At 35.9% G+C, this 57,671-nt stretch carries 56 protein-coding genes, 11 tRNA genes, 1 rRNA gene, 1 pseudogene and 2 riboswitches (1 of these 71 running past the window's edge); of the genes and pseudogenes, 8 read left to right on the forward strand and 61 right to left on the reverse strand.

What is annotated here, in order from left to right; all coding sequences use genetic code 11:
- The 13 genes from QQZ16_RS19325 to QQZ16_RS19385 all read right to left on the reverse strand — a co-directional run.
- Nucleotides 1–111, reverse strand: a 16S ribosomal RNA gene (locus QQZ16_RS19325); the annotation flags it as partial.
- A 124-nt stretch (nt 112–235) separates the two neighbouring features.
- Nucleotides 236–309 (reverse strand) — tRNA-Gly (locus QQZ16_RS19330).
- A gap of 38 nt (nt 310–347) precedes the next feature.
- Nucleotides 348–424, reverse strand: a tRNA-Pro gene (locus QQZ16_RS19335).
- A 4-nt stretch (nt 425–428) separates the two neighbouring features.
- Nucleotides 429–505 (reverse strand) — tRNA-Arg (locus QQZ16_RS19340).
- 63 nt (nt 506–568) lie between these two features.
- Nucleotides 569–651: transfer RNA gene (locus QQZ16_RS19345), tRNA-Leu, on the reverse strand.
- 51 nt (nt 652–702) lie between these two features.
- A tRNA-Leu gene (locus QQZ16_RS19350) sits at nt 703–787 on the reverse strand.
- A gap of 18 nt (nt 788–805) precedes the next feature.
- Nucleotides 806–881: transfer RNA gene (locus tag QQZ16_RS19355), tRNA-Lys, on the reverse strand.
- 1 nt (nt 882) lies between these two features.
- Nucleotides 883–957 (reverse strand) — tRNA-Gln (locus QQZ16_RS19360).
- Nucleotides 958–973: 16 nt separating this feature from the next.
- A tRNA-Asp gene (locus tag QQZ16_RS19365) sits at nt 974–1,050 on the reverse strand.
- Between the two features lie 26 nt (nt 1,051–1,076).
- Nucleotides 1,077–1,148, reverse strand: a tRNA-Glu gene (locus QQZ16_RS19370).
- A 19-nt stretch (nt 1,149–1,167) separates the two neighbouring features.
- Nucleotides 1,168–1,258, reverse strand: a tRNA-Ser gene (locus QQZ16_RS19375).
- 4 nt (nt 1,259–1,262) lie between these two features.
- A tRNA-Asn gene (locus tag QQZ16_RS19380) sits at nt 1,263–1,337 on the reverse strand.
- Nucleotides 1,338–1,496: 159 nt separating this feature from the next.
- Nucleotides 1,497–1,973 carry a SprT family protein gene (locus tag QQZ16_RS19385; RefSeq protein ID WP_031540176.1) on the reverse strand — a complete coding sequence of 159 codons (477 nt, stop codon included), beginning with the start codon at nt 1,971–1,973 and terminating at the stop codon, nt 1,497–1,499.
- 222 nt (nt 1,974–2,195) lie between these two features.
- On the opposite strand from QQZ16_RS19385, the gene cmpA reads away from it, so the two are divergent.
- Nucleotides 2,196–2,312 (forward strand): cortex morphogenetic protein CmpA, encoded by a 117-nt coding sequence (cmpA, locus tag QQZ16_RS19390; protein WP_109767903.1) that lies wholly within the window; start codon nt 2,196–2,198, stop codon nt 2,310–2,312.
- Between the two features lie 97 nt (nt 2,313–2,409).
- Here the strand turns inward: cmpA and QQZ16_RS19395 are convergent, their stop codons facing one another.
- From QQZ16_RS19395 to acpS, 13 genes and pseudogenes are all read right to left on the reverse strand, one after another.
- Nucleotides 2,410–4,599, reverse strand: a complete 2,190-nt coding sequence (locus QQZ16_RS19395; protein ID WP_031540175.1) for a Tex family protein — start codon at nt 4,597–4,599, stop codon at nt 2,410–2,412.
- Nucleotides 4,600–5,043: 444 nt separating this feature from the next.
- Nucleotides 5,044–5,640: a PP2C family serine/threonine-protein phosphatase gene (locus QQZ16_RS19400; RefSeq protein WP_031540174.1), complete on the reverse strand. Its 597-nt coding sequence runs from the start codon at nt 5,638–5,640 to the stop codon at nt 5,044–5,046.
- Nucleotides 5,637–6,434, reverse strand: coding sequence for an RNA polymerase sigma factor SigB (sigB, locus tag QQZ16_RS19405; protein WP_031540173.1), 798 nt, complete (start codon nt 6,432–6,434; stop codon nt 5,637–5,639). Before sigB ends, QQZ16_RS19400 begins: the two co-directional genes overlap by 4 nt.
- Nucleotides 6,412–6,882: an anti-sigma B factor RsbW gene (gene rsbW, locus QQZ16_RS19410; RefSeq protein WP_031540172.1), complete on the reverse strand. Its 471-nt coding sequence runs from the start codon at nt 6,880–6,882 to the stop codon at nt 6,412–6,414. The genes sigB and rsbW overlap by 23 nt, the downstream gene beginning before the upstream one ends.
- Nucleotides 6,879–7,211 carry an anti-sigma factor antagonist gene (locus tag QQZ16_RS19415; RefSeq protein ID WP_031540171.1) on the reverse strand — a complete coding sequence of 111 codons (333 nt, stop codon included), beginning with the start codon at nt 7,209–7,211 and terminating at the stop codon, nt 6,879–6,881. The genes rsbW and QQZ16_RS19415 overlap by 4 nt, the downstream gene beginning before the upstream one ends.
- A 55-nt stretch (nt 7,212–7,266) precedes the next feature.
- A complete protein-coding gene (locus QQZ16_RS19420) occupies nt 7,267–8,277 on the reverse strand; it encodes a PP2C family protein-serine/threonine phosphatase (RefSeq protein WP_235252116.1) in 1,011 nt (336 codons plus the stop codon).
- 14 nt (nt 8,278–8,291) lie between these two features.
- Nucleotides 8,292–8,693: pseudogene (locus QQZ16_RS19425) on the reverse strand (anti-sigma regulatory factor).
- A gap of 3 nt (nt 8,694–8,696) precedes the next feature.
- The gene (locus QQZ16_RS19430) at nt 8,697–9,083 is read right to left on the reverse strand and encodes an STAS domain-containing protein (RefSeq protein WP_268817899.1); all 387 of its coding nucleotides are present in this window, start codon (nt 9,081–9,083) and stop codon (nt 8,697–8,699) included.
- 770 nt (nt 9,084–9,853) lie between these two features.
- Nucleotides 9,854–10,204 (reverse strand): type II toxin-antitoxin system endoribonuclease NdoA, encoded by a 351-nt coding sequence (ndoA, locus tag QQZ16_RS19435; protein ID WP_016201246.1) that lies wholly within the window; start codon nt 10,202–10,204, stop codon nt 9,854–9,856.
- A gap of 4 nt (nt 10,205–10,208) precedes the next feature.
- Nucleotides 10,209–10,490 (reverse strand): CopG family ribbon-helix-helix protein, encoded by a 282-nt coding sequence (locus tag QQZ16_RS19440; protein WP_016201247.1) that lies wholly within the window; start codon nt 10,488–10,490, stop codon nt 10,209–10,211.
- Between the two features lie 348 nt (nt 10,491–10,838).
- Entirely contained in the window at nt 10,839–12,008 is a 1,170-nt protein-coding gene (gene alr, locus QQZ16_RS19445) for an alanine racemase (protein WP_235252115.1), read from the reverse strand.
- Between the two features lie 155 nt (nt 12,009–12,163).
- Nucleotides 12,164–13,174 carry a LolA family protein gene (locus tag QQZ16_RS19450; RefSeq protein WP_031536298.1) on the reverse strand — a complete coding sequence of 337 codons (1,011 nt, stop codon included), beginning with the start codon at nt 13,172–13,174 and terminating at the stop codon, nt 12,164–12,166.
- A 290-nt stretch (nt 13,175–13,464) separates the two neighbouring features.
- A complete protein-coding gene (gene acpS, locus QQZ16_RS19455) occupies nt 13,465–13,815 on the reverse strand; it encodes a holo-ACP synthase (RefSeq protein ID WP_235252114.1) in 351 nt (116 codons plus the stop codon).
- Nucleotides 13,816–13,923: 108 nt separating this feature from the next.
- Here acpS and QQZ16_RS19460 point away from each other — a divergent pair, with 108 nt between their 5' ends.
- Complete coding sequence (locus QQZ16_RS19460) at nt 13,924–14,649, forward strand: rhomboid family intramembrane serine protease (protein ID WP_031536296.1); 726 nt, start codon at nt 13,924–13,926, stop codon at nt 14,647–14,649.
- 58 nt (nt 14,650–14,707) lie between these two features.
- Here the strand turns inward: QQZ16_RS19460 and QQZ16_RS19465 are convergent, their stop codons facing one another.
- From QQZ16_RS19465 to QQZ16_RS19575, 23 genes are all read right to left on the reverse strand, one after another.
- The gene (locus QQZ16_RS19465) at nt 14,708–16,135 is read right to left on the reverse strand and encodes a PH domain-containing protein (protein WP_031536295.1); all 1,428 of its coding nucleotides are present in this window, start codon (nt 16,133–16,135) and stop codon (nt 14,708–14,710) included.
- Nucleotides 16,128–16,607 (reverse strand): PH domain-containing protein, encoded by a 480-nt coding sequence (locus tag QQZ16_RS19470; protein ID WP_031536294.1) that lies wholly within the window; start codon nt 16,605–16,607, stop codon nt 16,128–16,130. The genes QQZ16_RS19465 and QQZ16_RS19470 overlap by 8 nt, the downstream gene beginning before the upstream one ends.
- Before the next feature lie 142 nt (nt 16,608–16,749).
- Nucleotides 16,750–18,240, reverse strand: a complete 1,491-nt coding sequence (locus tag QQZ16_RS19475) for a DEAD/DEAH box helicase (protein ID WP_081836568.1) — start codon at nt 18,238–18,240, stop codon at nt 16,750–16,752.
- A gap of 1,046 nt (nt 18,241–19,286) precedes the next feature.
- Nucleotides 19,287–19,979, reverse strand: a complete 693-nt coding sequence (locus QQZ16_RS19480; RefSeq protein ID WP_031536292.1) for an alpha/beta hydrolase — start codon at nt 19,977–19,979, stop codon at nt 19,287–19,289.
- A gap of 173 nt (nt 19,980–20,152) precedes the next feature.
- Nucleotides 20,153–21,514: a UDP-N-acetylmuramoyl-tripeptide--D-alanyl-D-alanine ligase gene (locus tag QQZ16_RS19485; RefSeq protein ID WP_284561688.1), complete on the reverse strand. Its 1,362-nt coding sequence runs from the start codon at nt 21,512–21,514 to the stop codon at nt 20,153–20,155.
- Nucleotides 21,515–21,729: 215 nt separating this feature from the next.
- Nucleotides 21,730–22,803 carry a D-alanine--D-alanine ligase gene (locus tag QQZ16_RS19490; protein ID WP_284561689.1) on the reverse strand — a complete coding sequence of 358 codons (1,074 nt, stop codon included), beginning with the start codon at nt 22,801–22,803 and terminating at the stop codon, nt 21,730–21,732.
- A gap of 247 nt (nt 22,804–23,050) precedes the next feature.
- The gene (locus tag QQZ16_RS19495; RefSeq protein WP_031536289.1) at nt 23,051–23,764 is read right to left on the reverse strand and encodes a hypothetical protein; all 714 of its coding nucleotides are present in this window, start codon (nt 23,762–23,764) and stop codon (nt 23,051–23,053) included.
- The gene (locus tag QQZ16_RS19500; protein WP_031536288.1) at nt 23,761–24,246 is read right to left on the reverse strand and encodes an ECF transporter S component; all 486 of its coding nucleotides are present in this window, start codon (nt 24,244–24,246) and stop codon (nt 23,761–23,763) included. The genes QQZ16_RS19495 and QQZ16_RS19500 overlap by 4 nt, the downstream gene beginning before the upstream one ends.
- Nucleotides 24,227–24,826 (reverse strand): cob(I)yrinic acid a,c-diamide adenosyltransferase, encoded by a 600-nt coding sequence (locus tag QQZ16_RS19505; RefSeq protein WP_031536287.1) that lies wholly within the window; start codon nt 24,824–24,826, stop codon nt 24,227–24,229. Before QQZ16_RS19505 ends, QQZ16_RS19500 begins: the two co-directional genes overlap by 20 nt.
- A gap of 52 nt (nt 24,827–24,878) precedes the next feature.
- Entirely contained in the window at nt 24,879–25,034 is a 156-nt protein-coding gene (locus tag QQZ16_RS19510; protein ID WP_284561690.1) for a hypothetical protein, read from the reverse strand.
- Between the two features lie 20 nt (nt 25,035–25,054).
- The gene (locus QQZ16_RS19515) at nt 25,055–25,492 is read right to left on the reverse strand and encodes a bifunctional adenosylcobinamide kinase/adenosylcobinamide-phosphate guanylyltransferase (RefSeq protein WP_284561691.1); all 438 of its coding nucleotides are present in this window, start codon (nt 25,490–25,492) and stop codon (nt 25,055–25,057) included.
- On the reverse strand, nt 25,411–26,067 hold the full coding sequence (locus tag QQZ16_RS19520) for a histidine phosphatase family protein (RefSeq protein WP_065429064.1): 657 nt from the start codon (nt 26,065–26,067) through the stop codon (nt 25,411–25,413). The genes QQZ16_RS19515 and QQZ16_RS19520 overlap by 82 nt, the downstream gene beginning before the upstream one ends.
- Nucleotides 26,025–26,819, reverse strand: coding sequence for an adenosylcobinamide-GDP ribazoletransferase (cobS, locus tag QQZ16_RS19525; protein WP_031536284.1), 795 nt, complete (start codon nt 26,817–26,819; stop codon nt 26,025–26,027). The genes QQZ16_RS19520 and cobS overlap by 43 nt, the downstream gene beginning before the upstream one ends.
- A gap of 2 nt (nt 26,820–26,821) precedes the next feature.
- Entirely contained in the window at nt 26,822–28,324 is a 1,503-nt protein-coding gene (locus tag QQZ16_RS19530) for a cobyric acid synthase (RefSeq protein ID WP_031536283.1), read from the reverse strand.
- Nucleotides 28,324–28,878: a bifunctional adenosylcobinamide kinase/adenosylcobinamide-phosphate guanylyltransferase gene (locus tag QQZ16_RS19535; RefSeq protein WP_235252108.1), complete on the reverse strand. Its 555-nt coding sequence runs from the start codon at nt 28,876–28,878 to the stop codon at nt 28,324–28,326. The genes QQZ16_RS19530 and QQZ16_RS19535 overlap by 1 nt, the downstream gene beginning before the upstream one ends.
- Nucleotides 28,848–29,939: a pyridoxal phosphate-dependent aminotransferase gene (locus QQZ16_RS19540; RefSeq protein ID WP_031536281.1), complete on the reverse strand. Its 1,092-nt coding sequence runs from the start codon at nt 29,937–29,939 to the stop codon at nt 28,848–28,850. The genes QQZ16_RS19535 and QQZ16_RS19540 overlap by 31 nt, the downstream gene beginning before the upstream one ends.
- The gene (gene cbiB, locus QQZ16_RS19545; RefSeq protein WP_031536280.1) at nt 29,914–30,876 is read right to left on the reverse strand and encodes an adenosylcobinamide-phosphate synthase CbiB; all 963 of its coding nucleotides are present in this window, start codon (nt 30,874–30,876) and stop codon (nt 29,914–29,916) included. Before cbiB ends, QQZ16_RS19540 begins: the two co-directional genes overlap by 26 nt.
- The gene (locus QQZ16_RS19550) at nt 30,873–32,339 is read right to left on the reverse strand and encodes a heme ABC transporter ATP-binding protein (RefSeq protein ID WP_031536279.1); all 1,467 of its coding nucleotides are present in this window, start codon (nt 32,337–32,339) and stop codon (nt 30,873–30,875) included. Before QQZ16_RS19550 ends, cbiB begins: the two co-directional genes overlap by 4 nt.
- The gene (locus QQZ16_RS19555) at nt 32,339–33,376 is read right to left on the reverse strand and encodes a FecCD family ABC transporter permease (RefSeq protein ID WP_031536278.1); all 1,038 of its coding nucleotides are present in this window, start codon (nt 33,374–33,376) and stop codon (nt 32,339–32,341) included. Before QQZ16_RS19555 ends, QQZ16_RS19550 begins: the two co-directional genes overlap by 1 nt.
- On the reverse strand, nt 33,363–34,328 hold the full coding sequence (locus QQZ16_RS19560) for an ABC transporter substrate-binding protein (RefSeq protein ID WP_031536277.1): 966 nt from the start codon (nt 34,326–34,328) through the stop codon (nt 33,363–33,365). The genes QQZ16_RS19555 and QQZ16_RS19560 overlap by 14 nt, the downstream gene beginning before the upstream one ends.
- Nucleotides 34,329–34,459: 131 nt before the next feature.
- Nucleotides 34,460–34,658: riboswitch (cobalamin riboswitch) on the reverse strand.
- Nucleotides 34,659–34,747: 89 nt separating this feature from the next.
- Nucleotides 34,748–35,482 (reverse strand): DNA/RNA nuclease SfsA, encoded by a 735-nt coding sequence (gene sfsA, locus QQZ16_RS19565; protein WP_031536276.1) that lies wholly within the window; start codon nt 35,480–35,482, stop codon nt 34,748–34,750.
- A gap of 12 nt (nt 35,483–35,494) precedes the next feature.
- On the reverse strand, nt 35,495–36,271 hold the full coding sequence (locus QQZ16_RS19570) for a hypothetical protein (RefSeq protein ID WP_251627849.1): 777 nt from the start codon (nt 36,269–36,271) through the stop codon (nt 35,495–35,497).
- Between the two features lie 373 nt (nt 36,272–36,644).
- The gene (locus QQZ16_RS19575; protein ID WP_031536274.1) at nt 36,645–37,979 is read right to left on the reverse strand and encodes a 5'-deoxyadenosine deaminase; all 1,335 of its coding nucleotides are present in this window, start codon (nt 37,977–37,979) and stop codon (nt 36,645–36,647) included.
- Between the two features lie 61 nt (nt 37,980–38,040).
- Nucleotides 38,041–38,139: riboswitch (purine riboswitch) on the reverse strand.
- Between the two features lie 231 nt (nt 38,140–38,370).
- Between QQZ16_RS19575 and mgtE the strand changes: the two genes are divergently transcribed.
- From mgtE to QQZ16_RS19600, 5 genes are all read left to right on the forward strand, one after another.
- Nucleotides 38,371–39,729 carry a magnesium transporter gene (gene mgtE / locus QQZ16_RS19580; RefSeq protein ID WP_235252104.1) on the forward strand — a complete coding sequence of 453 codons (1,359 nt, stop codon included), beginning with the start codon at nt 38,371–38,373 and terminating at the stop codon, nt 39,727–39,729.
- Between the two features lie 258 nt (nt 39,730–39,987).
- Nucleotides 39,988–41,148, forward strand: a complete 1,161-nt coding sequence (locus tag QQZ16_RS19585; RefSeq protein ID WP_235252103.1) for an FtsW/RodA/SpoVE family cell cycle protein — start codon at nt 39,988–39,990, stop codon at nt 41,146–41,148.
- A 607-nt stretch (nt 41,149–41,755) separates the two neighbouring features.
- The gene (locus QQZ16_RS19590) at nt 41,756–42,208 is read left to right on the forward strand and encodes a Dps family protein (RefSeq protein ID WP_031536271.1); all 453 of its coding nucleotides are present in this window, start codon (nt 41,756–41,758) and stop codon (nt 42,206–42,208) included.
- A gap of 173 nt (nt 42,209–42,381) precedes the next feature.
- Nucleotides 42,382–43,041, forward strand: coding sequence for a potassium channel family protein (locus QQZ16_RS19595; protein WP_031536270.1), 660 nt, complete (start codon nt 42,382–42,384; stop codon nt 43,039–43,041).
- A 160-nt stretch (nt 43,042–43,201) separates the two neighbouring features.
- Nucleotides 43,202–44,707, forward strand: a complete 1,506-nt coding sequence (locus tag QQZ16_RS19600) for a mechanosensitive ion channel (RefSeq protein ID WP_031536269.1) — start codon at nt 43,202–43,204, stop codon at nt 44,705–44,707.
- Nucleotides 44,708–44,898: 191 nt separating this feature from the next.
- On the opposite strand, the gene QQZ16_RS19605 is transcribed toward QQZ16_RS19600, so the two are convergent.
- From QQZ16_RS19605 to QQZ16_RS19640, 8 genes are all read right to left on the reverse strand, one after another.
- Nucleotides 44,899–45,684, reverse strand: a complete 786-nt coding sequence (locus QQZ16_RS19605; protein ID WP_031536268.1) for a divergent polysaccharide deacetylase family protein — start codon at nt 45,682–45,684, stop codon at nt 44,899–44,901.
- A gap of 172 nt (nt 45,685–45,856) precedes the next feature.
- Nucleotides 45,857–46,930 carry an ABC transporter substrate-binding protein gene (locus tag QQZ16_RS19610; RefSeq protein WP_235248416.1) on the reverse strand — a complete coding sequence of 358 codons (1,074 nt, stop codon included), beginning with the start codon at nt 46,928–46,930 and terminating at the stop codon, nt 45,857–45,859.
- The gene (locus QQZ16_RS19615; protein WP_284561692.1) at nt 46,927–47,730 is read right to left on the reverse strand and encodes an ABC transporter permease; all 804 of its coding nucleotides are present in this window, start codon (nt 47,728–47,730) and stop codon (nt 46,927–46,929) included. The genes QQZ16_RS19610 and QQZ16_RS19615 overlap by 4 nt, the downstream gene beginning before the upstream one ends.
- A 2-nt stretch (nt 47,731–47,732) precedes the next feature.
- Nucleotides 47,733–48,530 (reverse strand): ABC transporter permease, encoded by a 798-nt coding sequence (locus tag QQZ16_RS19620; RefSeq protein ID WP_031536265.1) that lies wholly within the window; start codon nt 48,528–48,530, stop codon nt 47,733–47,735.
- On the reverse strand, nt 48,520–49,626 hold the full coding sequence (locus QQZ16_RS19625) for an ABC transporter ATP-binding protein (protein ID WP_031536264.1): 1,107 nt from the start codon (nt 49,624–49,626) through the stop codon (nt 48,520–48,522). Before QQZ16_RS19625 ends, QQZ16_RS19620 begins: the two co-directional genes overlap by 11 nt.
- A gap of 131 nt (nt 49,627–49,757) precedes the next feature.
- On the reverse strand, nt 49,758–50,300 hold the full coding sequence (locus tag QQZ16_RS19630; RefSeq protein ID WP_031536263.1) for a helix-turn-helix domain-containing protein: 543 nt from the start codon (nt 50,298–50,300) through the stop codon (nt 49,758–49,760).
- A 348-nt stretch (nt 50,301–50,648) separates the two neighbouring features.
- Nucleotides 50,649–50,885, reverse strand: coding sequence for a hypothetical protein (locus tag QQZ16_RS19635; protein WP_031536262.1), 237 nt, complete (start codon nt 50,883–50,885; stop codon nt 50,649–50,651).
- A gap of 446 nt (nt 50,886–51,331) precedes the next feature.
- Nucleotides 51,332–52,054, reverse strand: coding sequence for a hypothetical protein (locus tag QQZ16_RS19640; protein ID WP_031536261.1), 723 nt, complete (start codon nt 52,052–52,054; stop codon nt 51,332–51,334).
- Nucleotides 52,055–52,277: 223 nt separating this feature from the next.
- Here QQZ16_RS19640 and def point away from each other — a divergent pair, with 223 nt between their 5' ends.
- The gene (gene def / locus QQZ16_RS19645) at nt 52,278–52,859 is read left to right on the forward strand and encodes a peptide deformylase (RefSeq protein ID WP_031536260.1); all 582 of its coding nucleotides are present in this window, start codon (nt 52,278–52,280) and stop codon (nt 52,857–52,859) included.
- 98 nt (nt 52,860–52,957) lie between these two features.
- Here def and QQZ16_RS19650 read toward each other — a convergent pair whose 3' ends face one another.
- The 4 genes from QQZ16_RS19650 to QQZ16_RS19665 form a co-directional block, all read right to left on the reverse strand.
- Nucleotides 52,958–53,842, reverse strand: a complete 885-nt coding sequence (locus tag QQZ16_RS19650) for a peptidylprolyl isomerase (RefSeq protein ID WP_031536259.1) — start codon at nt 53,840–53,842, stop codon at nt 52,958–52,960.
- Nucleotides 53,843–54,029: 187 nt separating this feature from the next.
- A complete protein-coding gene (locus QQZ16_RS19655; RefSeq protein ID WP_251627855.1) occupies nt 54,030–55,520 on the reverse strand; it encodes a S1C family serine protease in 1,491 nt (496 codons plus the stop codon).
- 282 nt (nt 55,521–55,802) lie between these two features.
- Complete coding sequence (locus QQZ16_RS19660) at nt 55,803–57,224, reverse strand: sensor histidine kinase (protein ID WP_048716880.1); 1,422 nt, start codon at nt 57,222–57,224, stop codon at nt 55,803–55,805.
- Nucleotides 57,214–57,671: the 3' portion of a response regulator transcription factor gene (locus QQZ16_RS19665; RefSeq protein WP_048716883.1), read on the reverse strand. 229 nt of this gene lie beyond the right edge of the window; only the last 458 of its 687 coding nucleotides appear in the window; its start codon lies off the right edge, out of view — the gene reads right to left on this strand; its stop codon occupies nt 57,214–57,216. Before QQZ16_RS19665 ends, QQZ16_RS19660 begins: the two co-directional genes overlap by 11 nt.

Raw genomic sequence — 57,671 nt, forward strand, 5'->3', positions numbered from 1 at the left:
CTCACCCGTCCGCCGCTAACTTTAAAAGCAAGCTTTTAAAGTCCGCTCGACTTGCATGTATTAGGCACGCCGCCAGCGTTCGTCCTGAGCCAGGATCAAACTCTCCAATAAAGAGTTGATTAGCTCATTGCTAAACTCTAGCTTTTTTGTTACTTGTTGTCATTCTATAACATTCGTTATAAAATGATTATTGTTGACGTTTGTTTGTTCAGTTTTCAAAGAGCAATAAAAAATTTGGAGCGGGTGATGGGAATCGAACCCACGACATCAGCTTGGAAGGCTGAGGTTTTACCATTAAACTACACCCGCATTATAAGGTTGATATTTATTTTTAAGCTTGATATCAATGGTCGGGAAGACAGGATTCGAACCTGCGACCCCTTGGTCCCAAACCAAGTGCTCTACCAAGCTGAGCTACTTCCCGAATATGGCGCGCCCGAAAGGAGTCGAACCCATAACCTTCTGATCCGTAGTCAGACGCTCTATCCAATTGAGCTACGGGCGCATATTTCCGAAAGCGACTTTATAATCATACAACATATTTTATCGGCTGTCAACACTTTTTTGATGCGGCCGAGAGGACTTGAACCTCCACGGGGTTGCCCCCACTAGGCCCTCAACCTAGCGCGTCTGCCATTCCGCCACGACCGCACTACAAGAGATAATTTATTGTACATTCATAAATCTTTTTCGTTTATTAGATGGTGCGGGTGAAGGGAGTCGAACCCCCACGCCTTGCGGCGCTAGATCCTAAGTCTAGTGCGTCTGCCAATTCCGCCACACCCGCTTATTCTAATATATATAATGGTGAGCCATGGAGGATTCGAACCTCCGACCCTCTGATTAAAAGTCAGATGCTCTACCGACTGAGCTAATGGCTCGTGGCTGGGCTAGCTGGATTCGAACCAACGAGTGACGGAGTCAAAGTCCGTTGCCTTACCGCTTGGCTATAGCCCAATAATAAAAATTTAAATGGCGGTCCGGACGGGACTCGAACCCGCGACCTCCTGCGTGACAGGCAGGCATTCTAACCAACTGAACTACCGGACCAAACTTTCAAAATTACAAATAACAAATGACCCGTACGGGATTCGAACCCGTGTTACCGCCGTGAAAGGGCGGTGTCTTAACCGCTTGACCAACGGGCCATAACTTTAAATTGCTTTCTGGCGGAGAAGGAGGGATTTGAACCCTCGCGCCGCTTACGCGACCTACACCCTTAGCAGGGGCGCCTCTTCAGCCTCTTGAGTACTTCCCCAAAATGGCTCCGCAGGTAGGACTCGAACCTACGACCGTTCGGTTAACAGCCGAATGCTCTACCACTGAGCTACTGCGGAATAATATTCATCGACTTGTCCAACTATCTAACGAGACAGTTGCCAGCAGTTGCATTAACAAGTTGCTCTCTTGTCGACTCTTTACATTATAAGGACATATAAATAATAAGTCAAGCACCTTTCAAAACTTTTTTCGAAAATAAAATTCCTCATTGAAAATCACTTATCAACACTAATTATTTCTTCTAATTTTAATCTTCCTCTACATTTTCCACAAACATACTTTCTTATGTCCATTCTTTTTTTCCTAGTATATTTTTGTTGACATGAAACACAAGAATAAATAAGAACTCTCTTCGATTGCCCTTTCTTCCTTTCAGCTGGTAGAGAAGAACAAAACCTAGGACCACCTACTCTTTTAAGAAGCGTCTTAAAATCAGCATCCTTATGTTGATATCCTCTGTTTAATAAATGAAGATGATAATGACATAATTCATGCTTAATAATACCTATTAACTCCTCTAATCCCAATACCTCATAATACGTTTTATTAATTTCAATATTATGAGTGTTTAATAAATACCTTCCCCCAGTAGTTCTTAATCTAAGATTAAAAGATGCTTCATGTTCAAACTTTCTTTCAAAATACTTCCAAGAAATATCCTCAACTAATCTTTGTAATTCTTCATTTGTCATTGATCCGTTTATCCCTCCTCAACAAGACAAACTATTATAGCATACAATAAACTTATACCTTACTAAATCTTATCGAATGATATAACACCGTCCAAATCAAAACATTTTCTTATCCATTATATTATAGAGAGAAGTGCGCTATTGATGGATATTTCAAGAAAGTGGAAGGAACGATTTTTCGTTCTTAACCGAGTTTAATGATTACAACAAGGAGTGAATATAATGCCTAATTGGTTACAAAACCAAATTAAAAAAGCCTTCTTTGAAAAAAACAGCTATCAAGTAAAGCTATTAAATCAATGCTGGTATTACTATTGCCGTAAAAATACTCCAAGTTAGCTATCCTTTAGTGCTCGATTATGTGTAAAAATCCTTTACTCCTAAAAATTAGGATCACCTGTATTTCCACGCTTAAAAAACAGGCGATCCTTCTTTATTATTTCTCGTCTTTTGGACTTAACATAGTAAGCGCAACTCTTCCTTTATTTTGATCTACACTGTCTACCCAAACAGTAACTACATCCCCTACACTTACTATATCAAGTGGATGCTTAACAAACTTATTGCTCAACTTAGAAATATGAACTAAACCATCTTGTTTAACTCCAATATCTACAAATGCACCAAAATCGACTACATTTCGAACCGTACCTTGTAATTCCATTCCCGTTTGTAAATCTTCTAGTTTTAATACATCTTTTCGCAATAATGGTGCAGGAAGGTCTTCCCGTGGATCTCGAGATGGACGAACCAATGCATCAATAATATCTTTTAATGTAAGTTCTCCAATATTAAGTTCTTGTGCAATATCCTTCATTTCAACTTTTGTTAGTACTTCCTTTAATTCAGGAGTGCCGATATCTTGTGACTTAAATCCTAATTTAGATAGAAGTTTCATTACTTCACCGTAATGTTCAGGGTGGATGCCAGTTCGATCTAAAGGCTCTTCCCCATCTAATACGCGCAAAAAGCCGATAGCTTGCTCATATGTTTTAGCCCCTAAACGTGGTATCTTCTTTAATTGTTTGCGATTGCTGAATTTACCTTCTTCTTCTCGTTTTTTTACGATATTATTAGCAACAGCCTTGGAAAGGCCAGCAACATATTGCAGTAAAGAAGACGATGCAGTATTTACATTAACTCCAACTTGGTTAACTGCTGTTTCTACAACAAAATGTAATGATTCCGCTAATTTTTTTTGTGATACATCATGTTGATATTGACCAACACCTACAGATTTTGGATCGATTTTCACTAATTCTGCTAATGGATCTTGTAATCTCCTCGCAATAGACACTGCGCTTCTTTCTTCCACTTGAAAATCCGGGAATTCTTCTCTTGCAATTTCGGAAGCTGAATAAACACTAGCTCCAGCTTCATTTACGATTAAATAATAAATCTCTTTATTCTGCTTATTTAGCATCTCAGCAACAAATTGTTCTGTTTCTCTCGAAGCAGTACCATTCCCCACTGCAACCATTTCAATATGATAGCGATCAAGAATGCTTTGAAACTTTGCAGCTGCATCTGCTCTTTTGGACACTGGTGGATGGGGATAAATTACTCCTATTTCTAATACTTTCCCCGTTTCATCGACTACAGCTAATTTACAGCCTGTCCGATAAGCTGGGTCCACTCCGAGAACCATTTTCCCTTTAAGGGGTGGCTGTAATAATAGATTTCTAAGATTTTCCGAGAAAATATGTATTGCCTGCTCCTCAGCCTTTTCTGTTAACTCATTTCTTATTTCCCTCTCAATAGACGGCTGAATAAGACGTTTATAACCATCTTCTATTGCTTCTTTCATAATTACTGTTGCAGGAGAATACTCATTTTTTATCCACTTTTTCTCTAAGTATTCTATTATTACATCTGTTGGAGCACTGATAGCTACTTTTAAGATATCTTCTTTTTCTCCTCGATTTACAGCTAGTGTACGATGAGGAACAATTTTATTTACTGGCTCTTCATATTCATAATACATTTCATAAATATTTTTTTCGTCCTTCTCTAACTTTTTAGAGCTAGTTTGAACTTTCCCAGTAAGCATCGTCTTGTTTCTAATCCACTTTCTACTCTCTGCATCATCTGATATGCGCTCTGCTAAAATATCTTTCGCACCATTGATCACATCTTCAATTGTTAATACTTCTTTTTCTTCGGATATATATTTACAGGCTTCCTCATCCAACGATTTTTCCTTTGTCAGACTTAATAACCAGTCCGCAAAAGGTTCTAATCCTTTTTCTTTCGCAATAGTAGCTTTCGTACGGCGTTTTTGTTTATATGGACGATATAAATCTTCTACTTCCTGGAGCTTGATTGCCTTCATAATATTATTTTGCAATTCTTCTGTCAGCTTGCCTTGCTCTTCGATTAAACGTATAACTTCTTCTTTTCTTTGAGCTAGGTTTTGAATATATGTATAGCGATCGATAATATCCTTAATCTGCACTTCATCTAGTGCTCCTGTTTGTTCTTTTCTGTATCGAGCAATAAAAGGAACTGTATTCCCATCTTCTATTAGCGCAATAACACTTTTCACCTGTTTAATCGATACATTCTGTTCTTTTGCAATAATAGCTAAATAATCCTGCCCTTTTTCCTGTTCCAAAACTTTCTCCACACAACTCACGATCCTTTCTAATCCATCGAGCAATCACTAAAAAAATATTATATCCATTCTCTTTCCACACTAAAAGTTAGTCCTTCAATTTTTACCTAATTCTATTTTATCAAAAGGTCCTATGAAAGCCTATTATCAATAGAAAGGAATTTGCCTTCTTCCTTTGGCAATTCTTAATAGCTATCAAGCAAGTATCTATTTCATAAATAAAGAGAGCTACTTTCATAAAGCTTGTTGATAAAAACGACAAAAAAAAATAAATAAAGAGAGCTACTTTCAAAAGCTTGTTGATAAAAACGACAAAAAAAAATAAATAAAGAGAGCTACTTTCAAAAGCTTGTTGATAAAAACGACAAAAAAAAATAAATAAAGAGAGCTACTTTCAAAAGCTTGTTGATATAACCGACAGAAAAAAATATAATAAAACAGCAAAAAAAGCTTACTTTAAAGCAAGCTTCCCAATATAAAAGTAGAATCATCATCTGAATTATTATATTTTCCAACAATACTATCTGCTATGGAGCTAATAGGCAAATATCCTTTTAGCAAATTTTTTATTCCTTGAATATTAAATCCATCGGAAAAAACAAGGAATTTCGCATGATTTTCAAAGGTAAAACGTTGCGTATGATAATGTTGAGGTCTTCCTGATAAGTAACCCGTTACTGGGAGTGGATAAGTCAATTTGCCTGAAGGAGAATAAAGAAAGAATCGAATATTACCTACACAGCTATAAACAACTGTCTTGGTAGCATAGTTAATTTTGAAAACACAGACTGCCGCTCCTCTTTTCTTTATAAGAACATTGTTAGATAGTTCCATTAATTCCTCAACAGATTTCGCATGATTTTCTTTAATCATCTCGGTAACTGCAACGGATGCTTCATTTGCGTATTCGCCACTTCCAAGACCATCTGCTAATACACAAACAAAGTATTCATCCGTTGATGTATAAAAAAAACTATCTCCACAAAGGGTTTTCCCTTTCTTGCTAGTCTGATAGGCAAGTACATGGACATTATTATCTTTCAATTCATTCATAAGATAAACTCCGAATTATTGGACTCTGCCTGTATTGCTTCTTGGAGCTTTTTTATCGCTCTTCTTTGAAGCCTAGAAACATGCATTTGAGATATCCCGAGCTTTTCTCCAGCTTCCTTCTGACTAAGATTATCCAAATATGTATATTGAATAATACTTTTTTCTCGCTCCGTTAATACATGCAACACTTTTTCTAGCACTAGTTTTTGATTTACTTTTTCAAATCCTTGATCTACATCCCCCACAATATCTAAGAGAGTAACGGTTCCCCCTTCTGAATCTGCCTCAATCGAATGGTCAACAGATAAAGCCTGATAGCTTCTGCCCATCTCCATCGCTTCTAGCACTTCTTCCTCGGATACCTCTAGATAATCAGCAATTTCATTTACCTTTGGAGAACGCTGTAAATCGGTAGTAAGCTGTTCTACCGTTTTCTTTATTTTAGGTCCAAGCTCTTTAATACGCCTTGGTACATGAACACTCCACGTTTTATCTCTTAAAAACCGTTTAATTTCGCCAATTATAGTTGGTACAGCAAAGGCCTCAAAACTCTTGCCGAAGCTTTCATCATAACGTTGAATGGCTCCTATTAATCCAATAATCCCTACTTGTGCGATATCTTCGTGAAACATTTTCCCTTTAGAATATTTCCTTGCCAGCATTTCTACTAAATCACGATAATTTAAGACAAGTGCTTCCTGGGCTTTCTCATTTTGCGTCAGTTGAAATTCTTTAATTAATTCATTTACTTCTTCCTTTGATAAATGGCGATTAGGTTGAGATTGTTTCTGCATCCCTCTCCACCTGCTCTCCTTCGAGGTATTTAGTCATGAAAACAGTTACCCCGTTATTATGGTGAATCTTTACTTCATCCATTAATGTTTCGATTAAGTATAGGCCAAGTCCCCCTTCACGAAGAAATTCTACTGACTCATCCTGTTCATACGGACCTAAATCTTTGGTCGTAGAATGAAAGTCAAAACTCTTTCCATTATCGGCGACAATAACCTCTAGTCGATCATTATATAATCGAAACCCAATCAAAACATCTCCTGCGTCCTTATTCTTATACGCATGTTGCACAGCATTTGTACATGCTTCACTAGTAGCTATCTTTAAATCTTCAATTTCGTCATAGCTAAAGCCCATTCTGCTTGCAATCCCAGATAGTGTTAAGCGAATAATGCCAACATACTCTGGTTTAGAAGGGATTTTCATTTCGATGTACTCAAAATGACTCATTTGATTCCACCTTCTATCTTACTATTTATGTCTATAATATCTGCCAATCCAGTTATTTCAAATAGCCTGATTAAACGACTAGATAGACCAATCAACTTGAATTCACCATTGTTTGCTCGGACATTCTTAAATATCCCCACAAACACGCCTAAACCAGTACTGTCCATATAGTTAACATCTGATAAATCTATTACCATTTTTATTCCTTCTTTTTCAGAAAAGGAATAAATACGCTCTCTTAATTTCGGAGCTGTATACGCATCTATTTCACCAGAAACTTTAACTTCTACATCCAATTCTTTTTCCTTTACATCTATTATGATATTCATCCCGACCCACCTTTACATGATTACGATATTGTCTTTTACCCCATCGTTTACGGAGTTAAACTTTTCTTTTTAAAATAATTAAAGTAAAATCATCACGCAAATGAAATTCTTGAATTTTTTCTAATTCCATATAAACATTTTTGACAATATCTTGTGCATCTAAATGCATATGCTTTCTTATGTATCCTAGAAGAATTTCTTTATCAATAAAGCCTTCTTTCGTTCTGCTTTCTGTTACTCCATCTGACATTAAAACAATCATATCACCTGGATAAATTTCCTTTTCAAATTGTTGATATTTTGTCTTTTTATCTACACCTAGTAATAAGCCCTTTGTTTTAAGCTCACTAAACTGTTTTGTTTTCGCTTGATAATAAAGACCTGGTTCATGACCAGCCGATGCATAGTGAAATACATGCGACAATGTATCATATGCTCCGTAAAACATCGTAATGAACATACTAGGATCTACATTCTGCTCTACTACCCTATTTAAATTTTCTAATACATTGCTTGGTTTATTCCTATTTTCTGGGAGACTGTCCATTGCATACTTAATCATCGACATGCACATAGCAGCAGGAATTCCTTTTCCAATTACATCCGCGATGGCAATATTAATGATTTGATCATCATCATGAACGAAGTGATAATAATCTCCATTCATCATTTTTGCCGGAACACTGATTGCGCCAATATCCAACCCTTCTGCTTTTGGAATATCTGTACTTAATAATGTTTGTTGGACATTTGCAGCGATTTCCATCTCACTTCTTAATTCTTGCTGAACATGGCGAAGACTTTGATGTTCTCTATAAGCAAATCCATAGCCTATCATAACCTCTAAAAGAATATCAAAAGATTTCGCTACATATTCAGGCATATCCGGATATAAATCCACTAAAATAGATTTATGTAAACTGATTATATCTTCTGGTGATATTTTTTGTTCAATCGATTTCCTACTAAACTTTTGCCCTTGATAAAGCGCTTGTTCAGATTCATCTTTAATATAGTTCACAAGAAGATCTCGATACTTAGATTCCATCATTTCTCGGAAATCCATTATCTCTCTCCCCCTTATCTTAGCCACTTCACTGCCTGAATTTCTGTCCCCTCGCCTATAGAGGTTTTGATATCAAACGCATCCATCAACCGTTTTACTCCTGGTAATCCAGCACCTAACCCACCCGAGGTAGAAAAACCATCTTGCATTACTTGTCTTATATCTTTTATTCCAGGACCACTGTCTTTAGCAATTAGCTTCAAGCCCGCTTTCCCATTATCAAAAAGCTTCTCTATACAAATTTGCCCTTGTCCAGCATATAAATAGATATTTCTTGCAAGTTCACTAATCGCAGTAGTAATACGAGCTTAATCTACAATACCGAAGCCAAGCTCTCTTGCAATATTTCTACCTAATTGCCGAGCTGCAACGATGTCCCATTCATTTACGATTTTTACACAGGATTGGTCTCCCATAGGTCAATCCTCCAATTCCTGTTGTAATTTCTCCAAACCTTTTTCTAGATCTAAGGCAGTTAAAACATCGTTCAAACTGATACCTAGCTCTACTAAGGTGATGGCAACAGCAGGCTGAATCCCTGTCAGTACCACCTTAGCCCCCATTAGCTTCGACATACCGATAACATCACCTAATACTTTGGCAATAAATGAGTCTATAAAATCAATGGATGTTAAGTCAATCACTACTCCACTTGCACTAGTTTCATGGATTTTATTTAATAAATCCTCTTGAAACTGAAGGGCTGTTTGGTCATCTAATTCCCACTGAATGGATACTAGCAAATAGTCATACAGTTTTAATATTGGTATTCTCACTCTATTCACCCAAAACCAACCAACTTTCATTTAATATATTTTTACGTACTTCCTTTTCTTTTTTAGTTCAACTAAATGGACGAAAACCAATCCAAAACAAGCATTTCTTTTATACAATTTTGCCAAACAAAATAAAACTATCTTTCATCGAAAGATAAATATCCTGTATGCTCATTTCCATGATTTGATTGCTCGATGTTTTTAAAACAGCTTTCCTCCATTTTATCACATAAAGAGATACTTTCTATTTTCAAAAACTTATATATTGAAAAAACAGCGGTATTTTTGGAGACCACTGAAAAACTGATAGCTATTGATGATTGGTCATAACCGCCTTTTAAACTTAGAGTGTAAATTGTTTTCCGAGGTGACCACTTGCTTTCCATGGGGCGAGCGCCGAGCCGCTTCGTCGCTACGCTCCTGCAGGGTCTCGGACTTTCTCGCTGCTCCCATAGGAGTCAAGCGTTCACCTCTCCAAACCAACTTAATATTCGCTTTCAAATAAATAAATTCTTATTTAATTTGAAAAAACTATACTTTTTCAGTGCCCTCTATTTTTGGGCATTATTTTTCGCTTGATAATTAACTAATCCTATATGTATATAGGTTTTGACTTTTCTATATTCCCTATCTGATTATATTTAAAACCTTTAATTAAGAAATATTTTATCCTTTTAGAGAATTACGCTTCCTTTCCAATAAAAAATAACCTCCTACAATACGAAGGGGGTTACATTCTTATACATAACAGAACAAAAAACGCTATAAAAAAAAGCGCTCCAAACGAGCGCATTCTATCATTAAAATTCAATGAGACCTAAACTAATCTGTAGAGCTTCATCGACTTTTTCCATCATTTCCTCATCGAGATGAGTAATTTTGTCCGTTAGCCTCTGTTTATCTATCGTACGAATTTGTTCTAAAAGAATTACTGAATCTCTTTCAAAACCATATCGCTTCGCATCAATTTCCACATGAGTCGGCAATTTAGCCTTTTGAATTTGAGCTGTAATTGCTGCAATAATGACTGTGGGACTGAACCGATTCCCGATGTCGTTTTGAATGACAAGTACAGGACGGACGCCGCCTTGCTCTGAACCAACAACTGGGGATAGGTCTGCAAAATAAACGTCACCACGTTTGACAATCAAAGGATTACCCTCCGCTTACAAGACGTTCTACTGTATGCTCTGCCTCGTATTCTGCGAGAAAGCTTTCTGATGCAATGGATAAATTTAATTTAGCCATCTCCATATATCCTCGTCTCATCGATTCGCGGATATGTCTCTTTTTACGTTCGCGAAGATACATTTTCGTTGCTTGATAAATAAATTCACTACGATTTACATTTTCCTGCTTAACGAAGCCGTCCAATTCAGTTAACAAATGCTTTGGTAATTTTATCATGATCTCTGTCGTTGCGCTGGATTCAGACACAAAGATACACCTCCACCATCACTACACACCATTTTTTAGCTCTGCTTTTTTTAATCATACCACTAATAACTGTTTCTGCAAAGTCCATTCAGCAATTCTACTGTATTATCCACCAAAAATTATCCCTTTTATGCATCAAAGAATGGAAAAAGCGAAAAATATTCTCAAAACAAAGAGGGGATTTACCATATTTTTCATCTATTATTATTTCTAGCTGGTATATGTGACCATAATTAATGTATTCATTTCTTTGATCATCCATTACTTTTATTTTCAGCCCAATGTTGAATTATTCTTTTACAATTCTCGCCAAAAATAAATCCTGCTATACTTTTCAGTTATAATCCGTTACTCCATCTCACTAATTAAGGGATTTACCGTTTCTTCAAAAACACCATTTTTTTTATATATACGGGGGACTCTTGCGGAAATCATACATGTGACCTCATAATTGATTGTGTCTAATTTAGTAGCAATTTCATTAACAGAGATTTCTTCATCCTTTTGCTTCCCAATTAGCGTTATTTGCGTACCTGGTTCTAAATAGTACGGAAGCCTTACCATACATTGATCCATACAAATTCTCCCGACAATCGGCACTCTTTTTCCTTCTACGAGAACCTCTTGACCTTGCAATTTCCGCAACCACCCGTCTGCATAGCCAATCGGCAAAGTACCAATCCATTCCTCTTTTTCTGCCTCATATGTGGCACCATAGCTTACCCTATCGCCCTTGTTTAATTTTTTCACTTGGACCAATTTTGTGCGCAAGGAAAAAGCTTCTTTTAAGGAATAAGGCAAATCAGACTCAATCTCAAGAGATGGCGTCAATCCATACATGGAAATCCCCATACGAATAGCATTGTATTGTAAATCAGGATACAAAAGACTCGCGGCACTATTACTACAATGAACGATTGCTGGCAGCTTTGAAAATGCAGCAAGTAGTTCCTTAAAACGCTGGATTTGTTTCTCAAAGTAAATAGAATTTTTTTCATCTGCTGTTGCGAAATGAGTGAAAACTCCTTCCACCACAATATTCGGATGATTTGCCAGCAACTCTTCCACCTGCTGAATCTCTTGTTCCTTTCTCAGCCCAATTCTACCCATGCCTGTATCTAATTTTAAATGAATCGCCACGTGCGCATCTTTATTTAAAAATTGGATAGCATCTTCCAACCAATCGATATGATAAACCGTTAAAGTCACCTTATATTTTATAGCTATCGCTACATCGCGCGGTCTGCTTGCTCCAAGAACAAGTATGGGTGCAGTAATACCATTTTTTCTTAAATGAATCGCTTCATCTAAAAAGGCAACAGCTAAACAGTCTGCACCTGACTGCAATGCTTCTTTGGAAATTTGCAGAGCTCCATGACCATATCCATTTGCTTTCACTACTGCTATTATTTTATTATCAGCATGTACTCTTTTTCTTAATTCCCTAACATTATATGCAATCGCATCAAGATCAATTTCCACCCATGTATCTCGATAAAAGGTATCTTCTTGAATCAAAATCCTCACACGTCCTTCATGAAATAACAAACTTGTATCCTAAATTATTCTACTGTTTTTATCGCTTGTCAATTCCAATCCTTATATGTTTGTATGTATTGTTTCATTTATACATCAAAAAAACAGCTTCTATTATAGAAGCTGCTCAAAATTGTTTATTTAATCGCTTCTCCTTGAACGGAGCGCGCAACGGTAACTAATTCATCTCGAGTTAGGTCACTTGATGCAATTGTATAATCAACGCCTTCAAACGTCCATGATACTTTTGAATCCGTAACTTCCCCAATAGTAAAGCCTAAATCCACTGGATCTCCCTTACTAACAATTGGTCCTGCTGTAGCTGGTGCTACCTCTGCTTTTTCCTGAATAATGGTATAGGACACTACCCCATCGTAGGTTAAAATAACACGATTTCCGTTTTCCGTAGCCATTTTCTTTTCTTCTACCAAGCTAACTCCTTCTAACGGCTCTTCAGGATATTTCACAGCAAATTCTTTATCTTCTATTTCTCCCATTACCGGGATTACCATCTTAGCTGCTGTCATACTTTTTTGTAAATCAAAATCCTTTTTATCAAAGGAAACGTCAAACTTTACATTCGAGAACTTAACCGTAACAAGCGCTACTCCCTCTACATCCTTAACCTTCACACTCACAGGAGAAAGATCTTTTTTACTAAAAGCAATTTCCTGTGTTGGAAGCATTTTGTTATTCTGATAGCGTGTTTTCGTTTCAAATACATAATACTTATCTGTAGCAGAAAATTTCACATCTTTATCTTCTTCAATATCTTTTACTAAAGACTCATAGAGATATGCCTGACTACTATTTTCTGGCCACTCGCTTTGAAACTTAAAGCTTTTGTTTAAAGCCGGAGTTAAAACATACACACCTTCTTCATTTTTTAAGATCATTTGACTCTGATTCTTTGCCGAATTCTTTAGATTTACTCGATAAAAATCTGGGTCCTTATGCCAGACTTCCACTTCGTATGTTTGCGGCTCTGTCCCCATTTTGAGAGTCATTTCGGCGTCTGCTTTATACCCCTTTGTCTCGACCTTTTCTTTTAAATCAGTCAGAACATCTTCTTTCGATTTTGTTCCACAGGCAGTTAACAAAAGCATGACCGTTAGCCCTACAAATAGCAACCAAATCTTCTTGTTCATTTTTTCAACTCCCCTATTTTCATTTCACGTAGAAAGAGAGAAAAATAAGCAAACAGCATTTCTATTAAAAAATTCCATACCCTTAACCTTGTGAATTTTCTATTAGAAACCTAAAACCCATACTTGTCTCTCCTATTTCTCTATGAATATATGAGACAACCTTCGGGAATATGCTACTTGGAATAATATCTCTTTTCATTGTCATTTCGTTTATGGAAATGACAATCTAGTGGGAATCAATAAACTTACTTTTCATAAAAAAAAGGAAAAAGGCGAAACACCTCGTTTCCTTATTCTTCAATAATTACTTGTGCGAAGGCATATTGTTTACTATGGGTAATAGATAAATGAACACCTTGAGAAAATGGCTTTAAAATGCATGGCTTTCCATGGGGATCATAGCTAATCTCCACATCTAAAAAACTTAGGCTTCCTCCTATCCCTGTTCCTAATGCTTTTGAAAAAGCTTCTTTCGCTGCGAATCTCCCTGCTAGAAACTCACTTCTACGATGACCTGACAGCAGCTCATAACTTTCCATTTCCATATCGGTAAGTATCCGCTTTGCAAAATTCGGCTTTCTTTGCATCAAGGTTTCTATTCTTTCTATTTCCGTAATATCTATTCCTGTCCCTTTTATCATAAGACAACTCCTTCTATTCCATTATTTATACGCATAATATATTGTATCTTTTCCTATTGTTTGGCTATTATTGTAGAAAGAAGCTTTATTAGGAGGTATCAAATACGGTTGTTTACCAGAAGAGAAAACTTTAGAGAGTATATTTCGTATTATCCAGTCGTATCTGCAATCCTGCTCATTCACCTAGTCCTATTTTTGTTAACAAATTTGCCCATCTTCCCAAACAAACATCTGTTAGATTTAATGATAGGTGTCAATCTATATATTGTAGAAGGGGAATGGTGGCGATTAATTACTCCTATATTTATTCATGGAGGATTTGCTCACCTTTTATTTAACAGTTTTAGTATTTTTTTATTTGGTCCTGCATTAGAAAGAATCCTTGGCAAATTTAAATTTCTCTTTATTTACTTAATTACCGGTATTGCAGCAAATATTATAACACTCCTGATTGAACCTCTTACTTATGTACATTTAGGTTCTAGTGGGGCAATTTTCGGCTTATTTGGCTATTATATTAGTCTAGTCGTTTTTCGAAAAGATATCATTTCTCAAAGTAATGCACAAATTATTACTACCATCGCTGTTCTTAGTTTAATCATGACATTTTTACAGCCAAACATAAATATTGTTGCCCATATTTTTGGCTTTCTAACTGGTCTAATCATTGGAAGCTTGTCTGAATCAAAGGGAAAGAAGATTATTTCCAGCTATAAAGAGGAATGGTACTATTTAAAACAGCAGCTTCGGCACACAAAAAAACCTGAAGGAAAATCCATTATTATTTGGATCATTATCTTCGGCCTTGCCATTATTGGCTTGCTTAGTCAATAAACGATAACATCACTAGCTTATTACAAAAGAAGGCTGCCTTTATAGCAACCTTCTTTTCTTATCTATAGGAATACCACTCATAAACCTTCTTCACATCACCTTTTGAAAGGTCTGTAACCACACCCGTTGCCCCCCCGGCACCAGAAAGAACTACTCCTTCAATCGAGGCAAGCTCTCCCTTTCTTTGCCACCATCCCTCTGTATAATAGAGAGCTTGAATACGATTACGCTTCATAATAAATGTCGTCTTGTGGAATTGACGGAAGGATAAGGTTAGTTGTTTACCTAAGATAGCATAGCCTGCTGAGCGATAATTCCAATATCCCCACATTGGTAAAATCAATAATAGCAATAACGATAGCATTCCCCATCCATGAAAAAAATAAATGAGTGTGCTAATAATAGGTAGTGCAATCCAGCTGTTTTTAACAATATATCGCCAAACAGACCGTTTTGGTGGTGGTATTAGCTGCTCACTCCATTCATATTCAGGAACCACTTCCTTTAGTAATTGCGGTAAATCCTTTTTCTTTAACAAGGGAACTGCCAATACATTTGCAGCTTCTATATCATTAAAAGATCCTCCTGCACTAATTAAGGATACGCCTACTAAATGAAATGGTTGGCGAAGCATAGCCTCCGTTACTTTAACTGCCTGAATGCGTTTTAACGGAATCGTAATTTGCTTTTTCTCAATTAACCCCCGTGTAATAATCAAATCATCATTCGTCTTTGATAAAGTAAAATTCGCATATTTGAGCAATGTAATAAACAAAGATAAAATCCATAATAATACACATAAAATAAATACAACGATAGAAATTAAGGCCAATCCACTTGTAATGAACTGATGAACTTGCTCATAAATTCTTTTGATTGGAATTAATTCTTCAAACTGGGAAACGAAGGCGAAAATCGCGGAAATAATCACTCCCACTCCACCAGATGTGGTGGCCAAAATAGCTAACTGTTTATTCGTGATACGATAGATTTCTTGTTGAACAGGTTCTATCTCTTCTATCTCTTCTTCCAATACTATTTCTTCGTTTTTCTTTTTTATGATATATCTTTTTAGCTCTTCGGCAAGCTTTTTTGATATAGCTGTAAGCTCACCTTCTGCTTCTACGCCCCCTGCTGTTTCTATCTTAACTTTCACCAGACGGAACGGACGATGAAAAATCCCTTCAGTAAAATCAATACTTTGAATTCGTTCAAAGGGTATATACCTCTTTTTCTTAACAAATACCCCATACTCGATACGCAATTCATTTCCCACAACGTAATAAGTAAAATAATTCCAGTGCAAAAAACCACTAATTAAAATCACAACAAGGAGAAGGATTGCTCCTAAAATCGTATATAATCCCCAGTCTGAAGGCTTTCCTCCAAGTACAATAATTCCTATAAAAGGGAAAATCAATTCTTTTAGACGCTTTAAAATTATATAAAGAACCGAAATAGGATGAAGTCTTCTTTTTTCAAACATCCTCTTCCGCCACCTTCGTTTTGCTAGAAATATAATGTCTTATTTCCTCTGCCTCCTCTACTTCAAGCACAGGAATTTCATGGATAGTAGCAGCAGTAGAAATAGAAACTGTCGCAAGCTCATACTTCCTTAACAATGGTCCCTGCTTCATGTCTACATGTTGAACTCTAATCATCGGAATTAGAGTTCGCTTAATTACAATGACACCTTGCTGAATTTCAATTTCATCTCCTCTGACTTCGTATCTCCACCTCTTCCATTTTAAAGGTGGTAGAATACCAATGGTCAGCACTGTATGAACAAGAAGATAAATAATTATCCCTATACTTATCAGAATATGCCAGTCAAAAAGAATAGCCAGTGTGATTACACCACCGCCAATAGCCATCATGATAAGAGAGGATATTACTCCTGTTATTCGCCAAACAATTATTCCCTTTTTCGATAATCTATTTTGAGGTATCGCTATCAATTACTTTCCCCCTTTTTCTACATTTTGTCTGTTTATACTAACTATATACGAAAATAGGAGAAAGTAGTTTCAGATTTTTTCTATCAAATATAAGAAAAGCCTCAATGAAGTAATTTTTTCATTGAGGCTTTTCATGCTAAGCTTAACGGTAAGACTTAGATTTATTGTATCCACCACTTGATTGTCCTTGGCGTTTGTTACTGCTATAACCTTGTCGTTGACGGGAATTATAATTTTTACGAGCACCACGATCATTATTTTTATCATATGGTCTACGATCACGTTTAACCGGTAGTGGTTTCTCTTCTGTTAACTTAACAGGTGTTGTATCCGGTTCTTTTGTCAGCATTTTTAGAACTGCTGCAACGATTGTAGAAGCATCTTTTTGCTCTAATAATTCGTCTGCTACATTTCGGTATGAATCTAAATTGTTTTCATCCATAATTTGCGAAATTTTTTCAATCACAGCTTTTTGCTGACCTTCAATTGCTTGATCCACTGTTGGCGGAATCATTTTTTCCATTTTTCTCTTTGTTGTTTTTTCCACAACTTGAAGATAAGATCTTTCTCTATACGTAATGAATGTAATAGCGACACCTTCTTTGCCAGCACGGCCAGTTCGGCCAATACGGTGAACATAGCTTTCTGGATCTTGAGGAATATCGAAATTATATACATGCGTTACACCAGAAATATCCAGTCCGCGTGCTGCTACATCTGTTGCGACAAGTACATCAATGGTTCCTTCTTTAAATTTACGAAGTACAGACATACGTTTTGCCTGACTTAAATCTCCATGAATACCTTCTGCTGTATAACCACGCAGATTTAATGCCTCAGAAAGTTCATCAACACGACGTTTTGTGCGACCAAAAATAATTGCCAACTCAGGCGATTGAATATCCAATAGTCTTGTTAGAATATCAAATTTCGTTTTCTCCTGTGTTTCAATATAATACTGTTCGATTAATGGTACTGTCATTTCCTTCGCTTTCACTTTTACTACTTCTGGATCTTTCATGAAGCGCTCAGCCATTTTTCTAATTGGTGCTGGCATAGTAGCTGAGAATAATAATGTTTGTCTTTCTGTTGGGATTTTTGAAAGAATTGATTCAATATCATCAATAAATCCCATATTCAGCATTTCATCTGCTTCATCCAATATAACCGTTTTGACACTATCCAAACGAAGTGTTTTACGATTAATATGATCTAATATACGTCCAGGTGTACCGACAATAATATGGGGATTTTTCTTTAAAGCACGGATTTGGCGATTTATATCCTGTCCGCCAAAAATAGATAAAACTCTTGTACGTTTTCCGTAGCCGATTTTATATAATTCTTCTGATACTTGAATAGCAAGCTCTCTTGTCGGTGCAATAATAATCCCTTGGATTACTTCCTTTGCAACATCAATCTTATCCACCAATGGCACTCCAAAAGCTGCTGTTTTCCCAGTTCCTGTTTGCGCTTGACCAATTAAGTCTTTATTTTGAAGACTTAATGGAATAGTTTCTGCCTGAATAGGTGTAGCTTCTTCAAAGCCCATTCTTTTTAATGCCTTCATTGTAGCAGGACTAATACCTAAATCTTGAAACTTTACCAATATATCCAATCTCCTTCTAGTCATTAAAAATATCCATAAACAGATGGATGTACTCCATCATGTCAACCATTCGTATGTACCTCACTTTCTAAATGAAAACATATTAAAATGGCATATCGTATTCATCACATTATGCCTTTCCCCATACAATTAAAAAGAAACGATAGTCGTTATTATATAAATGATGAAAGTTATTGTTGGTTTCAATAGCCTTACAACCTTTATCAGGAGAATGATGAGGTATATGCTACTATTTAAGTCTTATTAGTTATGAGATACTATTTAACCAAGTTCTAAATAGGAGGAAATTTCAAATGACTTCTATTTATTATTTTATTAATAGCTCTGTTACCAATTTGTGATAATGTCTATTCTCTCATAGAGAATCTTCAAAATTCACGTTCGAAAACAACATGATCTTTTCACGGAGCTTTAAACAAATTAGCTAATCTGAGAAAAGTTAGCCAAATACAAAGAAATAACACATACTTACCTTTAAAAAGAAAACAACTCATTCATAACAAAGCATTTCTTATCAAGGGAACCTTTCGTCAGTGGTGTTTACCCTTCTCTCCCACCGATTGTCAGTTGAACCATTCGGACCTTTAAGGACAGTTGATTTCCAAGCTATCCCTCAAATTCCCATAAGCAGGAAGTGACAGTCATAATGAAGTTTATAAGTGGGACTTTAGATCATTTCTCTCTATTTGACTAATTTATCGTTTAAAATAGAATGTTTATACTTTACTAACATTATGCCCCAAATGTTACGTTTCTTCACGTTACTTTTTAAAATAATCTTATCACTAAGAAATACGCTTTGCAATAAATTGGGTATTCGAAAATCTACGTTTTATACATGTTTTCCCCATTTTCGCATTGTAAACGTTTTACACAAAAGAGAGTTTGCAGCGTTCGTTTATCATTTCCTATAGAAATAGTATCTTTTTCCTATTGTTCTCTCTAACAATGCTTAATTGGAGAGTATAGAAGGGCAAAGCTTGCCTATCCTACTCTTTCCATTCAAGCAAACTTCTATACATCAGAATTTTTATGTTGTCACTTCTAATTTATGAGGGCTCCTTGAGGAATGTTATTATTTCTTGAAATAATAATTCTTTTCTCTCACAATGACAAATTAAATGCTTGGAATCTTCTACATAGATGATTTTCTTGTTTTCAGCGCGAATGGTATTGTATAAATAGTTTGCACTTTTCAATGGCACAATGCCATCTTTCTCTCCTTGGGCAATCAAAGTTGGTACGTGGATGTTAGACAACAATGGTCTCACATATTGGACAAGCTTTCGGAACTGGATAGTAGCAGCTAATGGGGTACTTTTTATTTTGTTTATATAGCGAGTAAATAACTCATTTTCTCTCATTCGCCCTCGAAAAAAATCCGCACAGATTATTCTTATGTCCTTTTGAAGCTGGACAAAATTCACATAATAAGCTGCTGCACTCAATAGGATTAATTTCTTAATAGGATATTTTGTTGCTAAATAGCTTGCTATTAATCCTCCCATCGAAAATCCGACAACATATACGGTATCATGTCTTTTTAATAAATCTCTTAACGTATCTTCTGCATGCAAAAGCCATTCATTATACATAATGCCCTTTAATCTCAATTCATTTCCATGGCCAGGTAGTGTGGGGATGATACATTCCCAATTGGAATGTTGTTGAATATATGTAGCCAGTGGTTCCACTTCCATCGGGGAACCTGTAAATCCATGTATAAACATACAAGCTGTCATATTATAGCCACTCCTTTTAGAGTTATTTTACACTATAAAGGTAATTTTTCCAACACTTGAACTTTCCCTTTATAATGACGCCTGTTGTTGTCAAAAGACAAATTAGCTAAATTAAAAAAGCCAAACCTACAAGAAAACGATTTTCCGCTTATCTATCGGCTGGCCTCTTTCAACTATTGAATAGCCTTAACGATTTCCTCCAGCTTCATTCCTCTAGAGGCTTTAACTAAAACTACTGTTTCTTTATTTACATAATGGGTTAATGTTTGTATTAACGGTACTTTGTCCTGGAAGGTAAATATACGATCTTCTGGGAGAGCCGTTTTCGCACCTCTTGCAATAAAACTTCCCAGATTTCCATATGTCAAAACATAATCAATTCCCTCTAGTTTTTCGCCTATTTCATAGTGAAATGTCTCTTCATTATCCCCAAGCTCTAACATATCACCGAGAACAGCGATTTTCTGTTTATAGCCTGGCAGCTTTTTTAGAACATCAATTGCAGCAAGCATCGAAGTTGGACTGGCATTGTAAGCATCATTAATAATTTTAACACCTGATTTTCCTTCCACTAATTCCATACGCATATTAGTAAGCTTTAATGATTGTAGTCCTTTATTCATTACTTCAAAAGGAATGTTAAAATACTCTGCCACAAGCATTGCCGCTAATGCATTTAAAATATTGTGATTTCCGAGAACCGGTAGTTCAAATGGATCAGAAATCTTATTAATATGAAAAACACTGCCATTGTTTTGTGTCTGGATAAGAAGAGGATATAAATCATTAGAAGGATTCATCCCGAAGGTTTTCTTATCAAGAGTACTATTTTTCATACGACTTGAAAGAAGTGGCTCGTCACCAAAATAAATGAATCTGCCGTTGTCTTTTAATCCATTTAATATTTCTAACTTCGCCTCTGCGATTCCTTCTCTTGAGCCTAAATCCTGCATATGGGATTCGCCGATATTGGTAATAACAGCAATGTCGGGTTCAGCTAGTCTGCTCAAAAAGTCAATTTCTCCCCTTCCACTCATTCCCATTTCTAAGACAGCAATATCCGTATCCTCTTCTAAACCAAGAACAGTTAAAGGAAGACCAAGATGATTATTATAATTCCCTTCTGTTTTTTGCACCTTATATTTTAAAGAAAGGAGACTAGTTGTCATATCCTTTGTAGAAGTTTTCCCATTGCTTCCTGTAATTCCTACTACTTTAACACTCAACTGCTGAAGATAGCTTTTAGCAAGAGCTTGAATAGCTGTTAAAGAATCCTCAACAAAGATAAGCGGCAGATTCTTTGGTGGATTCGGAACATCCTTTTGCCAAAAAGCTGCAGCTGCTCCTCGTTTTATCGCATCTTCGACGTATTGGTGCCCATCCGTTCTTTCTCCTTTAAATGGAATAAATAATTGCCCTACTTCAATTTTTCTAGAATCAATGGTTACCCCATTAATTTGAACATCCGCAAATTGCGTGAAAGAATCCACATTGCCGGCCATTTTTGCTATTTCTGCATATGTACGTTTAATCACGAAAAAACCTCCTTTTTCCAATAGTTTATTAAAAAAATATTTATTATTTTTGCTGAAATTTGATATTTGATGGAACAAAAGAAGAGGTATTATTCTCACCTCTCCTTTTGACCGTTGTTATATAAATATACATGTTCTAAAGTCTATTTACTATGGAGCAAGCTGAATCGGTTAACAAGCATCCAATTAACAAATGCCTTCCCATTTCTTCGCTATTAAATCGTATATTTGATATTTTGTTTTTCTGTATGTCTTTCCACTGCAAGATCTACTAATTTATTGATTAAAGCATCATATTCTAAACCTGTGTGCTTCCATAATAATGGGAACATGCTGAACGGTGTAAATCCAGGCATTGTATTTACTTCATTAATATAAACTTCCCCCTCTTTTGTAAGGAAGAAATCTGCACGGACAAGGCCAGAACAATCAAGTGCTTTAAATGCTTTAATCGCATCTGTTTTAATAGCAGCATATTCAGATTCTGTAACTTCTGCTGGAATAATTAAAGCTGTATCTCCATCCTCATACTTTGCTTTATAATCGTAAAAATCTTTTTTCGGAACAATTTCTCCTGCTACAGAAACTTCTGGGTGATCATTTCCTAGTACCCCTACTTCAATTTCTCTAGCTATTAAGCCTTCTTCGACAATAATTTTGCGGTCAAATTGGAATGCTTCGATAAAGGCAGTTTCTAATTCTTCTCTAGTCGTACATTTACTAATTCCTACACTTGATCCAAGATTAGCAGGCTTGACAAAACAAGGAAAACCTAATTCCTTTTCCACACGATCATACGCTGCCTCTTTATTACTTTGCCAGTCACTGCGGATAAAAGAATTATATTTTACTTGGTTTAGTCCAGCTACTTCAAATATATTCTTCATAATTACTTTATCCATTCCCGCTGATGATGCTAAAACACCATTTCCAACATAAGGAAGATTCAGAAGTTCCAGCAATCCTTGTACGGTTCCATCTTCGCCGTTTGGTCCATGAAGTAATGGAAAAATAACATCTAAGGAAGCCTCATCATTTGCTTGGAAGAGAGTAGTAGAAAGCGCATTTGATCCGATTTGCTCCTGTGAGTTAAACGCAAGCTCTTTTACATTTTCAACAGGTCCCATTAATTGTGGTCCGCGCACCCATTCACCACTCTCCGATATGTAAATTGGATGAATATCATATTTATCTGTATCTAATGCTTTAATTACTGCCATTGCTGTTTGCATACTAACTTTATGTTCAGCAGATTTTCCGCCATATAATAATCCAAGTTTCTTTTTCATTATGAGTTACCTCCATTTAATCAATGCACTTGTTTATTCTACCACTAGAACCAGACCTTTAAAAAGAAAACATGTAAGTCAAATAACAATTTAATCAAAAACACATATTCTTGTAATAGATATAGGCCAGACCCTAATAATCCTTTTCCATTTTAACTCTTATTACCATATGAAAAAAGGGCTAAATTGGAGCTTATTTATTTAAAATTTCTCCCTAAGAAAGAAAAATTATCCTTGCTCCTTTATCTTATCTCAAAGAAACAAGTACTTCATGAAAATAGCCACCTGCCAACCTTTTTATTTCTGATTCCATTTCTTTTTCATACTCGACAATAAAGCATGTAGCTGGACCAGAAGATTTTAAAAGATCAACAGAGCATGTCACTTCTTCTTCTTGAAAAAGCTTCCCCTTTAACTGTCCTAATTCATAAAGAATTCCCTTAGAGCCAACTGGCTGTAATCGACATTTTACTTCCTTTGCAAAATGAGAAAACAAAAATAAGGGAACAACTTTATCTTCCTGTAACATTACTTCTTCCCCAACAAGGGGACTTCCAATAACCGCAATTCTTCCATTTACAATGGATGTCTCCTTGAAATCAGCTTGTCTTTTTCCAAGAATCGTAAGCCCAACAGCTGATTGACAGAAGGAAAAATTGCTCTCTGTACTGCCTGTTATTCCAAGCTCACCATCTAACCCAAGCTCCTGCACTCCTTTATGTATACCTGTTACAAGGGGAATCCAAGCATCATTTCCACAAAAATTCTGCAAAATTACCGAAAACGGGATTCCTCCTGCTGCCAAACATTCCATAACTGCTACGCGAAAAGAAAAATAAGAAACTATATCATAGGGAACGGAAACTTGATCCTCTTCTTTCTGCCCAATCCCTCCACTATTATCTGCACTAATAACCATTACTTCTTCTTGATTCCAGGGAACAATTTGTACATCTCTCATTGCTTCGCCTCTCCCCACCCTTTAAGGAAAGATTCTAGCCTCGGCATTAACAGCTGAGCAATAATGCCGTTTAATACAGCACCGATCAACAATACTGGAACCATAGAAATATAAAAACCTTTTCCCATTAGGAATAAGAAAGGAAGGGGCAGTAGAACTCCATTTCCTAACACAAACCATAAATAGGAGATAATTCTAATTCCATTCTGATAGATTTTAGTAAAAATAAAAACAAGCAAACACATTTCTATCGCAATAAATAAATGAAAAATTCCGAGTGGGAGTCCTCCAATCAAAGCAGACACCAGATGACCGAAAGCAGCTACTATTCCTCCAGCAATCCCACCTAAAAATACACCCGCAATAAGACTCGGAAAACTATCGAGTGCAACACTTCCAATGAAGCTTGGAATTTTTATAAAAGCACCAATAACCGAAATTGCAATAAAAATAGCAAGGATATTAATCTTCTTTACGTTCATTTCTCTCTCCCTTTTTAGTTGTTCGAAATACCTTTGCACTACGTACATACTCGACATCTGCCACATCGCTTCTATAATTAATCACCCTTGCAAGCGCAAAAAAGTAATCAGAAAGTCTATTTAAATATTTTAATGGCAATTCCGGTATATCTTCATTCGTTTTCACCAATGTCACCACTAAGCGTTCCGCTCTTCTTGTCACTGTTCGTGCTAGATGCACAGTCGCTGCTGCTTCTGTCCCTCCCGGCAAAATAAATCGCTCCAAATCCGGCGTCTCTTCCATAAAAGCATCAATTCGTTCCTCTAAATAGGCAATAGCCTCTTCTGTTAACTTCCATTCTCTTCTTTTTGAGATACTCGCTAAATCTCCCCCACAATCAAATAATTCATGCTGAATTTTCTCTAAGTCTTCTTTAATATCAGCAAATTGTTCTCCCGCTAATTGCGCAACTGCCAATCCAACAAAAGAATTTAATTCATCTACTGTACCGTATGCTTCTACACGAATGTCATCCTTTGATACTCTTCCCCCAATTATACTAGTTTCCCCTTTATCACCTGTTTTTGTATAAATTCGCATATTCTATCCCTCTTTCTGTTTATTTGTTTAGTGTTTTTGCGATTAGTGCTTTTTACGTTAAATGTAATTTTTTCTTGTAGTTGCTTTGTTGCTTTAGAACTTGTCTTGCTTTTTGAAAACCACTTTTCTCTTGCCCGCTTCGGATTTCAGCGTTCATCCCGCTTTTAAAAACCACTTTCACTAATCCCATAGCCTCCCTACCAGTCACCCACAAACCAAATTCACCAACTACTTTAATCGCTCATTCAACCCATACCAAATAACATCCACTCTATCTGCCTCTGCTGCAATTCGTTGAAAAATCAGTCCTGTAGCATCTCGCCAAAAGCGATCTTCCTTTTCAATCGGTACGATGCCTTTCGTAATATCGCTACCAATAATAAACACACAGCGCTTTTTCTCTTCTCTTTCCCATTGAAGTAAAGTCTCTACTTGTTTTTCTAGATAATGGATCGTTTGCTCCAACGTTTCTTCTTTCAGACGATTTTTAATCATCCACTCCAACCCTTCTAACATATAAAAGGAATCCTTCTCATCCGTTGTAATCTTTATTTCCTTTTCATCAAACAAACGGAGGACCTTTCCTACTGTAAATCCTTGCTCCTTCGTAAAGGAGACTGCCCAGCTTTTTTTCCCGTGAAAGCTACCTCCTGTAATAAAGTGCATCTTTCCTTCCTCCTAAACCTTTCTTTATTGGACCATATTAGTTCGATGCCCTCTCCTGGCGAAATGCTGTAATCCCAAAACTCCTTTTCTGTTACACCATATTTACTAAGTAAATAACGAATAACCCCACCATGTGTGACAACTGCCATTCGATCGCTTTTCTTACTCTGCTCAATTAAAAGATCCCAGCCTGTATCTACTCGCATAACAAACTCTTTAAAGGATTCTCCATTTGTTGCTGAAACTGTAAACGGAGCATTTAGCCATTTGCAATAGTCAGGGAGCTCTTTTAGTTGGTCATATGTTTTTCCTTCCCACTCTCCAAAATTTATTTCTCGAAAATTAGGAGTACTGTGTATGCTCTGTTCAGGAAACCAATAAGTTGCTGTCTCTTTCGCTCGCAATAAATCGCTTGTACTTATCCATTCATATTTAGACACTGGGCTTCCTTTTTCATAAAGGTCCGCTTTCCCGTTTTCACTTAAAGGAGCATCCAGCCAGCCAATGTATGCTTTTCGTTCATTTTCGGCAGTTAACCCATGACGAAATAATGCAATAACCATAGTGTCGCCCATAATGCCAGTTCCGTCCCTTCTACACTTGCCCCTAATAAATCACCTGTTAATCCCCCAAAAGCTCGCTTCATAAATCGACTTAATAAAATATAGCTGCAGATGCTAATAAAGAGAAACAGAAAGAACAGTGGCAGCCATTGTGTATTCAATAAGATGATAAATAGAAGAACAAGTGCAAAATAGCGACTATAAAAAAATGCTCGCTGCCCTTCAACAGACCTTTTAAAGTATGCGCCAAGCCCGTCATTCTTTGCCTCTTGAACAAATAGCAAGATCCATCCCATTACAGCTTTAGAAAATAACGGCAGGAGCATGACAAAAAGATAGGTAAAGTCTTGCATACGTGTCACGATTTCATAGATAAAAAGAAACTTCGCACTCAATAACAGAATGACGGATAAAAGACCAAAGGCGCCAACATGTGGATCCTTCATAATCTCTAATCTTTTCTTCCTATCCTGATAAGAAAAATAAGCATCACTTGCATCCATCCAGCCATCTAAATGAAGCCCTCCAGTTAACAAAATCGTACTGGCCCAGACAAAAAAAGCTACTGCAAGTGCTGTAAACGGCGTATATTCTTTTAGCAAAAAGAAGAAGCTCATATAAATAAAGCCTTGAAAAAGTCCTAGCAAAGGGAATGTCTTTATACTTTTCTGAAGAAATTCCCCTTCCATTGGAAGTTCCTTTCTCACTGGTATCGCCGTAAAGAACTGTATATTTAAGAGAAAACCAATAAACCATTTCTTCATTATCAATCACCAGCCTGAAGGATATTCCATAGTTTTTCCCAATTCAAATGTTTTTTCATTTCATGAGCAAGTGCATCAAAGCGTTTATCCTTCTGTTCTTGTATAAACAGCCTTTTCCTTTTCATCATTCCTTTTTGCACTCGAATTTGATTTAACCACGTATGGCGAAATGCATCATTATAAAATAGATGATGCATATAAGTACCTATCAATCTTCCATCTTCTCGATAATAGCCTTCTTCCCTGCTGTTATGAAGCAATAAAAACGGGCATCTATCGTCTATAGAAGCATATTCTGTTTTTCCTAAATGAATCTCATAACCCTCTATTCTTTCTGATGCTAACTTCGTAGAAGGATGATAACTGCCTTCCACTCGAATCGTCTCTTTTTTCTTTTCAAAGGTCGTGCTTGCGGGGATAAGTCCTAGTCCCTCTATTTCTTCGCCTCTGCTTCCAGTATCAGCACCCTGTGGATCCTTCAAAGTAGTACAAAGCATTTGATAGCCTCCACATAATCCGATTACTCTGCCACCTTGCTTATAATAGCTTTTAAGCTGGGATGCTAATCCTTTCCTCTTCATTTCTTTCCAATCATCTATTGTACTTTTCGTACCTGGTATAATAACCGCATCTGGATTCCCTAAATCTTCGCCTTTATTAATCAGGCGGATACTAACGTCTTCTTCTAGAAAAAATGGTTCTATATCTGTGAAATTGGACATATAACGATTGTTTACTACTGCCAAATCAATCACAGCTTTAGTAGTTGTAAATCTTTTCTCTCGGATAGATAATGAGTCCTCTCCTTCAATCATATGGTTATGAATAAAAGGAAGGACTCCAAGGACAGGAATGCCTGTCTTTTCCTTCAGCCATTGAACCCCATCTTCAAAGAGAGTTGGATCGCCGCGAAACTTATTTATTATAATTCCCTTTACCCTGCTCCTTTCCTCTTCTGAAAATAGGGCAAGGGTTCCAATGATACTCGCAAACACGCCGCCGCGATCAATATCCGCAACGAGAATGACAGGAACATCAGCCATTTCTGCTACCTTCATGTTTACAAGCTCTCTGTCTTTCAAATTTATTTCAACTGGACTTCCCGCACCTTCCATAATAGTCATCTCATAATGGCTTTGCAGGTAATCCAGGCTTTTTTGTATAACACAAATTCCTTCCTCATAAAACTGTTCACGATACCCTCTTCCAGATAGAGTCGTACTAGCTTCCCCAAGCAGGACAACCTCTGACTGTAAATCAGATCTTGGCTTTAAGAGTATCGGGTTCATCCAAACAGTTGCCACCGTCCTTGCTGCTTCTGCCTGAATTCCTTGTGCTCTGCCAATCTCTTTTCCATCTACCGTGACATAAGAATTATTAGACATATTCTGTGACTTAAATGGAGCCACCTTTATCCCCTCATTTGCCACCATTCTGCATATAGCAGTAGCAATCAGACTTTTCCCAACATCAGATGAAGTTCCTTGTATCATTACCCCCTTCATTATTTTCCTCCCTTCTTGCTTTTCGCGATTCCGAATTCTACCAAATAAGCTTCCTTTGCATGCTGCACGAGGAAATAGTGGAGTTGATTTAAAAGCCTGCAGTAGTTCTGTACAAATGGATCTGATGACATCTCATATGTCACTTCATTACTCACAAGAATAAGATATCTGCAGCTTCGGCTTAACTCTATTAGCTCCCTTTTCAGCTTTAGCTCTAGCATTTCTTGCCGTTGATCTTTATAAAAAAGTTCATTATTGACTAATACAGTTAAGCAATCGAGTAGTATAACATCCTTTTTTGAAAAAACTCCAGCCAATTCACCAATATTTACTGCTTGTTCATGGCTATTCCATTTTACCTTTTGTTTTTTTCTTCGTTGCTGATGCCTTGCAATTCTTTCTTGCATCTCTGTGTCTGAATGAACAGCTGTGGCTATATAATGTAAATCTGCTTTTTCATTCTCTGCATATTCTATTGCCAATCTCTCAGCAAAAGAAGATTTTCCGCTTCTCACGCCTCCAGTTACAAAGATGATGGATGACTTTGTTTCCATTTAGCTAACACTCCTTGCAATTGCTGATTCTCTAACTTACTTTTAATCGCAAACCGTAGCCATCTTCCATCTAAACCCGGATAATTATATGTATGTCTTGCTATGATGCCATTGTTTAATAAGAAAATCAGGAGCTCTTTTTGGTCTGTAAAACTAGTATCTCTTAACAGGTAATAATTAGCAGCAGAAGTGGAATAAGCGAATTGCTGTTTATTAAAAAAGGAAAATAACCTTTTCTTTTCCTCTTCCATATAACTTTGCGTTTTATTTAAAAACATCTCTTGTCCCATTAATAATTCACCAACCCTTAAAGCAATTCCATTAATACTCCATTGAGATTGAAACTGTTGTAATTTTGCAATCAGTTCCTCTGATGCGAATGCATAACCAAGGCGAATCCCTGGAATACTGTACATCTTTGTCAAGGAACGGATAATAATAAGATTGGAGAATTTTTTTAAGAGAGGAAGCATATCCTCATATCCAATTACAAAATCATAGAAAGCTTCATCTAGGATGACATAGCAATCATTTTTTTTACAAATAACTAACAATTCTTCTACTACTTGTTTCGGATAAAATATCCCTGTTGGATTATTAGGATTACATAAAAATAGAGCATCTACATGGCGGATATCCTTTTCCAAATTAGATGGATTTAGTTCCCATCCTGTTTCCGCTGTTAAATAATGATGATAGATGTCACAATGATTAATTTTGCATACTTCTTCATATTCAGAAAAAGCTGGCTGGAGCAATAATACCTTTTTCCTCGCCAAAATTCTTCCCAACAAAGAAATAATTTCCGCAGCTCCATTACCAATTAAAAGCTGCTTTGGACAAAGCCCATACTGATCTGAAATTTTCTCTTTTAGACTGCTTGCATAAGGATCTGGATAAAGATGGACTGTCTGAAATAAGTCATCCCAGTTGTCCGATAAAATAGTCGGAGGTCCTAATGGGTTGATATTAGCACTAAAATCAATCGTATTTACCGGCATTTCTACATTTGTCTTTTCATAAATATACTGAGGATTAGCTCCATGCATTGGCCAATTCAAATCCAATTCCTCCTATACATAAAAAGAGATAAAAGCAAACAACAGCTTTATCAGCAATTTTAGTCGACTCGATAATATGTCTAGTTCCTAAAGGCTGCAGTGCTCTTCCCATACGTGCACGATCTGACTTCTTTCCTTTGTAAAAGTTAATCCCACCAAGCTGTATACCAAGGATAATCGCAGTCACTGCTTCACCCCAGCCGCTGTTTGGAGAGGGATGCTTCATTGCATCATGAAATAACAACTTCCAGGCTTCCTTTTTACGATAGAAAGGACTACGACTAACTAACAGCACGAGAATGGCTGTTATTCGACTAGGCAAATAGTTGACGATATCATCACATTTCGCAGCACAATACCCAAAATCTCCATATTTATCATTCTTATAACCAACCATACTATCACATGTATTAATCGCTCTATATACAAGACTCAAGGGAGCTCCGCCAATAAATGCCCAAAACAGTGGAGCAGTAATACCATCACTAGTATTTTCTGCAACTGTCTCTACCGTCGCACGGACAATTTCTTCTCCCTCTAATTGCTCTGTATCTCTGCCTACAATATAAGACAGCTTTTTTCTTGCCATCTCTAAATCATTAGCCTGCAATGGATCATAAACCTCTATCGCAGCATCCTTTAGACTCTTTTGGGCAATCGTTGTGGCGATAAGAAGAGCTTCCACGATTACCCCGACCCACCAATGAAGCTGATAGCTAATATAAACGAGGACGTAGCTAATCAAAAAGGTAAATATTAATACCGTGCTGAGCATCCATAACCCTTTTATTCTCCGACTCTTTCCGTTATTTAATCTTTGATCTAGAAAGGAAATCAATCTCCCCATCCCTTTTACCGGATGTGGCCAGCTTGGAGGATCACCAATAAGCTTATCTAAAACAATCGCAAGTGTAATGCTAATCAAATGGCCGATCATTTAGGTGCTATCCTCCTATTCCTTTTATCTAACGACTTTGCTAAACACTGATAGACTCCTTGTGCTACACATTTTCCAAGCGCTGTTATCGTACCTCCAAATTCGAGGTAGGCTCCTTCTTGGGTAGCAGCCACCAATATACTATCTGTTGACGTACCTGTTGCAATGGTTCCTGTTTCCAAATCTTTTATCTTCCGATCTCGCAAGACCGCTGCTTTTGCTTCTGTGGCCGTAATGACACTTTGCACGAAGGCTTGCTCTGATAATGTCCCGTTAACAAAAATCCAAATATTAATGGTTCCAGGATTTAAGAAGGAAGAATGCTCGTTAGTCTTTGCGGCATCAACAGCATTTCCTACTCCGCCTGTTACGACAATCATCACAGAAAAATCCCGCTGCTCGATAAGCTCATATGCTACATCCTCTGTGTAAACAGCTGTCATCATCCCTACAGTTTCTGATGGAATAAAGCCATTTCGATGCAAATAACCCTCCATTTCTTCCCGATAATCTTCGCATTGATATCTCTTATCCACATGTCTGTTCACAAAGCATTTATACCATCCCATCCCTGCACCTATTACACCTGATGAAAGAGTGTATAGTGGAAAGGGAACCTTTACCTCTACACGATCTGAATAAATGGTAATAGCTTCCGTATCTATTTTCCTATTATTTCTCTCTTTATTTCTTGGTACTAGAGCTATTTGCGGAGCTGGTCTACTTGGATGAAAAGTACTTTTCACATCTGTTTGATAGATTCTTTTCACCCTCTCTTCTTGCAATACATTAGAAGGGGCGGCATCTACTTCTACCATTCCATCATGTAATAAAAGCAGCCGATCACAATATAATCCTGCCAAGTTCAAATCATGGAAAATACAAACAATCGTTAAATCTCTTTCCATGCTCCATTCTCTTAAGTTATCCAATAACTCCTTCTGATAAGATAAATCCAAATGGTTTGTAGGTTCATCTAATAGGAGAATTTCTGGTTCTTGTGCGAGTGCCTGTGCCAAATAAACACGCTGCTTTTCGCCTCCAGATAATTCATGAATGGATTTCTCTTGAAATGAAAAGACTCCCGTTTGTTTCATCACGCTTGTAACTACTGCTTCATCTTGAGAACTCCAGGACTGAAACAGCCCGGATTGATGAGCATATCTCCCGAGTGATACGATTTCTCGAACGGTATAGGAAAAAGATTCATTCACATGCTGAGACAGGACTGCGACTACCTTTACTAATTCTTTCGTTTTATACTGCTCGATTGGTTTGCCTTTTATCTCAACCTGTCCCTCCTGTGGAGTTAAAATGCCGCTAATAATTTTCATTAACGTCGTTTTCCCACTACCATTCGGTCCAAGGATACCAACCATTTCTCCTTTATTCACCGTAAAAGAAATATCCTGTAAAATTTGTTTTGTTTCATATTGAAAAAAGAGATTCTGTACATTAAGCATTAGTTTAAACTCCTCTTCCTTCTTCTCAGTAATAATCCCGCAAACACCGGGGCACCTACTAAAGCTGTAATAACCCCTATCGGAAGTTCTGTTGGAGAAATAATTGTTCTAGCTAATAAGTCAGCCAGAATCATAAAGCCACTGCCTGCAAAAAGGGATACCCCCATTAAATGACGGTGATCTGACCCTACAATGATTCGAACAAAATGTGGAATAACAAGACCAACAAATCCGATTGTCCCAGATACTGCAACCGCTGCACCTGTTAACATAGAGCCAGCCAGCAAAATAATCATTTTTCTTCTTTGTACATGAATACCTAAATGCTGTGCTCTTTCTTCGCCAAACGCTAAAGCATTTAATTCCTTTCCTTGCGAAAGAAGAAGACCAGAACCAACTACAAAGAAAGGAAGAATAATTTTTATATATTCCCACCCTCTCATGGAGACACTTCCAAGTAACCAGCCAATAATTTGGCGAAGTTCATTGCCTGTTAATGCGATCATAAGCGAAATAAATGCACTTAAAAAAGAACCAATAATAATTCCTGTTAAAATAATCGTTTCCACTCGCATCGCAGGATCCATTTTTTTCGCAAAAAAGACAACAAATAAAATCGTAAAGAAGGAGAATAGTACACTCATAAATGGCAAAGTCAGTGCGCCAAGAAATGGGATACTTAATTGGAAGAACAATGTAATAACAGCTCCAACAGAAGCACCAGATGAAACCCCAAGTGTATAAGGATCTGCCAATGGATTTCTCAATAACCCTTGGAAAGCAGCTCCCGAAATGGATAGGCTCGCACCGACAAGTCCCGCCAACAGCACTCTAGGGAGTCGAATATTTTGGACTATATTGATATGCATTGGCTCGACATTAGTTAATAAGCTTTCTGGCCCAACATAGCTTGCTAATATTTTTACCACAGACAAAATAGGAACAGATATAGTTCCAACAGATATTCCCATTACAATCGCAAAAAGGAGAAAAAAAGCGGCATAAACATAAGCCGCTTTTCTTTTATTTAAAAACATCTGGGTACACCGCTTCGGCAACGGCCTCTACTCCTTCAACTAAACGAGGACCAGAACGAGTTACCATGTCAGAATCAACATCTACTATTTGCTTTTCTTTTACTGCTTTTATCTCTTCCCAACCTTTTCTCGAGCTAATTTGATCGATTGGGCTTGTTTCTGAGTAAGCACCATAAGTAGTAATGATAGCATCTGGATTTGCTGCAATCACTGCCTCTTGGTCTACTTGAATCCAGCCTTCTTCCGAAATAATATTTTTCGCATTAATGGTATCTAACATCTCTTGCATAAATGTATTTGTACCAGTCGTAAATATACTTGGTTCTCCGCTTACTTCTATATAAACAGATTTTTGGTCACTATCAGAAATCGCTGCTGCTTTATCCTTGATAGCAGCTAACTTCTCTTTCATATCAGCAACAAGCTTATCTGCTTCCGTTTCTGCTCCAGTAGCCTGTCCAATCATTTCCATCCCTTTATAGACGTCCTCAAAAGAAGTTGCATCATTCACAACAACAACATCAATTCCGGCATCGCGGATTTGCTGCAAGCCTTCTGTCGAATTATGGGCACTAGATGCATGTGCTAAAACTACATCTGGATTCAGTGAGATTATTTTCTCCACATTAAATTCCATGCCGCCTACTTTTTCTTTTTCCGCTGCTTCTTTTGGATAGTTGTCATAATCACTAACTCCAACTAACTCATCTCCTAGCCCAAGCGCAAATACAATTTCCGTATTACTAGGCATTAAAGAAACTATTTTTTCTGGCTTTTCCTCAATTACTACTTCTTGATCGATTGCATCTTTAATCGTTACAGGAAAAGCAGCCTCTTGTGCAGTTGACTGCTCCTTGTTATCATTATTATTTTCTGTCTTTCCTTCACCACATCCAGCAAGCGACCCAACTACGAGCAGTATTGCTAAAAATAAAGAATAAAACTTTTTCATCATTCTTCACCTTCCTGAAATAAATATGTGAAAAATAAAAAACATCCCTATTATCGTCCATAGAGATGTTGGGATGACTTTAAAAATAATTTCAAAGCGCGCTCCACACCTCCCTATCCTCGTAGGTTTATTTAGGTGTATAGAAAATGGCAGGTCTCCTGACTCATGATTGTCGCAACAATAGAACCTTCCCATACAGGTAAGTACAGTGGCACTTCTCCATGTGCAATCATTTACAGTGGCGGGACCGTGTTGGATTTTCACCAACTTCCCTTTTAAGAGTCTTTCTGAAAAAAGAGAAAGTCTTTCGACATTCCTCATCAATCTTTTACAAAAAGTCTCACCATCATCTATCTATTTCATTTTTCGTCCTTTTTGATTATACATCAAAGGTAGCAAAAACAAAAATAAATGTCCTTTTATTTAATTTTTAAAAATGGATCCACTGGAATAGCATTGCCCCATCCGATTCCTTGCTCTGTTAAAACACAAGTGTAGCTTAGTAATTGCACCCCTGCTTTTGCAGCTTCCTCTAAGTTTTTCGCAAAGACTGGGTCAATTTCTGCTGCACCTGTCACTATTTCAACATCTCCTCTTTGCACAACAAATAAAATAGCTGTTTTAAATGTTCCTTCCTTAGCAATAGCCGTTAATTCTTGCACATGCTTAGAGCCTCTTTTCGTGATAGCATCAGGAAACATCCCTATTCCATCTTTGGCTAATGTAACGCTTTTCACTTCAAGAAGGAGCTGATTTTTTTCCCCATCCTCTAATAAAAAATCCCATCTAGAGCTTCCATATGTGTATTCCGATTTCACCCATCGATAGACAGAAAGCTCCTCAATGATTGCTTTTTTCAATATAGATTCAACAAGCTTATTAGGATATGTTGTATTGATAGACACTAGAATACCATTTGATTCGACATAAACTGCCGTCCATTTCGTTTTTCGATTAGGATTCATACTTGGGAGAACATAAATAGTTACCCCTTCTATTAAAAGCTCCATTAGTCTTCCAGGATCGGCCAAATGCACCCTTTCGAGTTGATTTGTCTCTTCATTCAAGCAATGCAATATAAACCGGTTAGGCCGCTCCACAAAAGTCATTTTCTTTAATTCCGCTGGAAAGCCTACAACTATTCTTTCACTCATATTATCCACCAATTAAGCCTTCGTTAAATGCCATTCTCTTAATTTCTTGTCAAAAATAAGCAAGGCATCCGTTTTTTGTTTGCTATTCTTCTCATATTCCTCGTACATATCATCCATATTATCAAAATCGCCTAAAATCCATATTGGAATTTCCATTTTCAATCGCGTCTGAGAGGCTTTTTCAATGGATAACACCATTCCTTCATTCATATAATGTTTTAGCTCCATGACGATTTCATTAGGAGGGGAAGGATATATCCGCTTCTTTTTGAGTCCAAGCAACCCCTTCTCTAATTTAAGGTCTGTCACTTTCTTTGCAATGACATCCCCAAATAATTGATAAAAAGAATCCATGTTCTTATAATAGATTTTATTAAACCAGCCATCATCATGGGCCAAATAAGCATATTGATTATTCAATTGCTGAAAAAATGGTTTTCTTAGCGGCTCCAGCTTATGTCCCAAATAAAGAAGCTCGGCAATTGTTTGACCTTCTAAGATATCTAAAATCTCTGTCTCATCAAAATCGACCCATACAAAATCCCCGTATCCGTAAACATCTTCCTTTGATAACTTTGCTAATTTAGTGTTTGGAACATATTCGAACTGTGTATGAATATTAAATTCTCCATCTTCAAACTGATGCTTTAACAACAAAACAGAGGAAAGAGTCTCAGCCAAAATTCTATAAAACTCTCTAAACTCTATACCGTAAGAAAGAACAAAGCGCTCTTTCTCATTTAAATGGATATAAACCACATCTCGAATATCATTACTGCCTTTTTTCATCAAGTAAACCTCCAAACATTATTAGCTTGTAAACGGATAGCTTTAGCTTACTTTCTAATTGCTGAAATTGCTTTTATTCCATTTTATTTATCTGATTACAAGAAAATTTTTCCCTTTTTCCTCTATTTAAGTCCGTATGGAACAGACCCCTTATCCTTACTTTCCATCATACATCTAGTTGTGCTTATTGTAACCATTTTAGTTTAACAAAATTTAGGCAAAATAGCTTACAAAATTTTCAATTTAGAAAAAAGGAACAACATTTTCCTACTATCAGTCATTCTTCCCTTTTATCCTATAGAGACCACAAAAAAACACCGTGCTTTAGAAAAATGGTTATGACCACTCCCTGAAGCACGGTATATTGCTAGCACTAACTTATATTTGTTTTGCTCAACAGCCTTTTAATACTTTTATCTGCTTCATTTAGTACAATAGGTTTGTCCACCGTTTTGATTATTTTATTTTCCATCACTATTTTACCGTCCACTATGGTCGTTTCAACATCAGCTCTTGTTGCGGAATAGACTATTCTCGAAATCGGGTCCACATCATAGGAAGGAAAGGTATGAAAATTATGCAGATTTAAAATAGCCAGATCTGCTCTCTTGCCAATTTCAAGACTGCCAATTTCTTTTTCCATGCCAACTGCTTTTGCTCCACCTATAGTCGCCATTCTAAAGACTGTTTTTGCATCCATGGCAGTTGGACCATGAATAGGCTTTTGAATAAGTGCGGCCAATCTCATTTCATTAAACATATCTAAATTATTATTACATGGAGCACCGTCTGCTCCTAAGCTAACCGAAGCATGATTACAAAGGAGATGGTGTGTATCTGCTATCCCTGAGGCGAGCTTTAGATTAGAACCCGGACAATGGCTCACATGCACTCCTTTATCTTTAATAATTCGTTTCTCTTCTTCATCTAGCCAAATACAATGCGCCAAAATCAGACGCTCATTTGCTAATCCAAGATGATCTAGATACACAACATTTCTCATCCCCGTCTCTTCTTGCACAATCTGAATCTCTCCCTTGTTTTCTGAAGCATGGGTGTGTACCTTGACCCTATATTTATCCGAAAGCGTCTTTACCTCTTTCAATAACTCCTCTGTACATGAGACCACAAAGCGGGGCGAAAACGCATAGTGAATTCTTCCATCATCAAAGCCATTCCACTTCTCCAACAAGTCGACACTTTGCTGAATAGACTCTGCTGTTTTTTCCTGTAATGCCAAAGGAACCTCATCCCCTTTATCCATCATCACTTTCCCAGAAACAGCTCGGATTCCACTCTCAGCTATGGCACGGAAAGCATATTCCGTATGATGGACGGTTTCCATATCCACAATCGTAGTTGTTCCACTTTCCAGCAGCTCTCCTATGCCAAGCATCGCTGAATAATAAATAGACTCTTCGTCATGTGCGGCTTCAAGTGGCCAAATTCTTTTTCTAAGCCAATCCATCAGTTCTAAATCATCCCCTTTGCCGCGAAACAATGTTTGGCATAAATGAATATGTGTTTGAATAAAACCAGGGATTACCGTTCTGTTTGTCGCATCGATAATTTTGTCTACATGATTTATTTGAAGATCTCTTCCGATAGCTTTTATGATATTCTCTTCTATATAAATATCTCCCAAAATAATATCTTCTGCTTGATTCATCGTAACTATTTGTGCATTTCTGATTAAAATATTTCCCATTCCAATCCCCCTGTGCTTGTTTATATTTCGGAATAAACACAAAAAAACTACGAAAAATATGCTAGTTAAGCATATTTTTCGTAGCAAGAAATTTACGGTTTCTAGTAGAGACCCTTAACCCAATTATTAAGGATATACGAAAAAAAGTCGCAATAGCGGCAGCTGCCTGCGGTCATTCATGTTATATCCCTATTTTAATTTAGAATCTAATCTTTTCAAGTTTATTGTCAGAATATTTAACAAGGTTTTTTTATGTGTTTTATCAAAAATTTTCTCAAGATCTCCTTTTTTGCAAAGAATTATCCATTTCATTCTTTCGTTAATTTACATATAATAAGACAGGGTATATGTCGAATAACTGCCTTAAACCTCGGAAGGGAGAGTGAGAAGTATGATACACCAAATGACAGAAAATCAAATCACACTTCACATCATTCAGACGCTAAAAGACAATAATAAATCTGAATTTGAATCCATCGTTGATGAGCTACAACCATATGATATAGCTCAAATTTATGAGAGCCTCCCCGAAAAGCATAGGGCTCGTTTTTTGCTTTTTCTGAAAGTCGACTTATTAGCCCATCTCTTAGAAGAATTAGATAAAGAAGAACAACTTGAGGTTCTAAACACATTAGGAATGGACAAGACCGGGAAAGTGCTAGATTTAATGGATAATGATGATCTAGCTTCCCTTTTAAATGAACTAGCACCAGATAGAATTAAAGAGCTTCTTTCTGAAATGAAAAAAGAAGAGTCTATAATTGTACAAAACTTAATGAACTATCCTGACGAAACTGCTGGACGTCTCATGACAAACCGTTTTGTTTGGATTCGCGATTATTACACTACTCGTGAAGCTGTTGATAAGCTAAAATCGTTTGCAGATTTCGCAGAAACATTAAGCTATCTATACGTGATTGATCAAAATAGAAAATTGGTTGGTGTTGTTTCCTATCGTGACCTTTTGATTGCTGAACCACAGGATAAAATTCGTGACATTATGTATGAACGGGTCATTAGTGTTACAGTGGACCAAGACCAAGAAGAAGTGGCACAAACCATACAAAAATACGATTTCTTAGCCATTCCAGTTGTGAATGATGATAATATTTTGATGGGAATTGTAACCGTCGATGATATGATTGACGTCGTTTTCCAAGAAGCAAATGAAGATATCGAAAAACTATCTGCCTCAGGGAAATCGATTGATTTTGATACAAAAGCATCTGTAGCAGCCTATCGTAGACTCCCCTGGTTAATCTTACTTTTATTTATTGGCGTCGTATCTGGAAGCATTATAAGCAATTATGAAGATGTTCTGACTAAAGTAGTGGCTCTATCCTTTTTCATGCCTATGATTTCAGGGATGACTGGTAATACAGGAACACAATCATTAGCAGTTGTTGTACGTGGACTTATTTCTAATACGATAAATAAAACAGTTGTAACAAAGTTGATATTTAGAGAATTATTAGTTGGCTTGATAATCGGGATTACTTGTGGCGTTATTATTATGATTATTGCCTATGTTTGGCAAAGCGATCTGATGCTTGGCTTAGTTGTTGGCCTTTCATTAATTTGTACACTTATAATCGGAACATTATCAGGTACCATTATTCCTATTATTCTTTATAAATTAAATATTGACCCTGCCGTTGCATCAGGTCCGTTAATTACGACGCTTAATGATATCTTTTCGTTATTTATTTACTTCGGAATTGCCCAAATTTTTCTAGCTCATTTAATGTGAAAGAAAGGCTGTCTAACTTGGACAGTCTTTTTTTTGCGTTTGGTAATTTATTTTACACTTTGGGCATATATTTGGTTTGGATTATAAATTGTTTTTTTTAGATCATACTGATTCTGCCTCTGACCATATACTTGTAATAATTACCTCAGCTTTAGATACAAACCAATATTTTCACTGGATTATGAAAAATAAGGAAACAAATTCACCTTCTCTTCCGTCTATATAAATATAAGAAATTTGAACTAGGGGTTTGCTAGAATGAGAACGAAAAAAGGATTTTCCGAACGTTTCGATTGGACATTATGTCTTTTGCTTATGTTATTTTGTTTAGTTAGCTGTATTGCTATATACAGCGCAAACGCTTCCTACTTACAATCACAAATTATGTGGTATGCAATTGGTTCTATTGTCATTGCTATTATTATGTATTTTGATAATGAACAGATTCAACAAATAACGTGGATTCTTTATGGGATAGGAGCATTATTACTAATTGGTCTTTTATTTGCCCCAGTAACCGATTTTACTCCTAAAAGGGGTGGAGCCCAAAGCTGGTATGTCATTCCTCACATTGGTAGTATTCAACCATCTGAATATATGAAGATTTTTTATATTTTAGCAATCGCAAAAGTTATAACGAATCATCATAAGAAAACTATTTATAAGTCGCTCTTAACTGACTTTATTTTAATGTGTAAGCTTGGAATTGTGGCTGGAATACCGATTGGTTTAGTCATTGTACAGGACTTTGGTACAACCCTCGTGCTAATGGCAATCTTAATTGGCATGATGCTAGTATCAGGAATTTCATGGAAAATTCTTATTCCGTTATATGGATCAGCTGCCGCCTTTGGTTCTATCGTTTTCTACTTAGCTATCTTTGGGCGAGAACTGTTAGAAAAATATTTGGGAGTCGATCCCTATCAATTCGATCGTATTAGCTCTTGGCTTGATCCCCATAATGCGGGGGATGCAGGATTGCAGTTAGTTAAATCCCTAATGGCAATAGGTTCTGGCCTAATTAGCGGAAAAGGATTAGGAAATGAGGAAGTATATATCCCCGAAAGACATACAGATTTTATTTTCACCATTATCGGAGAAGAATACGGTTTTATTGGTGGCAGTATTGTTATCATTCTTTATTTTTTCTTAATTTATCACCTTGTGAGAACAGCATTAAAAACAGCTGATCCTTACAGTATTTATATTACTGTTGGAGTGATTAGCATGATAACCTTCCATGTATTCGAAAACATCGGGATGACGATACAGTTGTTACCAATAACAGGCATCCCCCTTCCATTTATTAGTTATGGAGGTAGCTCATTAATGACGAATATGATGGCAATGGGACTCATTTTTAGCATTCGTTATCATTATAAGTCCTATATGTTTTCTAGCAATTCTCTATCTTTTTAAATTGAGAATCATGTTTTGCCGTTAAGAGGCTGGGACATAAGTATTTAAACCAACAACAAACACGAACTATAATGCAAAATAATTATATTATAGTTCGTGTTTGTTTTTTGGAAAATGTTTAAAAACGAAGTGAAATGGAGCGGAGGTCGCTCGACTCCTGCGGGAAATAGAGAAGCTTTAGACCCCGCAGCGCAGCGAGGAGGCTCAGCTTCCTCCCCGGCGCATCGTGCGTCTGTAGCGCAATGGAACGACTTAGTTTTTACACTTAACTATATTTTTAAAAAATAAAGTAGCTTTATTTAAGAGCTGGATTAAAGATTGTTCGTCTTTAAAGATTAGTTATTTAGTTTTGTCCCATCCTCTTTTAAATATGTCCATTTCATGAATTCTTTCTTCCTTTTGTTTCCTTTCCGGTCTAATTGGGGTATAAATTTTTATAGGACAACAAAAAATAAAAAGTAAAAATCTACCCCCTCCTTCACCTATTGAGATGACAAGCGTTTTTCATTTGTTTTAAAAATAAATTGTAATAATTATAAATAAATATTGATTTTAAATTAATATTTGTTATAATTAATATATAATCAATCGAAGGGAGTTTGTTAAAATGGGATTACAAACAAAAGTTGAATTACAAAAAGAACTAAACGTACAAATTGCTAACTGGAGCGTATTATACACAAAACTTCATCAACATCACTGGTATGTAAAAGGGCCTTTTTTCTTCACACTTCATGAAAAATTTGAGGAATTGTACGACGAGGCTGCTGAAGCAGTAGACGAAATCGCAGAACGCCTTCTTGCAATTGGTGGAAAACCTGTTTCAACATTACAAGAATTTATCGAAACTTCAACATTAAAAGAAAGTACAGAGAAACTAACTGCCAACGAAATGGTAAAATCTTTAGTAGAAGATTACAGCCAAATTAACACACAATTAAAAGCATTAGCAGAACATGCAGATGAATTAGAAGATGTAATTACAAATGATTTAGCAGTCGATCTAATTGGCAAAATTGAGAAACATTTATGGATGTTAACAGCGTATCTTTCTGAATAAACATAGTTAAACCACTTTTTCTTTCTAACGAAAAAGTGGTTTTTATTTGGAAGGAAACCCCTCTTCCCCAATACTATTTTCCCTATCAAAAAAGAAAAATTATTTTATTTCTTTTCTATAAAAAAGTATAATGATGGCAAAGTATGTATTTTTTCATCCCTAGGAGGGTAAGTATGAAAAAACAATTTGTAGTGATAGGACTAGGCAGCTTTGGTGGCAGTTTAGTAGAAGAGTTTCATAAAATGGGAGCAGAAGTATTAGCAATCGATCAGTCGTTGGAAAAAGTGGAAAAATATCGAGCATTCGCTACACTCTGCGTACAAATGACGAATATTACCGAAGCATCACTAACACAAATCGGTATTCGAAACTTTGATCATGCCTTTGTTTCATTTGGAGATGATGTAGAATCTAGCACCCTTACTACTATGCTTTTAAAAGAAATGGGCATTAGCCAAGTTTGGGTAAAAGCAGCAGATGTATATCATAAACGTGTTTTAGAGAAGATTGGTGCTGACCGTGTGATTCATCCGGAACAGGATATGGCAAAAAGAATTGCCCATCACGTTATTTCCGACAGTATGATTGATTATATTCAGCTTTCGAAAGAACACGGAATTGTCGAAATGGTGGCTTCAGCTAAAATACATAATAAATCCATTTTAGACTTAGACGTACGTGCAAAATATGGCTGTACAATTATTGGCATCCAGCGAGCAGGAGAAACAATCGTCTCTCCATCGGCAAATGAAGTAATCCTTAAAGGAGATATTCTAATCATGGTAGGTAGTAATGATTGCCTTTATGATTTTGAAGAAAAAGCCCTAAAATAAACCTATTAACAAAAAATATTGCACCCTAAATGAGAAGGCTATCATTAAGCTCTTCTCTTTTTTTATATATATTCTTGATTAGAAGCTCTATTATATACAACGTTTAATCCTTCACTCGCTGGGTATTAGTAGTATAAATTAAAAACAAGGAGTGAAGGATATGAACTATAATTGGAATTGGAATTCCTTTTGGGACAAGCTACCAGATTTTATTTTAGCTGTGGTTGTTTTAATCATAGGGTGGATTGTTGCTAAAATTATTGAAAAAGCCCTATATAAAGGACTACAGAAAACAAAATTGGATGATAAAATTTTCCCAGAAGGAAAACCACGAAAATATTCATCTGAAAAAATTATTAGTAAAATCGTGTTTTACTTATTATTGGTTTTCGTCTTTTCCCTATTCTTTAATATTTTAAATTTAACGGCTATTACTTCTCCATTAGTGAATATGCTGTCCTCTATACTTGGAGCTATTCCTAATATTCTAAAAGCCGGATTGATTCTTGTGGTAGCATGGATCATCGCAACTGGGTTAAAATTCCTTATTAAAAAAACAGGATCTACCTTAAAGGTCCATGAGAAACTGCAAAAATGGAATCTTACAGAAAAGAATAACCCGCAAAATATAATGGATAAAGTCGCAAATATTGTTTTCTACTTAGTCCTATTGTTATTCTTACCTGCAGTATTAGATGCACTAAATTTATATGGTGTTTCCGAACCATTTGCCAATATGCTTCAAAACATACTTGCCTTTTTACCAAAGCTACTAGCAGCTGCACTAATCGTCTTAGTCGGTTGGTTTGTTGCAAAGATTGTTCGTACCATTCTAACAAACTTCTTACAAACAATTGGTACAGATTCTTTAGCTAATCGATTAGGCATAAGCAAGCTTTTAGAGAATGTAAGCCTATCTTCTGTTATTGGCAACATTGTATTTATTTTCATTCTCATCCCAACTGTTATATCAGCGCTTGAGAAGTTAGATATTCAAGGAATCTCCCAGCCAGCTATTAACATGTTAAATGATATATTAACAATGATTCCGAATATCGCTATTGCCATTATCCTCATCTTAGTAGGCATTTGGATAGGAAAATGGGTAAAGCAAATGGTTGTTACCTTATTGGTAAAGCTTAGTCTAGATACTTATGTACGAAAAATGGGAATTAACCCTAATACTAGTATTTCAAATATTATTGGTTCTATCGTACAAATCCTGATTGTTTTCTTATTAGCAGTACAGGCATTAAATATAGTAGGACTAGAATTTTTAGTAACCTTATCAACTGCTGTTATTGCTTATTTACCAATGGTTCTCGCTGCAATAGTAATCATTGGCGTAGGCTTATGGTTAGGCTATCTTGTCCAGAAATTGTTAAGCAGTGTTTTACAAGGCGCTCACTTCAAGCTTTTACCGGTAATTGCAAAATATGCGATCATTACCATTTCCGTTTTTATGGCACTTGACCAATTAGGGGTAGCATCTTCTATTGTGAATTCTGCCTTTATCCTAATCCTAGGCGGACTTGCTTTAGCATTTGGATTAGCATTTGGTCTCGGAGGCAAAGACTTTGCCAAAAAAAGATTGGATAAACTAGATACAAAAATCGATCAAACATCTATCCAAAAACCAAATGATGATAATTCTCTAAATAATTAATACATTGCAAAGAAGGAGGCAGACTAGAAAAACGGTCTGTCTCCTTTTTCTATAAAGCAACATGTATTTTGTCATTTTTTTCAAAAACAGCTATTGTTATGAAACCCGTTTCATAGTTTAATCTAATTAAGAGAGTACAAATCAGCGTTATATATCGATTTCGATATAGCGTGATGATTTTGCTCTTTTTCTTATGGTAAATCAGTATCAAGCAGTTCATAGCCTTCTACTAGTGTAGAAAGCGGTACAATATCAGCATCCTTTTGATAGACTGGAATGTATTCTTTTAAAACACTTACTACAGAAGGACCAGAGATTCCTACATGGCCAATAGCAATAAACTCCTGCTCCTTATCTAGCCTTTTGGCTAACCTACTAGCTTGTTTAGCAATATGCTGATTTGTGTAAATATGATCAAAAAAGAGATCATTTTCTAAATAAGGTACATGGAGTTCCTCTGCTAACTCTTTTATAACACTTTTATTTGTTGTCTTACTGTCTAAATAGTAAAGATTATGCTTATGACACTCCTCTAGGATAATTCTCATTACCCTTTCATCTTCCGTTGCCTTTGACCCCATATGATGATTCATTCCCACTGCATAAGGAATGCTTTCTATAGCACCCTTAACTCGCTTTCTAATTTCCTCATTTGATAAATCTGTTGTAATAGCACCAGGTCCAAGCCAGCTTTTTTTTCCTTTTTTCGGTTCTAATGGCAGATGAACAATTACTTCATGTCCCTTTTTATGTGCACGAATAGCATCTTCTTTACTTGTGGAAAGAAAAGGCATAATAGCAACCGTAATGGGAACAGGTAAGTTGAGCATCTCATCTGTTCCTTTCATATTATTACCAAAATCATCAATAACGATTGCAAGTTCCTTTCTCACTTGATTCTTAGAGGAATCCACCTCTTGTGCGGAAATCCCTAACGGAAAGGAAAGAAAACACAAGAACCATATTATTTTTTTCATTTTATAACCCACCTTGTTTTCCGTTAGTATTTTCCGTATAGTCAGGTTGCATACAAAAATGTAGAGAAATTGTTTAATAAGCTGTTTTCACATAAAGGGGATACAGATTAACATCCCTTTAGAAGTAAAAAACAGTTCACTATAGTTTAGCGAACTGTTTTCTTTCCATTATTTACTTTCGATGCATTTTAAACTCTAGGAATAAATCATTATACTCCGCTAATGAACGATGACCTAGGTTCTCATACACTTCTAATTTTGAAGTCATTTTTTCATCAGGATAGAAGCGCTCATCCCCAGTAATGTCTTCTGGCAAAAATTCCATCGCTGCCTTGTTTGGGGTTGAATAGCCAACATATTCTGTATTTTGCGCAGCGTTTTGGGCATCCAGCATAAAATTAATAAACTGATGAGCTCCATCCACATTCTTTGCCGTTTTGGGAATAACCATATTATCGAACCAAAGATTAGAGCCTTCTTCTGGAACAACATATTCTACCTCTTCATTTTCCCACATAATCTCAGCTGCCATTCCAGACCATAAGACACCGATAGATGCTTCTTCATTTTCAATGAGCATTCGAATTTCGTCTCCAACAATCGCTTTTACATTCGGCGTTAACATATCTAATTTTTCCTTTGCTTCCTTCAAATGCTCATGATCTTTATCATTTAAAGAGTAATGCAAGCTATTTAAGCTCATCCCCATAATTTCACGGGCACCATCTATAAGCATAATTTCATTTTTTAAATCTTTATCCCATAAATCATTCCAAGAAGTAATTTCTTTTCCACCAAGCATCGTTGGATTATAGACAATTCCAACTGTTCCCCAAAAGTACGGAATCGAATATTTATTGTCTGGATCAAAGGATAGATTCATAAATCGACTATCTATGTTTTTCAAATTAGGAACTTTAGCATGGTCAATCGGAATTAATAAATCCTCTTCCTTCATTTTATCAATCATATATTCAGAGGGAATCGCAATATCATAGCTTGTTCCTCCCTGCTGAATTTTTGTCATCATCGCTTCATTGGAATCAAAGGTTTCATAGATAACCTTAATTCCTGTTTCTTCTTCAAATTTAGTAATTAAATCTGCATCGATATAATCTCCCCAGTTATATACTGTCAATGTATTACCACTTGTATACCCTCTGCTTGAATTTAATTGATTAACAATAAATAAAAGAATGAAAGACAGTGCAAAGATAGTAATTAATCCGCGAATTAGAGACTTCATTTTCTCACCCCCGCTTGCGAAGCTTTATTGACACGTTGCGTAATGAAATAATAGCCAATTACAAGAAGCAGCGTGAATAAGAATAAAAAGGTTGATAATGCATTTATATTTAAAGAAATACCTCTTCTTGCTAAAGAGTAGATTTCCACAGACAGCGTCGTAAATCCATTACCAGTTACAAAGAATGTTACAGCAAAATCGTCTAAGGAGTATGTCAACGCCATAAAGAATCCAGCAAATATCCCCGGTGAGATATAAGGAATGATAACTTTTGTAAGAACATCCTTCCAACTTGCTCCAAGATCTAATGCTGCATCAACTAAAGTTGGGCTCATTTCTTCTAGCTTTGGTAATACCATAATGACAACAATCGGAATCGAGAAGGCAATATGTGATAATAGTACGGAAAAGAAACCTAGTTTAATTCCAATGATAGTAAAGAAAATTAAGAAAGACGCACCAATAATAACGTCTGGACTTACTATTAGAACATTATTTAAGGATAAAATAGAATTTCGAAGACCCTTTTTCCTCATCATGGAAATACTAATCGCTCCAAGTACCCCTATAATGGTTGAAATTGCTGCAGATAAAAGGGCAATTATTATCGTATTTAAAACGATCACTAGTAATCTTGTATCCTGAAATAGTTCTTTATACCAATCAAATGTAAAGGAATCGAAATCATGCATGGTTCCTCCACTATTAAAGGAATAGAAGATTAAATAAAAGATTGGAGCATATAAAATGACAAAAACAATACATAAATAGAGAACAGATAATTTTGATAGCTTTTTCATTTTTATACCCCTCTCTTTCTGTTCCCTGTAAGAACCATGATAATAATCATGCTAATAATCAAAAATACAGCAATTGTTGAACCCATTCCCCAATCTTGTGTAATAAGGAAATGCTGTTCTATTGCAGTTCCTAATGTAATCACACGATTACCTGCAATTAGGCGTGTAATCATAAATAGTGATAAAGCCGGAATAAATACAGCTTGGCACCCTGATTTCACTCCATTTATTGTAAGTGGGAATATTACCTTTTTAAACGTCGTCCAAGAAGATGCTCCTAAATCCTGGGAAGCATCAACTAGGCTAGGATTTAACTTCTCTAATGCATTAAAAATAGGAAGAATCATAAAAGGTATAAATATATATACACTTACAAATAGGAAACTAAAGTCTGTAAATAATAGCTGTTGCTCGCCTATTCCCAGAAAGTCCAGCATTTGATTTGCTGCACCATGTGTTCCAAATATCCCTAAAAAAGCATAAGCTTTTAATAAAAGATTAATCCAGGAAGGTAATATAATTAATAACAGCCATAATTGCTTATGCTTTGTTTTCGTCAATAAATAAGCGGTAGGATATGCAATTAGCAAGGAAAAGAATGTGATTAAAAATGCATACCAAAAGGAACTTAATGTCATCTTTAAATAAACAGGTGTAAAGAACTTCTGATAATTTTCAAACGTAAATGCCCCTTCAATATCAAAGAATGAATAATAGACAACCAGTGCAACTGGGGCAATGACAAAGAGTGCAATCCAAAGATAATATGGGACAGTATACCATTTTGTATTACTTTTCATTGACTACACCCTCATACGCTTCTAGTCGCTTATCAAATTCTTCCTCTGTTTCTCCTAGTCGCATAACATGAATGGCTTCTGGCTCAAAGTAAAGACCAATTTCGGTTCCAACAGTAGCTTTCTTTGTGGAATGGACAAGCCACTCATTTCCGTCTTCATCATAGCCACAAATCTCATAATGGACTCCTCTAAATAATTGAGAGTCTACTTTTACCTTTAGCTTTCCTGCCTCAACAGATGAAATTTCTAAATCCTCGGGGCGAATTACTACTTCCACTGCTTCATTTTCATTAAATCCACCATCCACACAATCAAACGTTTTGCTTCCAAAATGGACAATAAAATCTTTTTTCATCAATCCAGGAACAATATTGGATTCACCGATAAAATCTGCAACAAAGCGATTAATTGGTTCATCATAAATATCTATTGGTGTTCCACTTTGCTCGATTCGTCCTTTGTTTAAAACGAAGATTTCATCCGACATCGCCAATGCTTCTTCTTGGTCATGTGTAACAAAGATGAAGGTAATACCTAATCTTCTTTGTAATTCTCTAAGTTCATACTGCATTTCCGTGCGAAGCTTCAAATCCAATGCGGATAATGGTTCATCTAGAAGAATAATCTCTGGTTCATTTACAATGGCCCTAGCTATAGCAACACGTTGTCTCTGCCCACCAGACATTTCACTGATTTCTCTATTCTCATAGCCTTCTAAATTGACGAAACGAAGCGCTTCTTTCACCTTGTTTTCAATTACTTGCTTCTTCCATTTTTTTATGCGCAGACCAAAGGCCACATTTTCAAATACATTTAAATGGGGGAAAAGCGCATAATCCTGAAAAACTGTATTTACTTGTCTCTTATTGGCTGGAATTTTATTAATCTGCTTCCCATTAAAGTAAATATTTCCATCTGTAGGTTCCATAAATCCGGCAATTAATCGTAAAACAGTCGTTTTCCCGCAGCCAGATGGTCCAAGCAAGGTATAAAATTTACCTCTTTCAATTTCAAAGCTTACATTCTTTAGAACAGTTGTATCTTGATCATAACTTTTTGTTACATTTTCAAATCGAATAATATGCTGCTCAGACATAATATTCTCCTCTTTATCTATTATTTTGTAAGATTGCTGTTGACAGCCCTTTATCGTCTTTAAAGCTCCCTCTGTTTACAAAGCAGCTAAATCTAAAGTAAACAGTATTTTATTAGCAAAAAAATCCTTCCTTATAAGTAAGATTCGGTAACTACGAGAATCAATTCTGTTACACCATCTGCTAAATTCACTAGTTGGTGTTCTTCTGTAGCATGATAATAAATAGATTCCCCTTTTTTTGCCTTATACTCTTGCTTTCCTAATTTAAGCAATACTTCGCCTTCCACTACATAGGCAAATGTTTCCGATAGAGATGGTTCAAATTGTTTAAATTCTCCATGCTGATAAAAGAATAACCGGATTGGTTCCATTTCCTTTTCATTCGATTCTGGTACTAGCCATTGAATGCGATAGCCTTTTTCCTCATCAAAAAAATCGGTGATATCGTCCTCTGTATATATAACTTTTTGCTTTCGTTCATCATCATCAAAGAATTCTTTTGGTGTACATCCTAATACCTCTAAAATAGTAAAAAACGTTTCAATAGAAGGAGAACTTAAATCTCTCTCTAGCTGGGATATATACCCTTTACTTAAATCCGTTCGTTCCCCTAATTCTTCTTGTGTAAGTCCTTTTTTCAACCGTAAATTTTTTATTTTTTTGCCAATTTCCATCATTCAACCTACTTTTTGTTTAGAAATAGTAAACACAAAGACACAAAAGTTTGGTATTTATAAACTTAAAGTTTACATTTACCCAATTATTATACAATACTTTGTATAACATGCAATCATTTTTTGTTGTATTTCATCATTTTTTATTTACAAAAAAATACATACTTAGCAACTTTCTAGTTAGATTAATTTCCCAAAAAACAAAAAAGAATTCCCCTTAATTAGGTTACCACTCTAAGAACGTTGTCGATGAGATTATCCATAAATTATGAATAATAACGCCTCCAATTATCCCATGGTACCCTTTTAAGAAAAATTCCCTCTTACTCGTTTTTCCTACAGCTGTTTTTAATCGATTGGTATGTATTTTCCACTATCTACTTTTTCTATTTTTTTGAAATGAATTAGCTTTTTTAAAGATGCATTGCAATACGCAGAAGCATCATAAGAATCTCTTCCAACTCTTATTCCAATCTCAGTAGGTCCAATCCCTACTTTTTCCCCTTTTTCCTTATACAAATCACACAGTGCCTTATAAATATTATCATCTTTTTCCGTAATTCGTAGTTTGGAATATTGTTTCAATCTTTATTCCTCCTATTACTCCCATTTTACTGCAGGTACTTAACAGATTTCTTTCCCTTAAATAATTACTTCCTATTTCTATGAAAATTTTTGTGTAAATTTTCAATTAATAAATTATTACTGATTAAGTCTGCTAATTTAAGCATACTAATCCTTCAGGAAAATAACATGTATTTATCTATTTTTTTTTGAAAAATAGATAAAACGTTTCAAAACTCTGTATGTTAATAGGTCAAAGGATTCATTTCAATATATTGAACACTTAGTCACCTTTCCTATTTTTTTGGAGAAAATATCCTTTTGCCCAAACATTGTATATTATTGGTTTTTTCTATTCTTTTCCCAAATTTTGAAAAATTGTAACCTGTTTATATGTTCAATATATAGAACGTATAAATAAAAAAGAAAAACCACCTGACATTATAAGTGATTTTTCCGCTTGATTTTTAGTCTTCTCGTTTCATTTTATGGTGCTTTTTAAACATGAAATGTTGCCCATATGATGGAAATAGCTTTAACTTTTTCACTTCCTCAGGATGCTTAATCATCATTTCCTTTAATAATTCTTTTGGCTCCTTATTTTTCGTATCTAGCCCTAGCTCTTTCGCTTTACTAATAATTTGTGAATCTCTTATCTCATCAGCAATTTGCTTTAAATCCTTTCCTTCTGTTTTGATCTTCAGCTTTTCTGCTTCCACCATAATCATTTTTTCGTGAACCTCTTTACCCAATTTCTGCATATTCTTTCCTTTTGTATCGATTCCTAACTCTTTAGCCTTTTTCGAAATTTTCGCCTCAAATACTTCTTTCATCAATGTTTTGCCATCTTTTCCTTCTGTGTTAATTCCAAGCGATTTTGCTTCTTCCTTTAAGTGAGCAGTATGTACTTCCATCGCTATCTTTTGTATATCTTTTCCTTCTGTTTTGATTCCTAATTTTTCTGCCTCTTTCTTTATTAATACCTCATGAATTTCTTTTTTTATTGCAATAGGATCTTTTCCTTCTGTTTTAATGCCAAGACTTTTTGCCATTTCTTTTAAAAACTGTGTATCTTCTTGAGATATTTCCTTTTTGTCTGGTGTTGCCAGGGATGGAGCTGCACTAGTCAATGAACCAAAGCCTGTTAATGCTACTACAAAAGCTAGCATTATTAGCATCATTTTTTTCATTTTATTCTTCCTTTCCATTTTAGATAATTATTTTATATCTTTTATATCCTTTCCTGTTCATTGTTTTATATGTAAGCTTTCTACTAAAATTATCACCGTTTTGTTGCTAGAACCTTTCCATCAAAAAACTCAAATTTACCTACTTATATGCTTTACGAATAGACATACTAACTACCTTCTGCTATTTTACTTATATACAATATTTGTGGAGATGAGTTATTACATGAGTAAATTTACAAAAGATTACATCATAAAAATGGAGGATATCGTAAGAGAAGGCGACCCCATCCTTCGGGAAAAAACAAAAGAAGTTACGATTCCTCCTACGAAAGAGGATCGAGAAGAGCTTGAATGCATGTTGCAATACTTGAAAAATAGTCAGGATCCTGTCCTATCAGAAAAATATCAATTACGGGCTGGTGTTGGCCTCTCAGCTAATCAAATTGGATTAAATAAACGAATGTTTGCCGCATATATAAAACAAGAACATGGCGAACCGTTGGAATTTATGCTCATTAATCCAAAAATAATTAGTCATTCTACTGCCATGACCTTTATACCGGAAAGCGAAGGCTGCCTTTCCATTGATCGACCAATCGTAGGCTATGTTCCGCGCTACCGAAGAATAACCGTTCGAGCTTATACTATTAATGGGGAAGAAGTAAAAATTAAATTGAAGGATTATGAAGCAATCGTTTTTCAGCATGAAATAGATCATTTAAATGGGATATTATTTTTTGATCATATCAATGGTAAGAACCCATTTGAGCTGCCTGCGAATGTTGATATTAGTCCACTTTATTAAAAAAAGCTCATAAAAAAGCCAAACAACTATACGAAAATTTTCGTGTAATTGTTTGGCTCTAATTTTTGGCTAGGACACTTATGTCACAACCTCTTTATTTACTCAGCATCAGCTTCTAATTTATTTTCAATCTTATATTTTGCAGTTGCCTCCGATAACCAAGTGCTAGCTTGCTCTTGTACTTTTTGATCTAATAATGTTTCTTTAATTTGATCTTTTGACTCTTCTAATGTTGCTTCTTTTGCTTCTTGTTTGCCAGTAACTTTAATAATATGATATCCATAATCTGTTTTCACTGGATCACTAATTTCATCTACATCCATAGCGAAAGCAGCTTTATCAAATTCTTCAACCATTTGTCCTGAAGAGAAATAACCTAATTCTCCACCACTCTCTTTTGTTTGTGTATCGGTTGAATATTCTTTCGCTAATTCAGCAAAGTCTCCACCTTCATCTAGCTTCTTCTTCACTTCTTTAGCTGTTTCTTCATCTTCTACTAAAATATGGCTTGCTTCTACTTGCTCTGGTGTGTCTAAACTTTCTTTATTGTCTTCAAAGTATGTTTTAATCTCATCATCTGTGATTTCGATAGAAGGCTCAAGAATTTTTGTTACTTTTAAATTTTGCTCAATTTGCTCTTTAAACACATCTTCTGTTAATCCATTTTGAGCTAATAATGTATTAAAGGTATCTTGTCCACCGTATTGTTCAACCATCTTATCCAATTCTGCTTGGATTTCTTTATCAGTTACTTTCACTTTTTCCTTATCAGCTTCCAGATCTACAACTTTATTAGAAATCATCATACTTAATACACTTGCGCCATATTGCTTATTTAGCTCTTCATTTAATTGTTCTTGCGTAATTTTTTCCTTATCTACTGTTGCAACCGTTTCACTTCGCTGTGTTAAATAAACCGCTCCTATTATTAACGCTACTAGTACTACCGCTAAAATAGGAATAAGAACCTTTTTATTTTTCATATTAAGCTAAAATCCTCTCTGCACAAAATTTTGGATATAACGAGCATATCCCCATTATAACTCTTACATTATATTATCATATAATTATGACGAAATTATTAACAGATTTAAAAAAATTCCATCCTACCTTTAAAATAAGATGGAATTTTTTCGACAATTTTTTTATGTTTCACATGAAACGTGTCGATTAACTTGTTGTATTATTACTTGTTAATGTTAATTCCACTTTTTGCGATTTACCATCTCTATAGAATTCTAACTCGACTTTGTCTCCTACTTTCACTTCTGTGTAAAGATATTTACGCAAATCGGTTGAATTCGTGATTTTTTTCCCATCAATAGAGACAATCACATCTTGTACTTTTAAGCCCGCCTCTGCAGCAGCAGAATTCGAATCAATATTTGTAATCATTACTCCTTCTGAAACCTCGTTTGGTAGGTCTTGTAAATACATTCTAGGAACTTCCTCTAAGCTCGCTAATCCTACCCCAAGATATGGTCGCTCTACTTTTCCTTTTTCAATAATATCATTTACTATTGGTATAAGATCATTACTTGGGATTGCGAATCCTAATCCTTCTACACCAGAATCAGCAATTTTTAAACTGTTAATCCCTATTACCTCTCCTGAAGAATTAATAAGAGCTCCTCCGCTATTACCAGGATTTATCGCTGCATCTGTTTGGATTACATTGAATTCCCAATCGCCTGCAGATGTATTAACCGTTATGCTTCGTTCTACCGCACTAACAATTCCTTGTGTTACCGTTCTAGATAGCTCTAAGCCAAGGGGATTACCAATTGCCCATACTTGATCTCCAGGTCTTAGTGTAGAAGAATCTCCAAAATTAATGACATCTGTTGCATATTTGGCATCAATTCTTACGACAGCTAAATCGGTTAAAGCATCTGCGCCAATCAATTTTGCATCCGTTTTCTCTCCACTATATAGAGAGATTTCTAATGAATTTGCCCCTTCAATAACATGGTTATTTGTTACAATATATGCATACTGATCATCCTTTTTGAAAATTATGCCAGAACCTGACCCAGACTCCACATCACTGGATTCTTCTGAAAATGGATTTGACTGTTGCTGTTGAAGGTTTTCAATTCCAACGATTGCTTTAGAAGAAGCTTCTACCATATCAGCAATAGCTACTGTCCCATCACTAGTTGTTGTATTGGCTGTTGTATTGGCTGTAATGGCTCCTGTTTGCTTGCTTTCCACTTTAGTAGAAAGCTCAGACACTTGCTTTTCCAGCTTATCATAAGAATCATTGTACAAATCAGTATATGGAATTGTAAAAAAAGTTAAGGCGGAACCTACTATACCTGCTGCCAACAAAGAGAAGAAACCTTTTGCTTTTGAATTACCTTTTTTACTATTGAATTGGGCTCTTTCTGTTCTACCTTCTTCAGTTGAACTTGCGATTGCTTGTTCCGTAGCTTTCACTTCCTCCATCTCTTCTTTATCAAGACGGATATGTTCATCTATATCAGAAGATAAAATAGGCTGTTCTGATTCTTGTCGCATATCTGTTTCCTCTTTAAGTTTTGGCTCCTCCTCATTTGCTTGTTCTTGCTTCTTTTCAGAAGAATCATCTGTATTTAAGTTCAGTTGATTATCTTCTGGCAGTTCTTTCTCCCATTCATTTCTTTTTTCATAATCACTCATCTTTTGTTCTCCTCCTATTTCTAATTTCGAACAATTATTTCCATTAATTTATTTTCTTTTCATTTCAATTAACGTCTTTATACATACATAGTAACCAATATATATGAATAAATTATGAACAAAATTTGAAAAGACATAGAAGAATTTCGGAACAATTCCATTCCTCCTAAATATCCTTTGAGTACTAATCTCTAGCTTTTCTGCTAAGTGGATATTAGAACTTAAGTGACTCGCAACAATGAGCCCCATTCAGCCTATGCTATACAAATGAATTTAGCACCGTCACTTTTCCTGTGGAAGTGGAAAGAAAATGGTAAAGGTTGTTCCTTTCCCTTTTTCACTCGTTACTTGAATATCCCCTTCATGGAACTGCACTAATTGTTTAACAATCGATAAACCAAGTCCAAATTCTCCATATGGATTATTCGTCCTTGAGAGATCTGCTTTATAAAATCTCTTCCAAATATTTTCTATTTCATGCGCATCTATTCCAATGCCAGTATCCTTAACCTCAATGATTGTTCTGTCGGATTCCATTCGGCCACTCAGCCAAATGCTTCCATTTTCAGTAAACTGAATGCTATTCTTCGTAATGTTCATTAAGATTTGGATTAAACGATCATAATCTGCATAAATTACCGCATCGTGATCGACTTCTACATAGATTTTTACATCCTTTTCCTCTGCTAGAAAGGATAGCTGCTCATAAATAATCTCCAAAACTTCTTCAAGGGAAATGAATTCCTTCATTAAAACAATCTGATTGGAGCGAATTTTATCATAATCAAGATTTTCATTTACTAGCCGGATAAGTCTTTTTGCTTCTTGGCTAATTAGTTTGAGTCCTTTATCCCGCTCATTTTCTGGTATCATATTATTATTTAAGCCCTCAATCACGCCGCTTATCGTTGTTAAAGGAGTCTTTAATTCGTGTGAAACATCAGACATAAATTGTCGGCGCCGATTTTCTAACGCATCTATTGCTTCTTTTGATTCTCTTAGTCTATCTACCATCTGATTAAAATCTTGACCTAGTTCCCCTATCTCATCAAAAGTAGAGGATGATACTTTTACACTATAATCCCCTTCTGCAACATGACTTGTAGCTTCCTGGAGCTTTTTTATCCGCTTAACATGCACCCTTGAAAAAATGAAACTCATTAATAAAGCAATTGCAAAAACTAAGAAGAGAATATAAATCAAATAGCGATTAATTTCTTGAATCATTTCTTTCGATTCTACAAGAGGAGATGTTAAAATAATTCCACCCACAACAACATCATTAACAGAGTATGGAATCGCAACAAGTGCTACCTCTTGATCTCCTCTTCTTGTACTAGGCTTAATAACCGTGCTACTTCCGTCTTTTATTTCATCCCACTCTGCCGTAGTAATATTGATATCCAAATCTTTTCCGAAAGACCAAATCCGGTTTCGTTGTGTATTAAATATGCCTATCGTTATTCCTGTCCCCTTCAGCTCTTCGGAATAACGTAATAAAGTTGAATACGTGGAAGCAGACCATAGATCCGCTCCTTGAACATCTTGAACAATATTATATCCATAGCCCTGTAATTCATCTGCTTTCATCGAAAATACTAATTTCTCTATATAATGGGAAAAAACCAAGCTTAATACTAATAGTGCCACCAGAATGACACTTAAATGACTTATTAGCTGCTGATAGATGTATTTAATTCTCATGTACTACCACCGTTTCATCGAATTTATATCCTACACCCCATACTGTATGTAAAAAGGGCTGACTATCTCTTCCTATTTTTCTTCTGAGTCTTTTAATATGGACATCAACCGTACGATCATCTCCATAAAACTGAAATCCCCATACTTGCTGTAATATCTGTTCTCTGGAAAACACTTGTTTAGGGTGCTGAACAAAGAATGAAAGTAAATCAAATTCTTTTGGTGTTAATCCCAATATTGGTCGATCATCAATCAATACTTCTCTCGTTTCTTTATTTACTTTAATAATTGCATTTCCGCTTCCATCTTCTTCATTAGACTTTCTTCTCCAAATTGCCTTTATTCTTGCAATTAAGGCTAGTGGACTAAAGGGCTTTGTAACATAATCATCTGCTCCCATTTCTAGCCCAAGTACTTGATCTGATTCCCCATCCTTTGCTGTTAACA

The sequence above is a fragment of the Bacillus sp. T2.9-1 genome (assembly GCF_950097965.1).
Classification (GTDB): Bacteria; Bacillota; Bacilli; order Bacillales; family Cytobacillaceae; genus Niallia; species Niallia hominis.

Coding starts and splice junctions, on each gene's coding strand:
- QQZ16_RS19385 (WP_031540176.1), bottom strand. CDS start 1,973: ATGACAAATGAAGAATTACAAAGATTAGTTGAGGATATTTCTTGGAAG.
- cmpA (WP_109767903.1), top strand. CDS start 2,196: ATGCCTAATTGGTTACAAAACCAAATTAAAAAAGCCTTCTTTGAAAAA.
- QQZ16_RS19400 (WP_031540174.1), bottom strand. CDS start 5,640: ATGAATGAATTGAAAGATAATAATGTCCATGTACTTGCCTATCAGACT.
- sigB (WP_031540173.1), bottom strand. CDS start 6,434: ATGCAGAAACAATCTCAACCTAATCGCCATTTATCAAAGGAAGAAGTA.
- rsbW (WP_031540172.1), bottom strand. CDS start 6,882: ATGAGTCATTTTGAGTACATCGAAATGAAAATCCCTTCTAAACCAGAG.
- QQZ16_RS19415 (WP_031540171.1), bottom strand. CDS start 7,211: ATGAATATCATAATAGATGTAAAGGAAAAAGAATTGGATGTAGAAGTT.
- QQZ16_RS19420 (WP_235252116.1), bottom strand. CDS start 8,277: ATGGATTTCCGAGAAATGATGGAATCTAAGTATCGAGATCTTCTTGTG.
- QQZ16_RS19430 (WP_268817899.1), bottom strand. CDS start 9,083: ATGAAAGTTGGTTGGTTTTGGGTGAATAGAGTGAGAATACCAATATTA.
- QQZ16_RS19450 (WP_031536298.1), bottom strand. CDS start 13,174: ATGAACAAGAAGATTTGGTTGCTATTTGTAGGGCTAACGGTCATGCTT.
- acpS (WP_235252114.1), bottom strand. CDS start 13,815: ATGATAAAAGGGACAGGAATAGATATTACGGAAATAGAAAGAATAGAA.
- QQZ16_RS19465 (WP_031536295.1), bottom strand. CDS start 16,135: ATGTTTGAAAAAAGAAGACTTCATCCTATTTCGGTTCTTTATATAATT.
- QQZ16_RS19475 (WP_081836568.1), bottom strand. CDS start 18,240: ATGACTAGAAGGAGATTGGATATATTGGTAAAGTTTCAAGATTTAGGT.
- QQZ16_RS19480 (WP_031536292.1), bottom strand. CDS start 19,979: ATGACAGCTTGTATGTTTATACATGGATTTACAGGTTCCCCGATGGAA.
- QQZ16_RS19490 (WP_284561689.1), bottom strand. CDS start 22,803: ATGAAAAAGAAACTTGGATTATTATATGGCGGAAAATCTGCTGAACAT.
- QQZ16_RS19495 (WP_031536289.1), bottom strand. CDS start 23,764: ATGAGAGATGTACAAATTGTTCCCTGGAATCAAGAAGAAGTAATGGTT.
- QQZ16_RS19500 (WP_031536288.1), bottom strand. CDS start 24,246: ATGAACGTAAAGAAGATTAATATCCTTGCTATTTTTATTGCAATTTCG.
- QQZ16_RS19505 (WP_031536287.1), bottom strand. CDS start 24,826: ATGCGAATTTATACAAAAACAGGTGATAAAGGGGAAACTAGTATAATT.
- QQZ16_RS19515 (WP_284561691.1), bottom strand. CDS start 25,492: ATGCACTTTATTACAGGAGGTAGCTTTCACGGGAAAAAAAGCTGGGCA.
- QQZ16_RS19520 (WP_065429064.1), bottom strand. CDS start 26,067: ATGGGCGACACTATGGTTATTGCATTATTTCGTCATGGGTTAACTGCC.
- cobS (WP_031536284.1), bottom strand. CDS start 26,819: ATGAAGAAATGGTTTATTGGTTTTCTCTTAAATATACAGTTCTTTACG.
- QQZ16_RS19530 (WP_031536283.1), bottom strand. CDS start 28,324: ATGAAGGGGGTAATGATACAAGGAACTTCATCTGATGTTGGGAAAAGT.
- QQZ16_RS19535 (WP_235252108.1), bottom strand. CDS start 28,878: ATGGAAACAAAGTCATCCATCATCTTTGTAACTGGAGGCGTGAGAAGC.
- cbiB (WP_031536280.1), bottom strand. CDS start 30,876: ATGATCGGCCATTTGATTAGCATTACACTTGCGATTGTTTTAGATAAG.
- QQZ16_RS19550 (WP_031536279.1), bottom strand. CDS start 32,339: ATGCTTAATGTACAGAATCTCTTTTTTCAATATGAAACAAAACAAATT.
- QQZ16_RS19555 (WP_031536278.1), bottom strand. CDS start 33,376: ATGTTTTTAAATAAAAGAAAAGCGGCTTATGTTTATGCCGCTTTTTTT.
- QQZ16_RS19560 (WP_031536277.1), bottom strand. CDS start 34,328: ATGAAAAAGTTTTATTCTTTATTTTTAGCAATACTGCTCGTAGTTGGG.
- sfsA (WP_031536276.1), bottom strand. CDS start 35,482: ATGAGTGAAAGAATAGTTGTAGGCTTTCCAGCGGAATTAAAGAAAATG.
- QQZ16_RS19570 (WP_251627849.1), bottom strand. CDS start 36,271: ATGAAAAAAGGCAGTAATGATATTCGAGATGTGGTTTATATCCATTTA.
- QQZ16_RS19575 (WP_031536274.1), bottom strand. CDS start 37,979: ATGGGAAATATTTTAATCAGAAATGCACAAATAGTTACGATGAATCAA.
- mgtE (WP_235252104.1), top strand. CDS start 38,371: ATGATACACCAAATGACAGAAAATCAAATCACACTTCACATCATTCAG.
- QQZ16_RS19585 (WP_235252103.1), top strand. CDS start 39,988: ATGAGAACGAAAAAAGGATTTTCCGAACGTTTCGATTGGACATTATGT.
- QQZ16_RS19590 (WP_031536271.1), top strand. CDS start 41,756: ATGGGATTACAAACAAAAGTTGAATTACAAAAAGAACTAAACGTACAA.
- QQZ16_RS19595 (WP_031536270.1), top strand. CDS start 42,382: ATGAAAAAACAATTTGTAGTGATAGGACTAGGCAGCTTTGGTGGCAGT.
- QQZ16_RS19600 (WP_031536269.1), top strand. CDS start 43,202: ATGAACTATAATTGGAATTGGAATTCCTTTTGGGACAAGCTACCAGAT.
- QQZ16_RS19605 (WP_031536268.1), bottom strand. CDS start 45,684: ATGAAAAAAATAATATGGTTCTTGTGTTTTCTTTCCTTTCCGTTAGGG.
- QQZ16_RS19610 (WP_235248416.1), bottom strand. CDS start 46,930: ATGAAGTCTCTAATTCGCGGATTAATTACTATCTTTGCACTGTCTTTC.
- QQZ16_RS19615 (WP_284561692.1), bottom strand. CDS start 47,730: ATGAAAAAGCTATCAAAATTATCTGTTCTCTATTTATGTATTGTTTTT.
- QQZ16_RS19620 (WP_031536265.1), bottom strand. CDS start 48,530: ATGAAAAGTAATACAAAATGGTATACTGTCCCATATTATCTTTGGATT.
- QQZ16_RS19625 (WP_031536264.1), bottom strand. CDS start 49,626: ATGTCTGAGCAGCATATTATTCGATTTGAAAATGTAACAAAAAGTTAT.
- QQZ16_RS19630 (WP_031536263.1), bottom strand. CDS start 50,300: ATGGAAATTGGCAAAAAAATAAAAAATTTACGGTTGAAAAAAGGACTT.
- QQZ16_RS19640 (WP_031536261.1), bottom strand. CDS start 52,054: ATGAAAAAAATGATGCTAATAATGCTAGCTTTTGTAGTAGCATTAACA.
- def (WP_031536260.1), top strand. CDS start 52,278: ATGAGTAAATTTACAAAAGATTACATCATAAAAATGGAGGATATCGTA.
- QQZ16_RS19650 (WP_031536259.1), bottom strand. CDS start 53,842: ATGAAAAATAAAAAGGTTCTTATTCCTATTTTAGCGGTAGTACTAGTA.
- QQZ16_RS19655 (WP_251627855.1), bottom strand. CDS start 55,520: ATGAGTGATTATGAAAAAAGAAATGAATGGGAGAAAGAACTGCCAGAA.
- QQZ16_RS19660 (WP_048716880.1), bottom strand. CDS start 57,224: ATGAGAATTAAATACATCTATCAGCAGCTAATAAGTCATTTAAGTGTC.